The 56,526-nt window shown below is 72.7% G+C and carries 48 protein-coding genes and 1 pseudogene (1 of these 49 only partly in view); 20 read left to right on the forward strand and 29 right to left on the reverse strand.

The window, feature by feature from the left end:
- The 12 genes from epsE to D9C15_RS12820 all read left to right on the forward strand — a co-directional run.
- Positions 1-788: polysaccharide export protein EpsE (epsE, locus tag D9C15_RS12765; protein ID WP_205854791.1), on the forward strand; the 788-nt coding region annotated here is incomplete at its 5' end.
- A 125-nt stretch (positions 789-913) separates the two neighbouring features.
- Positions 914-2,338, forward strand: coding sequence for a chain length determinant protein EpsF (gene epsF, locus D9C15_RS12770; protein ID WP_127997833.1), 1,425 nt, complete (start codon positions 914-916; stop codon positions 2,336-2,338).
- Positions 2,339-2,421: 83 nt separating this feature from the next.
- Positions 2,422-3,351 carry a polysaccharide biosynthesis tyrosine autokinase gene (locus D9C15_RS12775; RefSeq protein ID WP_127997834.1) on the forward strand — a complete coding sequence of 310 codons (930 nt, stop codon included), beginning with the start codon at positions 2,422-2,424 and terminating at the stop codon, positions 3,349-3,351.
- 22 nt (positions 3,352-3,373) lie between these two features.
- Positions 3,374-4,252 (forward strand): exosortase B, encoded by an 879-nt coding sequence (gene xrtB, locus D9C15_RS12780; protein ID WP_127997835.1) that lies wholly within the window; start codon positions 3,374-3,376, stop codon positions 4,250-4,252.
- Positions 4,249-4,935 (forward strand): exosortase-associated protein EpsI, B-type, encoded by a 687-nt coding sequence (gene epsI / locus D9C15_RS12785; protein ID WP_127997836.1) that lies wholly within the window; start codon positions 4,249-4,251, stop codon positions 4,933-4,935. Before xrtB ends, epsI begins: the two co-directional genes overlap by 4 nt.
- Positions 4,928-6,427, forward strand: coding sequence for an oligosaccharide flippase family protein (locus tag D9C15_RS12790; RefSeq protein ID WP_127997837.1), 1,500 nt, complete (start codon positions 4,928-4,930; stop codon positions 6,425-6,427). Before epsI ends, D9C15_RS12790 begins: the two co-directional genes overlap by 8 nt.
- The gene (locus D9C15_RS12795) at positions 6,424-7,701 is read left to right on the forward strand and encodes a polysaccharide pyruvyl transferase family protein (protein ID WP_164886719.1); all 1,278 of its coding nucleotides are present in this window, start codon (positions 6,424-6,426) and stop codon (positions 7,699-7,701) included. Before D9C15_RS12790 ends, D9C15_RS12795 begins: the two co-directional genes overlap by 4 nt.
- A gap of 59 nt (positions 7,702-7,760) precedes the next feature.
- Positions 7,761-8,978 (forward strand): glycosyltransferase family 4 protein, encoded by a 1,218-nt coding sequence (locus tag D9C15_RS12800; RefSeq protein ID WP_127997839.1) that lies wholly within the window; start codon positions 7,761-7,763, stop codon positions 8,976-8,978.
- 3 nt (positions 8,979-8,981) lie between these two features.
- Positions 8,982-10,277, forward strand: a complete 1,296-nt coding sequence (locus D9C15_RS12805) for an O-antigen ligase family protein (RefSeq protein WP_127997840.1) — start codon at positions 8,982-8,984, stop codon at positions 10,275-10,277.
- On the forward strand, positions 10,264-11,049 hold the full coding sequence (locus D9C15_RS12810) for a hypothetical protein (protein ID WP_127997841.1): 786 nt from the start codon (positions 10,264-10,266) through the stop codon (positions 11,047-11,049). Before D9C15_RS12805 ends, D9C15_RS12810 begins: the two co-directional genes overlap by 14 nt.
- 5 nt (positions 11,050-11,054) lie before the next feature.
- Entirely contained in the window at positions 11,055-12,281 is a 1,227-nt protein-coding gene (locus tag D9C15_RS12815; protein ID WP_127997842.1) for a glycosyltransferase family 4 protein, read from the forward strand.
- Entirely contained in the window at positions 12,278-13,435 is a 1,158-nt protein-coding gene (locus tag D9C15_RS12820) for a DUF1972 domain-containing protein (protein ID WP_127997843.1), read from the forward strand. The genes D9C15_RS12815 and D9C15_RS12820 overlap by 4 nt, the downstream gene beginning before the upstream one ends.
- 22 nt (positions 13,436-13,457) lie before the next feature.
- On the opposite strand, the gene D9C15_RS12825 is transcribed toward D9C15_RS12820, so the two are convergent.
- From D9C15_RS12825 to D9C15_RS12835, 3 genes are all read right to left on the reverse strand, one after another.
- Positions 13,458-13,973 (reverse strand): FxDxF family PEP-CTERM protein, encoded by a 516-nt coding sequence (locus tag D9C15_RS12825; protein ID WP_127997844.1) that lies wholly within the window; start codon positions 13,971-13,973, stop codon positions 13,458-13,460.
- Between the two features lie 118 nt (positions 13,974-14,091).
- Positions 14,092-15,426, reverse strand: a complete 1,335-nt coding sequence (locus D9C15_RS12830) for a TonB-dependent receptor (protein WP_127997845.1) — start codon at positions 15,424-15,426, stop codon at positions 14,092-14,094.
- Entirely contained in the window at positions 15,416-16,810 is a 1,395-nt protein-coding gene (locus D9C15_RS12835) for an undecaprenyl-phosphate glucose phosphotransferase (RefSeq protein ID WP_127997846.1), read from the reverse strand. Before D9C15_RS12835 ends, D9C15_RS12830 begins: the two co-directional genes overlap by 11 nt.
- A 257-nt stretch (positions 16,811-17,067) precedes the next feature.
- Here D9C15_RS12835 and D9C15_RS12840 point away from each other — a divergent pair, with 257 nt between their 5' ends.
- The 5 genes and pseudogenes from D9C15_RS12840 to D9C15_RS12860 all read left to right on the forward strand — a co-directional run bounded on the left by D9C15_RS12840 (position 17,068) and on the right by D9C15_RS12860 (position 21,322).
- Positions 17,068-17,721, forward strand: a complete 654-nt coding sequence (locus D9C15_RS12840) for a DUF3348 family protein (RefSeq protein WP_127997847.1) — start codon at positions 17,068-17,070, stop codon at positions 17,719-17,721.
- Complete coding sequence (locus D9C15_RS12845; protein WP_127997848.1) at positions 17,718-19,505, forward strand: DUF802 domain-containing protein; 1,788 nt, start codon at positions 17,718-17,720, stop codon at positions 19,503-19,505. The genes D9C15_RS12840 and D9C15_RS12845 overlap by 4 nt, the downstream gene beginning before the upstream one ends.
- A gap of 58 nt (positions 19,506-19,563) precedes the next feature.
- Positions 19,564-20,214 (forward strand): OmpA family protein, encoded by a 651-nt coding sequence (locus D9C15_RS12850; protein WP_127997849.1) that lies wholly within the window; start codon positions 19,564-19,566, stop codon positions 20,212-20,214.
- Positions 20,154-20,663: pseudogene (locus D9C15_RS12855) on the forward strand (DUF2894 domain-containing protein); the annotation flags it as partial. The gene D9C15_RS12850 and the pseudogene D9C15_RS12855, both read left to right, overlap by 61 nt.
- Entirely contained in the window at positions 20,660-21,322 is a 663-nt protein-coding gene (locus D9C15_RS12860; RefSeq protein WP_127997851.1) for a flagellar biosynthesis protein, read from the forward strand. The pseudogene D9C15_RS12855 and the gene D9C15_RS12860, both read left to right, overlap by 4 nt.
- 6 nt (positions 21,323-21,328) lie before the next feature.
- Here the strand turns inward: D9C15_RS12860 and D9C15_RS12865 are convergent, their stop codons facing one another.
- Complete coding sequence (locus tag D9C15_RS12865) at positions 21,329-23,218, reverse strand: ATP-binding cassette domain-containing protein (RefSeq protein ID WP_127997852.1); 1,890 nt, start codon at positions 23,216-23,218, stop codon at positions 21,329-21,331.
- Between the two features lie 53 nt (positions 23,219-23,271).
- On the opposite strand from D9C15_RS12865, the gene glyA reads away from it, so the two are divergent.
- Positions 23,272-24,582 (forward strand): serine hydroxymethyltransferase, encoded by a 1,311-nt coding sequence (gene glyA, locus D9C15_RS12870; RefSeq protein ID WP_127997853.1) that lies wholly within the window; start codon positions 23,272-23,274, stop codon positions 24,580-24,582.
- Between the two features lie 4 nt (positions 24,583-24,586).
- On the opposite strand, the gene D9C15_RS34475 is transcribed toward glyA, so the two are convergent.
- Positions 24,587-26,014, reverse strand: coding sequence for a calcium-binding protein (locus D9C15_RS34475; RefSeq protein WP_127997854.1), 1,428 nt, complete (start codon positions 26,012-26,014; stop codon positions 24,587-24,589).
- Positions 26,015-26,293: 279 nt separating this feature from the next.
- Here D9C15_RS34475 and D9C15_RS12880 point away from each other — a divergent pair, with 279 nt between their 5' ends.
- Positions 26,294-28,453 carry a cytochrome-c peroxidase gene (locus D9C15_RS12880; protein ID WP_127997855.1) on the forward strand — a complete coding sequence of 720 codons (2,160 nt, stop codon included), beginning with the start codon at positions 26,294-26,296 and terminating at the stop codon, positions 28,451-28,453.
- A gap of 13 nt (positions 28,454-28,466) precedes the next feature.
- Here the strand turns inward: D9C15_RS12880 and D9C15_RS12885 are convergent, their stop codons facing one another.
- The 16 genes from D9C15_RS12885 to gshA form a co-directional block, all read right to left on the reverse strand.
- Entirely contained in the window at positions 28,467-29,744 is a 1,278-nt protein-coding gene (locus tag D9C15_RS12885; protein WP_127997856.1) for an amidase, read from the reverse strand.
- Complete coding sequence (gene gshB / locus D9C15_RS12890) at positions 29,741-30,688, reverse strand: glutathione synthase (protein WP_127997857.1); 948 nt, start codon at positions 30,686-30,688, stop codon at positions 29,741-29,743. Before gshB ends, D9C15_RS12885 begins: the two co-directional genes overlap by 4 nt.
- A 64-nt stretch (positions 30,689-30,752) precedes the next feature.
- Positions 30,753-31,187 carry a DoxX family protein gene (locus D9C15_RS12895; RefSeq protein ID WP_127997858.1) on the reverse strand — a complete coding sequence of 145 codons (435 nt, stop codon included), beginning with the start codon at positions 31,185-31,187 and terminating at the stop codon, positions 30,753-30,755.
- Between the two features lie 126 nt (positions 31,188-31,313).
- Positions 31,314-31,808, reverse strand: coding sequence for a heme-degrading domain-containing protein (locus D9C15_RS12900; RefSeq protein WP_127997859.1), 495 nt, complete (start codon positions 31,806-31,808; stop codon positions 31,314-31,316).
- Positions 31,805-33,016: an AGE family epimerase/isomerase gene (locus D9C15_RS12905; protein WP_127997860.1), complete on the reverse strand. Its 1,212-nt coding sequence runs from the start codon at positions 33,014-33,016 to the stop codon at positions 31,805-31,807. The genes D9C15_RS12900 and D9C15_RS12905 overlap by 4 nt, the downstream gene beginning before the upstream one ends.
- Positions 33,013-34,260, reverse strand: a complete 1,248-nt coding sequence (locus D9C15_RS12910) for a YbiU family protein (RefSeq protein ID WP_127997861.1) — start codon at positions 34,258-34,260, stop codon at positions 33,013-33,015. The genes D9C15_RS12905 and D9C15_RS12910 overlap by 4 nt, the downstream gene beginning before the upstream one ends.
- An 11-nt stretch (positions 34,261-34,271) precedes the next feature.
- Positions 34,272-35,291: a Gfo/Idh/MocA family protein gene (locus D9C15_RS12915; RefSeq protein ID WP_205854792.1), complete on the reverse strand. Its 1,020-nt coding sequence runs from the start codon at positions 35,289-35,291 to the stop codon at positions 34,272-34,274.
- Complete coding sequence (locus D9C15_RS12920; protein WP_127997862.1) at positions 35,291-36,355, reverse strand: ABC transporter ATP-binding protein; 1,065 nt, start codon at positions 36,353-36,355, stop codon at positions 35,291-35,293. Before D9C15_RS12920 ends, D9C15_RS12915 begins: the two co-directional genes overlap by 1 nt.
- Positions 36,356-36,367: 12 nt before the next feature.
- The gene (locus D9C15_RS12925) at positions 36,368-37,237 is read right to left on the reverse strand and encodes a carbohydrate ABC transporter permease (RefSeq protein WP_127997863.1); all 870 of its coding nucleotides are present in this window, start codon (positions 37,235-37,237) and stop codon (positions 36,368-36,370) included.
- Positions 37,230-38,102 carry a carbohydrate ABC transporter permease gene (locus tag D9C15_RS12930; protein ID WP_127997864.1) on the reverse strand — a complete coding sequence of 291 codons (873 nt, stop codon included), beginning with the start codon at positions 38,100-38,102 and terminating at the stop codon, positions 37,230-37,232. Before D9C15_RS12930 ends, D9C15_RS12925 begins: the two co-directional genes overlap by 8 nt.
- A 20-nt stretch (positions 38,103-38,122) precedes the next feature.
- Complete coding sequence (locus tag D9C15_RS12935; RefSeq protein WP_127997865.1) at positions 38,123-39,355, reverse strand: ABC transporter substrate-binding protein; 1,233 nt, start codon at positions 39,353-39,355, stop codon at positions 38,123-38,125.
- Between the two features lie 138 nt (positions 39,356-39,493).
- Positions 39,494-40,471: a LacI family DNA-binding transcriptional regulator gene (locus D9C15_RS12940; protein WP_127997866.1), complete on the reverse strand. Its 978-nt coding sequence runs from the start codon at positions 40,469-40,471 to the stop codon at positions 39,494-39,496.
- A gap of 88 nt (positions 40,472-40,559) precedes the next feature.
- Positions 40,560-41,549 (reverse strand): hypothetical protein, encoded by a 990-nt coding sequence (locus D9C15_RS12950; RefSeq protein WP_127997867.1) that lies wholly within the window; start codon positions 41,547-41,549, stop codon positions 40,560-40,562.
- Positions 41,550-41,559: 10 nt separating this feature from the next.
- Complete coding sequence (locus D9C15_RS12955) at positions 41,560-42,735, reverse strand: benzoate/H(+) symporter BenE family transporter (RefSeq protein WP_127997868.1); 1,176 nt, start codon at positions 42,733-42,735, stop codon at positions 41,560-41,562.
- Positions 42,732-44,606 (reverse strand): potassium transporter Kup, encoded by a 1,875-nt coding sequence (locus D9C15_RS12960; RefSeq protein ID WP_127997869.1) that lies wholly within the window; start codon positions 44,604-44,606, stop codon positions 42,732-42,734. Before D9C15_RS12960 ends, D9C15_RS12955 begins: the two co-directional genes overlap by 4 nt.
- Positions 44,607-44,683: 77 nt before the next feature.
- Positions 44,684-45,979 (reverse strand): glutamate--cysteine ligase, encoded by a 1,296-nt coding sequence (gshA, locus tag D9C15_RS12965; protein ID WP_127997870.1) that lies wholly within the window; start codon positions 45,977-45,979, stop codon positions 44,684-44,686.
- Positions 45,980-46,127: 148 nt separating this feature from the next.
- Between gshA and D9C15_RS12970 the strand changes: the two genes are divergently transcribed.
- Entirely contained in the window at positions 46,128-49,655 is a 3,528-nt protein-coding gene (locus tag D9C15_RS12970; RefSeq protein ID WP_127997871.1) for a hypothetical protein, read from the forward strand.
- A gap of 7 nt (positions 49,656-49,662) precedes the next feature.
- On the opposite strand, the gene D9C15_RS12975 is transcribed toward D9C15_RS12970, so the two are convergent.
- The 8 genes from D9C15_RS12975 to D9C15_RS13015 all read right to left on the reverse strand — a co-directional run.
- A complete protein-coding gene (locus tag D9C15_RS12975; RefSeq protein WP_127997872.1) occupies positions 49,663-50,247 on the reverse strand; it encodes a YceI family protein in 585 nt (194 codons plus the stop codon).
- A 115-nt stretch (positions 50,248-50,362) separates the two neighbouring features.
- Entirely contained in the window at positions 50,363-51,853 is a 1,491-nt protein-coding gene (locus D9C15_RS12980) for an ammonium transporter (RefSeq protein WP_240668398.1), read from the reverse strand.
- Positions 51,854-51,878: 25 nt separating this feature from the next.
- Positions 51,879-52,217, reverse strand: a complete 339-nt coding sequence (locus D9C15_RS12990) for a P-II family nitrogen regulator (RefSeq protein WP_127997874.1) — start codon at positions 52,215-52,217, stop codon at positions 51,879-51,881.
- Between the two features lie 35 nt (positions 52,218-52,252).
- Positions 52,253-52,981 (reverse strand): TorF family putative porin, encoded by a 729-nt coding sequence (locus tag D9C15_RS12995; RefSeq protein ID WP_127997875.1) that lies wholly within the window; start codon positions 52,979-52,981, stop codon positions 52,253-52,255.
- A 190-nt stretch (positions 52,982-53,171) separates the two neighbouring features.
- Entirely contained in the window at positions 53,172-53,885 is a 714-nt protein-coding gene (locus D9C15_RS13000; protein WP_127997876.1) for an alpha/beta fold hydrolase, read from the reverse strand.
- Between the two features lie 14 nt (positions 53,886-53,899).
- Positions 53,900-54,886, reverse strand: coding sequence for an aldo/keto reductase (locus tag D9C15_RS13005; protein WP_127997877.1), 987 nt, complete (start codon positions 54,884-54,886; stop codon positions 53,900-53,902).
- A complete protein-coding gene (locus tag D9C15_RS13010; protein ID WP_127997878.1) occupies positions 54,883-55,842 on the reverse strand; it encodes a Gfo/Idh/MocA family oxidoreductase in 960 nt (319 codons plus the stop codon). Before D9C15_RS13010 ends, D9C15_RS13005 begins: the two co-directional genes overlap by 4 nt.
- Positions 55,839-56,526: the 3' portion of a class III extradiol dioxygenase subunit beta gene (locus D9C15_RS13015; protein ID WP_127997879.1), read on the reverse strand. The gene runs 179 nt beyond the window's last position; only the last 688 of its 867 coding nucleotides appear in the window; its start codon lies off the right edge, out of view; its stop codon occupies positions 55,839-55,841. The genes D9C15_RS13010 and D9C15_RS13015 overlap by 4 nt, the downstream gene beginning before the upstream one ends.

Consider the following 56,526-nt stretch of genomic DNA (forward strand, 5'->3'; position numbering starts at 1 on the left):
CCCGCGCCGCCGCGCCGGCCGAGCCGGCCGCGGCACCGCCGCCGGCCGCCGCCGCCGCGCCGCGCGACTACGTGCTCGGCGCCGGCGACGTGGTGCGCATCGGCGTCTACCAGAACCCGGACCTTTCGCTCGAGGCGCGCATCAGCGAGGGCGGCAGCATCAGCTACCCGCTGCTGGGCAGCGTGGCGCTGGGCGGGCTGACCGCGCAGCAGGCCGAGGAGGCCATCGCCACCGGCCTGAAGCAGGGCCGCTACGTGCGCGAGCCGCAGGTCAGCCTGCTGGTGCTGCAGGTGCGCGGCAACCAGGTCTCGGTGCTCGGCTACGTCAACCGCCCCGGGCGTTACCCGATCGACGTCAACGGCATGCGCCTGAGCGACCTGCTGGCGCTGGCCGGCGGCATCGCGCCGAACGGGGCCGACCTCGTCACGCTGACCGGCACGCGCAACGGCCAGCCGCTGCGCGAGACGATCGACGTGCCGGCCCTGCTCGGCGGCCGGGGCGCCAGCGCCGACCCGGTGCTGCAGCACGGCGACGTGCTGTTCGTCGACCGCATGCCGACCGTCTACGTCTACGGCGAGGTGCAGCGCCCCGGCGCGCTGCGCCTGGAGCGCGGCATGACCGTCATGCAGGGCCTGGCCGCCGCCGGCGGGCTGAACCAGCGCGGCACGGTGCGCGGCATGCGGCTGCACCGCCGCGGCCCCGACGGCAAGGTCAAGGAGTACGAGCCGGCGCTGGACAACACCCTGCGCGACGGCGACGTCGTCTACGTGCGCGAGAGCCTGTTCTGAGCAAGGAGTGCGATGAAGCACGTTCAATGCAACGAAGCGACGCGGGCCGGGCGCCGGGCCGCTCCCAAGCCGGCCCGCATCCCCACGGGGGATCGGCCGGCGTACCCGTCGGCCGAGGGGCAGACATGACCCTGGGGCAATTCCTCTCCATCCTGCGTGCGCGCACGCCCGGCGCCTTGCTGGTGCTGCTGCTGTGCATCGCCGCGGCGCTCGGCACCAGCCTGCTGCTGCCGAAGAAGTACACCGCGCGCGCCGCGGTGATCGTCGACGTCAAGTCGCCCGACCCGATCGCCGGCATCGTGCTGACCGGGATGATGTCGCCCGGCTACATGGCCACGCAGGTCGACGTGATCACGAGCGAGCGCGTGGCGCGCCGCGTGGTCGGCCTGCTGCGGCTCGGCGAGAGCCGCGACTGGCGCGCCGCCTGGCAGGCGGCCGGCGTCGGCGGCGACTTCGAGACCTGGGCCATCGAGACGCTTCAGCGCGAGCTCGACGTGCGGCCCTCGCGCGAGAGCAACGTGCTGAACATCGAGTTCAGCGCGGCCGACCCGGACACCGCGGCGCGCGTGGCCAACGCCTTCGTGCAGGCCTTCATCGACACCAGCGTGGACCTGCGCGTCGAGCCGGCGCGCCGCTACAGCAGCTTCTTCGACGAGCGGGCGCGCCAGCAGCGCGACGCGCTGGAGGCGGCGCAGGCCAAGCTGAGCGCCTACCATCAGTCGCGCGGCATCACCGCCAGCGACGAGCGCCTGGACGTCGAGAACGCGCGCCTGGCCGAGCTGAGCAGCCAGCTGGTCGCGCTGCAGGCGCTCTCGGCCGAGACCGGCAGCCGCGACGCGCAGGCGCGCAGCGCCGGCGACCAGCTCAGCGACGTGCTCGCCAACCCGCTGGTCGCGGGCCTGAAGGCCGACCTGGCGCGCCAGGAGGCACGCCTGCAGGAGATCGGCGCGCGGCTCGGCGAGCGCCACCCGCAGGTGCTCGAGGCGCAGGCCAGCATCGACGAGCTGCGCCGCCGCCTGGCCGCCGAGACACGCCGCGTGACCGGCAGCCTGGGCATCAACCACAGCATCGCGCGCGCCCGCGAGGCCGAGGTGCGCAGCGCGCTGGAGGCGCAGCGCAGCCGCGTGCTGGCGCTGAAGAAGCAGCGCGACGAGCTGGCGGTGCTGCAGCGCGACGTCGAGCAGGCCCAGCGCGCCTACGACACGATCAGCGCACGCGGCATGCAGACCAGCCTGGAGAGCCAGTCCAGCCAGACCAACATCGCGCCGCTCAGCCCGGCCAGCCCGCCGACCCAGCCGAGCTCGCCGCGCCTCGTGCTCAACACCGTGCTGGGCGCGTTCGTCGGCCTGCTGCTGGGCATCGCGACCGCGCTGCTGCGCGAGCTGCTCGACCGCCGCGTGCGCAGCGCGCAGGACCTGGTGCAGGCGCTCGACCTGCCGGTGCTGGGCGTGATGCTGCGGCCCGCCGGCGGGGCGCTGACGGCGCGCCGCCAGCGCCTGGCGCTGCAGCGCCGCCTGCTCGGGCCGGCGGCCCGGGCGCGAGGAGCCTGAGATGCGACCCCCACGCTCACTTCGTTCGCTGCCCCCCGAGGGGGCACAGGCCTCCCTTGGGACGGCCCGGCAGGAGGCCTGAGATGCTGAGACCGGTGCACGCCGCCCTGCCGCGCGACAGCGAGCCCGAGCTGGTGGCCGAATCGCTGGTGCCCGACGACGCCGATGCCGTGCCCGGCAGCACGCGCCCGATCGGCGCCATCCTGGCCGAGCTGCGCGGGCTCGACGCGGCGCAGATCGACCGCATCGTCGCGCTGCAGCGCAAGCGCGGCATGCGCTTCGGCGAGGCCGCGGTGGCGCTCGGGCTGGCACGCGGCGACGAGGTGCTGTGGGCGCTCAGCCAGCAGTTCGGCTACCCCTATGCGCCGGCCTCGCGCCAGGGCCTGAACCCGGAGCTGGTGACCGCGATCGAGCCCTTCGGCGCACGCGCCGAGGCCTTCCGCGCGGTGCGCAGCCAGCTCACGATGCGGCTGGACCGCCCCGGCGCGGCGCGCCGCGCGCTGGCCGTGGTGAGCCCGGACAGCGGCGACGGCAAGACCTACTTCGCCGCCAACATCGCCATCGCGCTGAGCCAGATCGGCGGGCGCACGCTGCTGGTCGACGGCGACCTGCGCCACCCGCGCCAGCACCAGGTGTTCGGGGTCGACAACAGCCGCGGGCTGAGCACCGTGCTGTCGGGCCGCAGCGCCGAGCATGCGCTGCACCCGGTGCCGCAGCTGCCCAGCCTGTTCGTGCTGCCGGTCGGCCCGACCCCGCCCAACCCGCTCGAGCTGCTCGAGCGGCCGGGCTGCGCGATCCTGCTGCGCGAGCTGCTCGAGCGCTTCGACCACGTGGTGGTCGACACCACTGCCGCGGTGCGCGGCAGCGACGCGGTGGTGCTGGCCGCCAAATGCGGCGCCGCGCTCGCGCTGGCGCGGCGCGGCCGCAGCCGCATCGACGCGCTGCAGACCCTGGTCGGGCTGCTCGGCCAGACGCGCGCCGAGGTGGCCGGCGTGGTGATGAACGAGTACTGAGTGCCCGGCCTCGGTCGCGCCGATGTCCGCCCTGCCGAACGACCCGCGTGCCTGGCCCGTGCCCGAGCGCGGCCCGTGGCTGATCGTCGCCGCCGGGCTGGCGCTGCTGGCCGGGCCGACGCTGCTCGGCCTGGCGCAGCAGGTCTGGGGCGACGAGCGCCAGTCGCACGGGCCGATCGTGCTGGCGGTCGCCCTCTGGCTGCTGGCGCGGCGCTGGCCGCAGGTGCGCGACATGCCGGCACGGCCCGATGCGGCGCTCGGCGTGCCGCTGCTCGCGGCCGGGCTGCTGCTGTACGTGCTCGGGCGCTCGCAGGGCATCCTGGTCGCCGAGGTCGGCGCGCTGATCCCGGTGCTGGCGGCCTGCGTGCTGCTGCTGCGCGGCCGCGCGGCGCTGCGGCCCTGGGCCTTCGGGTTGTTCTTCCTGTGCTTCCTGGTGCCGCTGCCCGGGCTGGTGGTGGACACGCTGACCCAGCCGATGAAGCTGGCCGCCTCGGGCCTGGCCGAACAACTGCTGTATGCCGCCGGCTACCCGATCTCGCGCACCGGCGTCGTGCTGCAGATCGGCCAGTACCAGCTGCTCGTGGCCGACGCCTGCGCCGGGCTGCACACGCTATTCGCGCTCGAGGCCATGGGCCTGCTCTACCTGAACCTGGTGCGCCACCCCTCGGCGGCGCGCAACGTCGCCCTGGCGCTGCTGATCGTCCCGATCTCCTTCCTCGCCAACGTGCTGCGGGTGGTGGTGCTGTGCCTGGTCACCTACCACCTGGGAGACGCCGCCGGCCAGGGCTTCCTGCACGGCCTGGCCGGGCTGCTGCTGTTCCTCGCCGCGCTGCTGCTGACGATGGCGGCGGACGGGCTGCTGCGGCTGGTGCTGCCGCGTCCGCGGGAGTCCGCCGCATGAACCCGACGCGCCGCGCCTGGCTCGCCTGCGGTGCGATGGCGCTGGCCGCCGGCAGTGCGGCCGCGCTGACGCCGCGGCGCCGGCTCGCCACCCTGCTGGAGCGCCCCGAGCTCGAGCGGGCCGTGCCGCGCCGCTTCGCCGGCTGGCAGCTCGACGCCGCCGCCGGCGCCGCGCTGGTCAACCCGCGCCAGCAGGCGGCGCTCGAGCGGCTCTACCAGCAGATGCTGGCGCGCACCTACCGCAACGAGGCCGGCGAGCGCGTGATGCTCGCGCTGACCTACGGCGCCGACCAGCGCAGCGACATGGCGCTGCACTACCCCGAGGTCTGCTACCCGGCGCAGGGCTTCGCGGTGCGCTCCAACCGCGCCGGCGTGCTGAGCGTGCCGGGCGGCCACCTCGCGGTGCGCCGGCTCGAGACCGCGCTGGGCACGCAGCGCCCCGAGCCGGTCACCTACTGGACCACGATCGGCGAGTACCACAGCCTGGGCAGCGTCGAGCGCCGGCTGATCGAGCTGCGCTACGGCCTGCGCGGCCTGATCCCGGACGGCTACCTGGTGCGCGTCTCCTCGATCGGCATCGACAGCGCGGGCGAGTTCGCGCGCCAGGACCGCTTCGTCGCCGCGCTGCTGCAGGCGCTGGCACCGGCCACCCGGCTCGCGCTGACGGGCCGCACCGATGCCTGAGCCGCTGCGCATGACGGCCGCCGCACCGCCGCCCCCGCTCAAGCAGCGCGCCGTGCGTGCCTTCGCCTGGTCGGCACTGCAGAGCTGGACGGTCAAGGCGTTCACGCTGGGGGTGTTCCTGCTGCTGGCCCGCCAGCTCGGGCCGGCCGACCTGGGGCTGGCGCAGGGCGTGCTGGTGCTGCTGGCCTTCGTCGCGGTGCTGGCCACGCAGGGTTATCCGCCCGCGCTGGTGCAGCAGCCGGACCTGCAGCCCGAGGACGTCGAGCTGCCCTTCGCGCTCTCGCTGGCCACCGCGCTCGCCGGCAGCGCCGTGCTGCTGCTCGCGGCCGAGCCGATCGCCCGTGCGCTCGGCGCCCCGGGCGCGGCGCCGCTGCTGCGCGCGGCCGCGCCGATCCCGCCGCTCGCGGCGGCCAGCGGCGTGCTGGTGGCGCTGCACCGGCGCCGGCTCGAGTTCGGCGCGGTGGCGCGTGCCACGCTGCTGGCGCACCTGGCGGGCGGCCTGGCTGCGCTCGGGCTCGCCTGGCGCGGCTTCGGCGCCGGCTGCCTGGTCGGGCAGGCGCTCGCCACCGCGGCCACGCTCGCGCTGCTGCTGTGGCGCCGCCCGGTCTGGCAGCCGCGCGGGCGGTTCGCGCGCGCGCGCTTCGGCCGCCTGTCGGCCTACGCCGGGCCGGCGTTCGCGGGGCAGCTGCTCGACTTCTTCGCCGGCCGCACCATCGAGCTGGTGATCCTGTCGCGCCACGGGCTGGCGGTGCTGGGCACCTACGCGGTCGGCGCCAAGCTGTACCTGACGCTGCTCGAGCTGCTCGCCGCGGCGCTGGTGGAGCCGGCGCTCGCCGCGCTGTCGCGCCTGGCCGGCGAGCGCGAGCGCCTGCAGCGGGCCTACGCGCGGCTGGTGTTCCTGGCCGCCTGCACGACGGCGCCGCTGTTCGTCGGCGTGGCCGCGCTGGCGCCCGAGCTGTGCACGCTGCTGTTCGGCCCGCGCTGGGCCGGGGCCGAGACCGTCGCCCGCTGGCTCGCGCTGCTCGGCGCGGTGCAGGCCGTGCAGTACGTCAACAGCGCGACGCTGGGCGCGGCCGGGCGCTCGGCCACGCTGCTGGGCATCAACGCCGCCAAGCTCGCGCTGGGCCTGGCGGCGCTGGCCGTGACCGACGCCGCCGACGCCGGCGGCATCACGCTGGCCTTCGTGCTGGGCCAGCTCGCCGTCGCGCCGCTCAGCTTCGGCCTGGCCTTGCGCAGCACCGGCCTGCGCCTGGCCGCGCTGCTGCGCCAGCTCGCGCCAGGCCTGCTGGCCGCGGCCGCCGCGTTCGCGCTCGTCGCGCTGCTGCGCCCGCTGCTCGAGCCCGGGCTCGCGGCCGCCACGCGCCTGCTGCTGCTCGGCGCCACCTATGCCGGCGCCGTCGCGCTGCTGCTCGCGCAGACCTGCGGCACGCGCCTGCGCACCGAATGGGCCGACCTCGCCGCGGCCGCACGCCCGAAGGAGCGCCTCGCATGACCCCGTCCCGCCTGCGCCGCGCCGCCGGCGCCGTCCACCAGGCGCTGCTGCTGCTGCAGTGGCAGCTGGTGCGCCGCCTGCCCGCGCCGCGCCGCGCGCCGCGGGCCGAGGCCGTGCTGGTGATCCCGGCCGATGCCGAGGTGCTGACCGGCTCCAAGGGCGACGAGGCGATGCTGCTGGCCGCGCGCGCCATGGCACGCAGCGCCTTCGGTCCCGAGGTGCGCCTGCTGGTGGCCTGCAGCACGCCCGCGGCCGACGCACGCGCGCACGCCGCCGGCTTCGAGCCCTGGCGCGTCTGGGGCGGGCTGGCGATGCCGCTGGCGTTCCGCCGCCTGCTCGCCGCGGCGCGCCCGACGCGCGGCTGGGTGATGGGTGCCGACCTGCTCGACGGCCACTACTCGCCGGTGACCGCGCTGCGCATGATCATCGCCGCCGACCTGATGGCACGCGCCGGCCTGGCGACACGCTTCCTCGGCTTCAGCCTGAACGAGCAGCCGGCACGCAGCGTCTGCCTGGCCTTCCGCGCGCTCGACCCGCGCGCGGCCGTGCAGCTGCGCGACCCGGTCTCGTGCGAGCGCTTCGGCCGCGTCACCGGCCGGCCCGCGCGCCTGGTGGCCGACACCGCCTTCCTGCTGCCGCCCGCGCCGCTGGAGGAGCCGGCCGCGGCGGCCCGCCGCTGGGTGCGGGCGCAGCGTGCGCAGGGCCGCCGGGTGCTGGCGCTGAACGCGCACCCGATGCTGTTCCCCGCCGCCGAGGCGGCCGCCGGTGCCGCCGCACTGGCCGACGCGCTGCAGGCGGCGATGCACGACGTGGCGGCGCGCCGCCCGGTCAGCTGGCTGCTGCTGCCGCACGACGAGCGTGCCGGCGCCGGCGACCTGGCCTGGCTGGACCTGCTGCACGCACGCCTCGACGACGGCCAGCGCGCGTTCTGCCACCGGCTGCTCGCGCCGCCCGCGGCCGACCAGATCAAGGCCCTGGCCGGCGAGGTGGACGGCGCGCTGACCGGCCGCATGCACCTGGCGATCGCCCTGCTCGGCCAGGGCCGCCCGGTGCTGGCGCTGGCCTACCAGGGCAAGTTCGCCGGCCTGCTGCGCCACTTCGCGCTGCCCGACTGGCTGCTGCTCGAGCCGGCGCAGGCCGTCGACGCCGCGGTGCTGACCGGCCGCCTGGTGCGCTTCGTCGACGAACTGCCCACGCTGACCGAACAGGTCGGCCTGCGGCTGCCGGCGGTGCTCGCCCGGGCGCGGCTGACCTTCGCGGAGGCCCTGCCGTGAGCGCGCATGGCCGCTCCAAAGCGCTCACACCGGAGCGCGACGAGCGCGGAGCTTGCCTCATGAGCGCGACCGTGTGGCTCGTCACCGACCAGCTGCCGGATCCGCCGCGCAACGGCATCACGCTGCCGGTCTACCACCTCGGGCTGCGGCTGGCGCGACAGCAGCCGCTGCGCCTGGTGCTGCTGGAGGACGAGTCCGCCCCGCCGACACCCGACGCGCTGGCGCGCAACGAGGCCCTGTTCGGGCCGCTGCGGCGCATCGTGCTGCGGCGCCGCGGCCGTGCCGCGCGGGCGCTGGCCGAGCTGCGCGGGCGCGAGATGTACCAGCACGGCTGGCGCCTCGCCGGGGCGGCCGCCGCGCCGCCGATCGGCCCGCAGGACCGCCTGCTGGTCGCACCGATGAGCGCGGTCGCGGCCTGGGATGCCAGCGGGCTGGCCGCGCAGGTGCATCCGTGCGTGCGCGTGGCCGCGGTGAACGACTGCACCACCGCCGAGTACCACCTGCGCGGGCTGCAGCAGCCCGACGGGGCAGCGCCGAAGGCGGCGCTGGACCGCTGGCGCTGCCGCTTCATCGCACCGATCGAGGCGCGCCTGCTGGCGCCCTACGACCACGTGCTGCTGCAGACCGAGGCCGACCGTGCCTGGCTCGCGCAGCTGGTCGGCGCCGCCCTGGCGCAGCGCGTCGCGGTGGTTTCCAACGGCGTGCTCGACGAGTTCTTCGCGCTGCGGCGCAGCGGCCGCCCGACGGTGCTGTTCGTCGCCGACCTGGGCGGCGAATACGCCGGCACCGCGCGCTGGCTGGCGCAGGAGGTGTGGCCGGCGGTCGCGGCGCGCCACCCGCAGGCCGAGCTGCGCGTGATCGGCCGGCGCGCCTCGCCCGCGCTGCGCAGCGTGTTCGCGGCCACGCCGCAGCTGCGCCACCTCGACTTCGCCGACGACCTGGGCGCCGTCTACGCCGACGCGGCGATCGCGCTCAGCCCGGTGTTCAAGGGCTTCGGGCTGATCAACAAGACCCTCGAGGCGATGGCCGCGGGCCTGCCGGTGGTCGGCGGGGCGGCCGCGTTCAACGGCATCGCCGGCTTTCGCGCCGGCGTGCACGGCTGGGTCTGCGACACGCCCGCGGCAGCCCCGTTCGTCGCGGCGCTCGACACGCTGCTGTGCGACGCGGCGCGCCGCGAGGCGATCGGCCAGGCGGCGCGGCGCCTGGTCGACGGCGCGTTCCGCTGGGACGACGCGGCGCGGCGCGTCGGCGCCCTGCTCGACGCCCCGGCAGGCTGATCGATGGCCTCGTTGCGCTACCCGCTGACGCGCCGGCTCCCGGAGCCGAACCCGAGCGGGCTGTTCTTCGCCGTCACGGTGGTCTACGTGCTGGTGCTGGCGCTGGCCGCCGCCAGCGGCTCGGGCCTGCTGAAGGCGCTGGCGCACGGCACCGCGGTGGCGGGCTTCGCGCTGCTGGCGGTGCACTGGCTGTTCCTGCCGCGCACGGCCGGCGCGCCGCCCGGGGTCGTGCCTGCGCTGGGGCTGTACTACGCCGGGCTGGGCGCCGCGCTGATCGTCGGACTGCAGGCGCACGACCTGGTCGACCTGCTGAAGCTCGTGCTGGCGCCGGCCTTCGTCGTGTTCGGCGCCGACTTCGAGCGGCAGCGTCCGCACTGGCAGATGGACGAGCGCCGGCGTCCGCGCTGGCAGATGGACGAGCGCCAGCGCCCGCGCTGGCTGTGGGACGAGCTGCCGGTGCGGCTCGGCTTCGCCGCGCTGGTGCTGCTGCCGCTTCTGGCCTGGGCGGCGCAGCTCGCCGCCGGCCACACGGCGCTGGGCGGCGGGCGCGAGGTGGGACTGTTCGCCAACCGCAACAACGCGGCGCTGTACGCGGTGACGCTGATCGCGCTGCACGCGGTGCTGTCGGGCCGGCCGCTGCAGCGCGTGACGGTCTACCTGCTTGTCGGCGCGGCCTTCGGCACGCTCGGCGTGCTGCTCGCGGTGCTGCTGGCGCTGGTGCTCGCGGTCGGGCGGCCGCGCACGCTGGTGGCGCTGCTGGCGGCGCTGGCGCTGTTCGCGCTGGTGGCCTGGCTGCTGCCCGAGGTCGGCGTGTTCGCCCGCCTGGGCCCGCTGCGCGACAGCCTGCGCCTGCTCGCCGACGGCCGCGTCGACCTGGCCACCGTCAGCTACGCCGACCTGGTGCGCCAGCTGCGCAGCACCGACCTGTCGTTCCTGTTCCGCCTCAAGCACTGGCTCGAGCTGATCACGCTGTATGCACAGGGCTCGCCCTACGAGTGGCTGTTCGGCTTCGGCATCGGCGCCTCGGTGCGGCTGTCCGAGATCCACCTGGTGCCGCACAACGACTACCTGCGCCTGCTGTTCGAGTGCGGCGCGCTCACGCTGCTGGGCTTCGTCGCACTGCTGGGCGTGCTGCTGTGGCACGTCGGGCGGCGCTGGGAGGGCGTGCCGCTGGCGGTGGTGGCGATCTACTTCGCCAGCGAGAACCTGGTCAACAACTACCTCGCGATGTCGGTGTTCTGGTTCAGCGCCGGCGCGCTGGCGGCCCGCAGCAGGAGCACGACCCATGCGCCGGGCTGAGTTCATCGTCACGCTGGCCGCGCTGCTGGCCGGCTGCGGCAGCGGGGCCGACGCCGGCGGCGCGAGCCTGCCCGAGGAGATCGACCTGGCCGCGATCCAGCGCGACGGCTCGCTGCCGCACGAGCGCGCGCCGCGCGGCGTGCCGCGCGGATTCGACTGGGCGCGCGGGCCGCGTGTCGGCGCCGGCAACACGCCCGGCGCCTTCCGCGCGGCGACCGGCTGGGGCCAGGCCTTCTCCAGCGGCGACGCGGACGGCCGCGTCGTGCTGCAGCTGCGCGCCCTGCAGGTGCTGGTGTGCGCCGGGCCGCAGCGGCAGTGGCAGCTGGTGCAGCGCGGGCCGATCGAGGGACGCCAGTTCCGGGCCGACTTCGCCGGCAACGCCTCCGCCGCGGCAGAGCACTTCGAGCTGCAGGGCGAGGTCGCGACGGTCGCCTTCGCGGCCGGCAGCGCGTTCCACTTCTGGCCCGCGGCGGGCCGCTTCGAGCTGCCTGCGGGCCCGCTGTGCGGCGTGCTGGTGCTGGTGCAGGCGCGGCTGGACCCGGACAGCGCCGCAGGTGCCGGCGCGCTGGTCGGCCTGGGTGCCGACTACTGGCTCGACCGCGGTGCGCACTGGGACCAGTACCGCACCAACCGCGACATCGCGATCGGCCGGCTGCGCGTGGTGACACCCGAGTGGCGCTGGATCGGCCTGAGCACCGCCGGCGACGCCGACCTGCAGCGCCTGCGCCTGCAGGGCTACGACCCCGGCGCCTGCCGCGCCGCCGCCTGCTGACCCCGATGCCCCGACTGCTCTCGATCAACTCCTACCACTACCGCCGCGGCGGCTCCGACGTGGTCTACCTCGACCACGCCGCGCTGCTCGAGGAGCTCGGCTGGGACAACGCGTTCTACGCGATGCACCACCCGCAGAACCAGCCCTCGCCCTGGTCGCGCTTCTTCATCGACGAACTCGAGTTCGACCACCGCTACCCGCCCTGGCGCAAGCTGGCGATGGCCGGCAAGGTGGTCTGGTCGTTCGAGGCGCAGCGCCGGCTGCGCGCGCTGCTGGCCGAGTACCCGGCCGACATCGCGCACCTGCACTGCATCTACCACCACCACTCGCCGGCCATCCTGCCCACGCTGCAGGAGGCCGGCGTGCCGGCGGTGCTGACCGCGCACGACCTGAAGATCGCCTGCCCGGCCTACAAGATGCTCAACGACGGCGGCGTCTGCGAGCGCTGCCGCGAGGGCTCGGTGCTCAACGTGCTGCGGCACCGCTGCGTGCGCGGCTCGCTGGCGGCCAGCGCGGTGGTGGCGGCCGAGAGCGCGCTGCACCGCCGGCTCGACACCTGGCGGCGCCACCTCGCGAAGGTGGTGTCGCCGAGCCGCTTCTTCATCGAGAAGTTCGTCGAGTGGGGCTGGCCGCGCGAACGCTTCGCCTACATCCCGAACTGGGTCGACGCGGCCCGCTTCGAGCCGCAGGCCGCGCCGGGCGACTACTTCCTCTACTTCGGCCGGCTCGCGCCCGAGAAGGGCGTGGCGACGCTGCTGCGCGCCGCGCGCGACGCCGGCGTGGCGCTGAAGATCGCCGGCACCGGCCCGCTGCAGGGCGAGCTGCAGGCGCTGCACGCGGGCCTGGGCGGCGACGCCGAGTTCCTCGGCTTCCGGCACGGCGCCGAACTGCACGCGCTGGTGCGCGGCGCGCGCGCCGTGGTGCTGCCCTCGCAGTGGTACGAGAACGCGCCGATGAGCGTGCTCGAGAGCATGGCGCTGGCCAAGCCGGTGATCGGCGCGCGCATCGGCGGCATCCCCGAGCTGATCGTCGAGGGCGAGACCGGCTGGACCTTCGAGAGCGGCTCGGTGGCGCAGCTGGCCGAGCGGCTGCGCAGCGTCGCGGGGCTGGGCACGGCGGCGCTGGAGCGCATCGGCCGCGCGGCGCGCGCGCACGTGGAGCGCGAGTTCCACCGGCAGCGGTATGCCGACGCGATGCTCGACCTGTACGCGTCGCTGGGGGTGCGGGCATGAACTCGGACGATCAGCGACCCGCGTTGAGGATCCTCGGCATCCGCGGCGTGCCCGCCGCGCACGGCGGCTTCGAGACCTTCGCCGAGCGGCTCGCGCTGCACCTGGTCGCACGCGGCTGGCGCGTCGTGGTGTACTGCCAGCGCGACGGGCGCGGCCCGCTGGCGCACGACCACTGGCAGGGCGTCGAGCGTGTGCACGTCCCCGTCGCGCAGCGCGGCGCGCTCGGCACGATGGTGTTCGACGCGCGCGCCATCCGCCATGCCGCGCGCAGCCGCGAGCTGTGCCTCACGCTCGGCTACAACACCGCCCTGTTCTGCGCCTGGCTGCGCCTGCGCGGCGTGCCGAACCTGATCAACATGGACGGCATCGAGTGGTCGCGCGCCAAGTGGAGCGCGCCGGCGCGCGCCTGGCTGTGGCTGAACGAGCGCGCCGGCTGCCGGCTCGGCGACCACCTGGTGGCCGACCATCCCGAGATCGCGCGCCACCTCGGCACCCGCACGGCGGCCACGCGCATCACCACCATCGCCTATGGCGCCGACCGCGTGCTCGACGCCCCGACCGCACCGGTGCGCGCCCTCGGGCTCGAGCCCGGCGGCTACCTGATGCTGGTGGCGCGCCCCGAGCCGGAGAACTCGATCCTCGAGGTGGTCGAGGGCTTCTCGCGCCGGCCGCGCGGCCTGCCGCTGGTGGTGCTGGGGCGCTACGACCCGGCCGACCCCTATCACCGGCGGGTGCAGCAGCGCGCCGGCACCGAGGTGCGCTTCGTCGGCGCGATCTACGAGCGTGCCACGCTGCAGGCGCTGCGCCGCCACGCGCTCGCCTACGTGCACGGGCACCGCGTGGGCGGCACCAACCCCTCGCTGGTCGAGGCGCTGGGCGCGGGCAACGCGGTGCTGGCGCACGACAACCGCTTCAACCGCTGGGTGGCCGGCGCGGCGGGCGCCTGGTTCACCGATGCCGACGGCTTCGACACGCAGCTCACCGCGCTGCTGGCCGACCCCGGGCGCCTGGCCGCCCTGCGGCATGCGGCGCGCGCGCGCTTCGAGCAGGCCTTCACCTGGCCCGCCATCCTGGCCGAGTACGAGACCTTGCTGCGCGCCTGGCTGCCCGAGCCGCCGCTGCGCCCGGTGGACGCGGGGCGCGGCACCGCCTGAGCGGCGCCGCGCCCGCGCCCCGTCAGGACAGGCGGCGTCGACGCACCACGTAACCCACGGCCAGCAGGCCCGCGAGCATCAGCGCGTAGGTCTGCGGCTCGGGAATCGCCGGCGTGACCGCAAAGCCGCCGGCGTAGTACCCGAAGGCCTGGCCGAACAGTTGCGGGCCGCCCTTGACCCGGCCGTCGATCTTCACCACGTAGTCGCCGGCGGCGACGTCGTCGAAGCTGATGCCGTCCGACAGCTTGCCGTCCGCGGCGGCCTCCGTGCCGCCGCTCCACAGGCTGACTTCCGTCAGCTTGAGCTTGGGCGTCAGGAAGAAGCCGACCACGTCGGACACCGCGTCCAGCGTCAGGCTGCCGATCGACCAGTCGGCGAACTGGCGCTGCTGCACCGGCGCGTTGACCGCGCCGACGTAGCAGTTGCTCAGCCCGGCGACGTCGAAGCAGGTCGCGTCGGCGGCCTGGGCCGCCGGCGGGCCGGCGATCAGGACCGCTGTGCCGGCCGCCGCCAGCGTTCTCTTCAAGGCGAACTTCATTGCATGACTCCTTTTCTCGATGGATGTGGCAGTCGGGCGGGGGACCCCGCATGCTGCCTTCTGGCCAGGAAACTCCCCCACCCCTCCATTCGTCCGGCACGACGGCGAGCGCAGGCCGTCACTGCCATGTCAGCTGCCCGAAGCACACGCCGCTGCTGGCGCGGTACGGGAAGGTCAGCTCGGTGTCGTCGGTGCCGCGCTGCTCGCGCGCCAGCGTGCAGCCGAACAGCAGGCCGCGGCTGGGCTGGTACTGCAGGCCCAGGCTGACCGTGGTGAGCCGGTCGCGCGCGGTGGTGCCCTGCGCGAGCGGCACACCGCCGTCGAGCACCGGCGTCAGCACGAAGCTGTCGTCGAGCGTGCGGCGCTGGTGCGCGAGGCCGAGCTGGGCACGGATCTTGGACGTCGCGTCCCAGCGCAGGCGCAGCTCGGCACGCGTGGTGCGGCGCGCGTCGGCGTTGTCGGTGACGATCAGCGTGTCGTCGAAGCTGCTCGCGCCGGCGGTGTTGTCGCGCGCGGCGATCAGCGTCAGCACCGTCTTGCCGCTGAGGCGGCGCTCGTAGGCCAGCTCGCCGGTCCAGCCCTCGCCGTCGCGCGCGCCCTGCAGTTCGTGGCGCTCGCGCGTGCGGCTCAGGCGCGCGCGCAGGTCGCTCAGGTCGCTCGGCGTCCAGCGCAGCGAGAGCTCGAGGTCGTCACGCGTGAAGTCGTCCGCCAGCACGGCGCCGGCATCGTCGACGGCGTAGTGCGGGAAGCGCCCGTCGGTGCGGCGCAGCGCGACACGCGCCGAGCCCAGGTCGCTGGGCCGCCAGCGCAGGCCGAGCGTCGCGGCGGTCTGGCGCAGGTCGCGGTACTGGAACTCGAGGCGCGAGTAGCGCTCGTCGCTGGCCGCCAGGCCGGCCTCGAGCGTCCAGTCGGTCACCACGCCGAGCTGCGCCTGCAGCGCACCGCCGCGCGAGCGCTGCACGGTGCGGCCGGTGAAGTCCTGCTGGCGGTCGAGGTCGTAGCGGAACAGGCTGCTGCGCTGGTACAGGCTCGCCTGGCCCGACAGGCGGTTCACCGTGGCCCAGTCCAGGCGGGCCGACGCGGCGTAGGTGCTGCCGTCGAGCTGGGTGTTGTTCTTGTAGCGGTTCGCGCCGGCCTGCAGGTCGAGCACCAGGCGCTGCCGGCCGATCGGCTGGTCCAGCCCGAGCAGCAGCGAGGTGGTCGAGACGATGTCGCGCCGCGCCTTCTGCCCGTCGGGCGCGCGGAACAGGTTGGTCTCGCCGGCCACGTCCTGCCGCACGCCGATGCGCCAGGGGTTGGGGTCGTCCGGGCCTTGCGGCGCGGGGTCGGGGGCGGAGGCCGCAGCCTCCGGCGGCAAGGGCGCCGGCTCCTCGGCGCGCGCGGCGCCGGCCGCGAACAGGGCCGAGGCCAGGCAGGCCGCGCGCAGGCGGACGCGGGGTCGCTCAGTACGCATGGCGGTCGAACAGCACGAGCTTGAGCGTGCGGGCGATGATGCGCAGGTCGAAGCCGATCGACCAGTTGCGCAGGTACTCGAGGTCGTACTCGACGCGCGCACGCATCTTGTCGAGCGTGTCGGTCTCGCCGCGCAGGCCGTTGATCTGGGCCCAGCCGGTGATGCCCGGGCGCACCTTGTGGCGCAGCATGTAGGCCTGCACCAGGCGCCGGTACTGCTCGTTGTGCGCCACCGCGTGCGGGCGCGGGCCGACGATGCTCATGCGCCCCTGCAGCACGTTGACGAACTGCGGCAGCTCGTCGAGCGAGCTGCGGCGCAGGAAGGCGCCGAAGCGCGTGACGCGCGGGTCGCCGCGGCGCGCCTGCGCGATCTGCGCGCCGTCGTCGCGCGTGCTCATGGAGCGGAACTTCCAGACCACGATCTCCTCGCCGTTCAGGCCGTTGCGGCGCTGGCGGAAGATCACCGGCCCGGGCGAGTCCAGCTTGATGCCGATCGCGATGAGCAGCATCAGCGGCGCAATCAGCAGCAGGATCAGGCTGGACAGCACGATGTCGCTGAGGCGCTTGGCCAGCTCGTTGACGCCGGTGAACGGCGTCTCGAGCATGCCCACCACGGGCACGCCGCCCAGGTCCTGCAGGCGGCCCTGGATGATGCTGATGCCGAACACGTCGGGCGCGAGGTAGACCGAGGCGGTGCTGTCCTGCAGGCTCGCCAGCAGCGTGCCGATGCGCGGCTGCGAACTCAGCGGCAGCGCGATATAGACCTCGTGCACGCGCTGCTCGGCGAGGAAGCCGCGCACCTGGGCCAGCGAGCCGAGGCGGCGCCCGGCCGCGGCCGGATCGAGGCGCGTGCTCTGGCGGTCATCGAAGAAGCCGAGAAAGGTGTGCCCGCGGTCGCGCTCCTGCTCGAGCGCGCGTGCCAGCCGCACGCCCAGCGGGCCGGCGCCGATCACCACTGCCGCACGGCGCGCGTCCGGCCGTGCGGCCTGCCGGCGCAGCCAGGCCCGGCCCGCGAAGGCCGCGAGCCAGTGCAGCACCGGCGTCACAAATGCCCACTGGACCAGCACCGTGGTCGAGAACAGCCTGAAACTGTCCGTTGCGAATGCGCAAAGCCCGAGGATGATGAGCAGCGTGCCCCAGGCCACCACCACGTCCACCAGTGCGTTCAGCGGGCGGTCGCGAAAGCGGTTCACACCGGGGAAGCCGAGTGCAAACACGAGCAGGCACAGCACCGTGCCGGGGCGGTCGATGCCCTCGTCGTGCAGCGCCGCGAGCCCCAGGTAGCAGACGATGGTCAGCAGCGGCTCGAGCAGCGCCGCGACGAAGCTGCTCGCCGAGGGCGGTGCGCTGTCGAAGGTGCGGGTGCTGGTGCGTGTCTGGAGCATCGTTGGTGCGCGCGCCCGGCCGCGCAGCGTCGGTGCACGGGCTGCGCCGGCACCATCGCGCCGACGCCGGTCCCGCATCCGTCCGGGGTCAGGGTTGACCATAGCCCCGCACCCCTGCGCAGCCGCGCAAGCGGGTGGCTCAAACTGTCAACACATGTAGGGCCCGCACCGCCGCGCGCGGCCGGCCGGCGCGTCACTTGTGCCCTCGCCCGGGTAGTAGACTCGGCGCCCTTTAGCGGAACTTTCGACTGGCCTCCATGCAGCACGGGTTACCCGACCCGGGCGTCGCCGGTTCGGAGCTCACCCGCTTCCTGGCCCGCCTCGCGGAGGCGCCGGCGGCATCGGCCCGGCCGGCGTTCTCCGAGCGTCTGGGCCAGTGGCTCAGCTGGACCGGCGCGATCTCGCTGTCCGCAGCGCTGAACGCCGGGGCGGCCTCGCCGACACCCCGCGTGACGCGCCCCCTGGGCCACGAGGAAGCGGACTTCCAGCGCGTGCGCGCGGCCCTGCAGGCGTCCATCGATGCCGGGCCGGACGAACCCGCGTCGAGCCCGACCGACTTCGGCCCGCACCGCCGCCACTGCGCCGCGCGCCAGCACGCCATGCAGGAGGCCGTCGGCGCGCTGCGCCAGCGCCTGCGCGAGGCACTGGCGCAGCGTTCGGCCGGCGGCGCACGCCTGGCCGCGATCGACGCCGTGCTGGACGGCGCCCTGGCCGCGCAGGAGCGCAGCCTGCTCGGCCTGGTGCCGCTGCGCCTGCAGGCGCATTTCGAGCGCCTGCGGCGCGGCGCGGACCCGCACTGGGCCGACCGCTTCCGCGCCGACCGCGACCATCTTCTGCGCGCCGAGCTGGCGCACCGCCTGCTGCCGGTGCAGGGCCTGCTCGACGCGCTGCGCACCCTCGACACCCCATGAACCGACTGTTCCACCACGCCGCCTTCGCGGCCGGCCTGCTCGCCCTCGCCTGGGTCGCCGCCGGCTACCTGCCCGGCAACCTGCCGGCCTTCTCGCTCGTGCTGCTGATCGGCGCGTTCTACCTGGCCGGCGCGGCCGAGCTGCAGCGCTTCCAGCGCGACACCAGCGGCCTGGCGCAGGCCCTGGCAGCCACCCGCGAACCCCCGGCCGCGCTCGACGCCTGGCTCGCCGCGCTGCCCGCCGGCCTGCGCGACACGGTGCGCCTGCGCCTCGAGGGCGAGCGTGCCGCGCTGCCGGGCCCGGCGCTGACGCCCTACCTCGCCGGGCTGCTGGTGCTGCTGGGCATGCTCGGCACCTTCCTCGGCATGGTGGCCACGCTGCGCGGCACCGGGCTGGCGCTGGAGCAGGCCAGCGACGTGGCGGCGATCCGCGCCTCGCTGGCCGCGCCGGTGCAGGGCCTGGGGCTGGCCTTCGGCACCTCGGTGGCCGGGGTGGCGGCCTCGGCCATGCTCGGCCTGATGTCCGCGCTGGCCCGGCGCGAGCGCCGGCGCGCCGGCCAGCAGCTCGACGCGCGGCTTGCCGGGCCGTTGCGCGGCTTCTCGCGCGCCCGGCAGCGCGAGCAGGCGCTGCAGCTGCTGCAGGCCCAGGCCGAGACGCTGCCGGCGCTGGTGGCGCAGCTCCAGTCGCTGGCCACGCAGCTGGGCTGCCAGGGCGAGCAGCTGCACGAGCGCCTGCTGGCCGGCCAGGCGCAGTTCCAGGGGGAGGCGCAGCGCGCCTACACGGGCCTGGCCGAGTCGGTGGACCGCTCGCTGCAGACCAGCCTGGCGCAGAGCGCGCGCCTGGCCAGCGCGGCGATCGAACCCGCGGTTCAGGCCACGCTGGCCGGGCTGGCGCGCGAGAACGCCGCGCTGCAGGCCACGCTGGCCGCGGCCGTGCAGCGGCAGCTCGACGGCAGCGCGGCCCAGTTCGGCGCCGGGCTGGAGCGATTTGCGCAGGCCTTCGACCAGCGTGCCGAGGTCCTGCTGCGCGGCGTGGCCGAGGCACACGAGGCACTCGAGGCCCGCGCCGCCGCACGCGAGCGCGACCACGCCGCCGCGCTGCGCGAGGCCCTCGCGGCGCAGCAGCGCGACCTCGGCGCGGCGTTCGCGCAGACCGCGCAGTCGGTCGCCACGCAGGCGCAGGCGCAGGCCCGTGCCCTGCTCGACGAGGTGGCCCGGCTGGTGCAGGCCGCCGCCGAGGCGCCGCGTGCCGCGGCCGCGGTGATCGGCGAGCTGCGCAGCGCGCTGAGCGATGCCCTGGTGCGCGACAACGCCGCCCTCGAGGAACGCCATCGCCTGCTGGCCACGCTGGGCCAGCTGCTCGACGCGGTGGGCCAGGCCGGCACGCAGCAGCGCGCGGCCATCGACGCGCTGGTGCAGGCGGCCACGGCGATGCTGGACGGTGCCGCGACCCGCTTCGCGGCCACGGTCGACGCCCAGGCGCAGGTGCTGCAGGCCACCGCCGCGCAAGCCGACGCCGGGGCCGCCGGGCTGGCCGGTCTGGCCGAGGGCTTCGGCGCCGCGGTGCAGCAGTTCGACCGCACCGGCGAGCAGCTCGCGGCGCAGCTGCGGCAGATCGAGGCCGCGCTCGGCCAGTCGCTCGCGCGCAGCGACGAGCAGCTCGCCTACTACGTGGCGCAGGCGCGCGAGATCGTCGACCTGACGCTCGGCTCGCAGAAGCAGATCGTCGAGGACCTGCAGCAGGTGGCGCGTGTGGCCGCACGCGCCGAGGCGGACGCAGCATGAGCGCGCCGGGCCGCTCCCAAGCGCGAATCCCGGAGCACGGCGTGCGGAGGGTCCCACGATGACGCTCGACGACGATTTCGACGGCGCGGACGCCGGCACCCCGATCTGGGCCGTGTTCGGCGACCTGATGGCCGGGCTGCTGGGGGCCTTCGTGCTGATCCTGGTCTTTGCGCTCGGGCTGCAGCTCGACCTCGCGGCGCGGCTCGAGCAGGAGGTGCAGCAGCGCCAGGCCGAGGCACAACGCCGCGAGGCGCTCGAACGCGCGCTGGCCGGCCCGCTGGCGGCCGGCCGCGTGACCCTGGCCGACGGCCGCATCGGCATCAGCGGCAGCGTGCTGTTCGCGTTCAACTCCGCCGAGCTGCAGGCCGACGGCCGCCAGCTCCTGAAGAGCCTGGCCGGCCCGCTGGCGGCCTACCTGGCCACGCGCGACGAGGTGCTGATGGTCAGCGGCTTCACCGACGACCGCCAGGTGCGCGAAGGCACCCGCGCCCGCTTCGCCGACAACTGGGAGCTTTCGGCGCAACGGGCACTGACCGTGACGCGTGCGCTGATCGAGGACGGCGTGCCGTCCTCGGCGGTGTTCGCGGCCGCCTTCGGCGCCGAGCAGCCGGTGGCCTCGAACGCCGACGCCGCCGGCCGGGCGCTGAACCGGCGTGTCGAGATGGCCCCGACGCCGCGCCGCCGGCCGGCCGAGGCAGCCCCGCGATGAGCACGCGGCCCGAGCTGCCGCACGCCGGCCTGGACGCACTGCGCGCGCTGGTCGACCGGCTCGGGCGCGCACCGGCCCGCGCCGCGGGCACCGCGGCCGCGCCGGCGCCCTTGCCGCTGAAGGCCGTGAGCGCCTTCGGCCCGACCTGGACGCGCCTGCGTGCCGAGCGGCGCCTGCGCGAGGCGCTCGACCAGGTGCCGGCGCAGGCCGGGCCGCTCAACTCCTCGCAGGTGGTGCACCGGGCGCTGAGGGAACTGCACGCGCTCTCGCCGGCCTACCTCGACGCCTTCCTGCGCCATGTCGACACGCTGCTGTGGCTCGAGCAGTCGGCCGGACTGGGCGAAACGAAGCCCGGCCCGGCGGCGCGCAACCGCCCGGGCAGCCGGCGCACGCCGGTTGCGCGCGCTCAACCCGGCGGCGACGCCACGCGTGGAGACTCGTCCGCATGAAGCAACGAATTCTTGCCCTCGCCCTGCTGGTTCCCCTGGTGCTGCTCGAAGGCTGCGCGACCAGCCGCAGCGAAGTCCGGCTGGCCTCGCCGCCCCCGGCTGCCGCGCGCGCGCCGGACGCCAAGGCCCCCGCGGTGCTGATCCGCTCGGTGAAGGACGAGCGCGTGTTCGAGCAGGCGCCGGACGAACCGAGCACCCCTTCGCTCGGCTTCGAAGGTGCGGCGCAGGCCACCGCCGACATCAAGGCGCGCGCCATCGGCCGCAAGCGCAACAGCTTCGGCAAGGCACTCGGCGACGTGCTGCTGCAGGAAGGCCAGACCGTCGCCGGCGTGGTGCGCGAGAACCTGGCCGCGGCGCTCACCGCAGCGGGCTACCGGGTGGCCGACGAGAAGACGGCGGACCCGAACGCGCTGGTCGTGGACGTGCGCATCCGGAAGTTCTGGTCCTGGATCCAGCCCGGCTTCTGGGCCATCACGGTGGCGGCCGACATCGCCACCGACGTGGACGTCACGGGCGCGAGCGGCCCCACCTCCATCAGCGCGCATGTCGAGGACGGGCGCCAGATCGTCACCGAGGGGGCCTGGCTGGAGACCCTCGGCAAGGCCTTGCAGGCCTGGCGCCAGGACGCCGAGAAGAAGCTGCCGGCGCCGCCTCACTGAGCACGTTCAGCGGGCGCCGAGTTCCTCCCAGCGCTCCAGGGCCGCGAGCAGTTCGTCGTCGATCTGCGCGTGGCGCTGCTGCGCGGCGATCGCGGCCTTGGGATCCTTCACGTAGGCCTGCGGGTCGGCCAGCATCTCGAGCAGTCGCTTCTGCTCCGCCTCCAGCGCCTCGATGCGCCCGGGCAGTTCGTCGAGTTCGCGCTGTTCCTTGTAGCTGAGCTTGCGCGGCTTGTTCGCCGGCGGGGGCGGCGCGGCGGGGGCGGCCCGGGGCTTCTCGGGCGCCGCCGGCGGCGGGGCCGCGGCGGCGCGCAGCGCGAGCATGCGCTCGTGCTGCACGCGCCAGTCCTCGTAGCCCCCTTCGTACTCGCGCCACAGGCCGGGTGACTCGTCGCCGGCCCAGGCGATCGTGCTGGTGACCACGTCGTCGAGGAAGCGCCGGTCGTGGCTGACCAGGAACACCGTGCCGGCGTAGTCCTGCAGCAGTTCCTCGAGCAGTTCGAGCGTGTCGATGTCGAGGTCGTTGGTCGGCTCGTCGAGCACCAGCACGTTGGCCGGCAGCGCGAACAGGCGCGCCAGCAGCAGCCGGTTGCGCTCGCCGCCGGAGAGCGTGCGCACCGGCGCGTTGGCACGCTCGGGCGCGAACAGGAAGTCGCCCAGGTAGCTCATCACGTGCTTGCGCTTGCCGCCGATCTCGACCCACTCGCTGCCCGGGCTGATGGTGTCGGCGAGCGTGGCCTCGAGGTCCAGCCCCGAGCGCATCTGGTCGAAGTAGGCGACGGCAAGGCGCGCGCCCTGGCGCACCGTGCCCGAGGTCGGCGCGAGCTCGCCGAGGATCAGCTTCAGCAACGTGGTCTTGCCCGCGCCGTTCGGGCCGATCAGGCCGACCTTGTCGCCGCGCAGGAGGGTGGCGCTGAAGCGCTCGACGATGAGCTTGTCGCCGAAGCGCAGCGTCACGTCCGTCAACTCGGCGACGATCTTCCCGCTCGGCACGCCGGCATCGAGTTCGAGCCGCACCTGGCCGAGCGACTCGCGCCGCGCGGCGCGCTGCGCGCGCAGCGCCTGCAGCCGCGCCACGCGCGCCACGCTGCGCGTGCGGCGCGCCTCCACGCCCTGCCGCACCCACACCTCCTCCTGCGCGAGCAGCTTGTCGGCACGCGCGCTGGCCAGTGCCTCGGCGGCGAGCTGATCCTCCTTCGTGCGCTCGTAGGCGGCGAAGTTGCCGGGGTAGCTGCGGATCTGCCCGCGGTCGAGCTCGATGATGCGGGTGACCACGTTGTCGAGGAAGGCGCGGTCGTGGCTGATCAGCATCACGCTGCCGCGGAAGTCGCGCAGCAGCGCCTCGAGCCAGGCGATCGCGTCCAGGTCGAGGTGGTTGGTCGGCTCGTCGAGCAGCAGCACGTCGGGCACCGCCACCAGCGCCTGCGCCAGCGCGACACGCTTGCGGGTGCCGCCGCTGAGCTCGCCGACGGTGCGCGCGCCGTCCAGGCTGAGCCGGTGCAGCGTGGTCTCGACGCGCTGCTCCCAGTTCCACGCGTCCAGCGCCTCGATGCGCGTCTGCAGCGCGTCCAGGTCGGTGCCGGCCTCGTGCGCCTCGTAGGCGGCGCGCACGGCGCGCGCCTCGGCCACGCCCTCGCTGACCACGTCGAACACCGTGGCCGAGGCGTCGAACTGCGGCTCCTGCGGCACGTAGCGGATGCGCAGGCCCTGGGTCATCTGCAGCAGCCCATCGTCGGGCTTCTCCAGCCCGGCGACGATCTTCAGCAGCGAGGACTTGCCCGCGCCGTTGCGGCCGATCAGGCCCAGGCGCTCGCCGGCCTCGAGCGAGAAGCCGGTGTGGTCGAGCAGCGCGACGTGCCCGTAGGCGAGCTGCGCATCGGAAAGCGAGAGGACGGCCATGCGGCCGATTGTCCCCCGGCACAATGAACCCTCGCCCACGAACCGAGCCGCCGATGCTGCAACGCCGCCCCTGGGTCCCGCGTGCCTGCGAGGACCTCGTGCAATCCGTCGCCGCCGAGACCGCCGCGAGCGATGCCGACACGCTGGCCGAGCGCCTCTTCTCGCTGGCGGCCGAGAACCGCCGCATCCACGACCAGCACGGCATCAACCTCAACCCGGCCAGCAACGTGATGAACCCGCGCGCCGAGGCCTTGATGGCGGCGGGCCTGGGCACACGCGCCTCGCTCGGCTACCCGGGCGACAAGTATGAGACGGGGCTGGAGGCGATCGAGCGCATCGAGGTGATCGCCGCCGAACTGGCGGCCGAGGTGTTCGACGCCGCCTACGCCGAGGTGCGCGTGGCCTCCGGGGCGCTGGCCAACCTGTACGTGTTCATGGCCACCTGCACGAGCGGCGACACCATCATCGCGCCGCCGCCGGAGATCGGCGGCCATGTCACGCACCATGCCGCCGGCGCGGCCGGCCTGTACGGGCTCAGGACGATTCCCGCGCCGGTGCTGGCCGACGGCTACACGGTCGACGTGCCGGCGCTGCGGGCGCTGGCGCTGCAGCATCGGCCGAAGCTCATCACCGCCGGCGGCAGCCTGAACCTGTTCGAGCACCCGGTGGCGGCGCTGCGTGCGGTGGCCGACGAGGTGGGCGCGAAGCTGCTGTTCGACGCGGCGCACCTGTCGGGCATGATCGCCGGCCGCGCCTGGCAGAACCCGCTCAAGCTCGGTGCGCACGCGCTGACGATGAGTACCTACAAGAGCCTGGGCGGACCGCCCGGCGGGCTGATCGTCACCGACGACACGGCGCTCGCGCAGCGCCTGGACGCGATCGCCTACCCCGGCCTGACGGCCAACTTCGACGCCGGCCGCGTGGCGGCGCTGGCGGTCGGGCTGATCGACTGGCGCCGCCACGGCGGCGCCTACGCACACGCCATGCAGGAGACCGCGCGTGCGCTCGCCGTCGCATTACATGCGCGCGGCCTGCCGGTGCATGCGATGGCACGCGGCGCGACCACCTCGCACCAGTTCGCCGTCGAGGCGGCGCGCTGGGGCGGCGGCCAGGCCGCGGCAAGGCGCCTCGGCCGCGCCGGCCTGCTGGCCTGCGGCATCGGCCTGCCGATCGCGCCGGTGGCGGGCGACGTCAACGGCCTGCGCCTGGGCGTGCCGGAGATCGTGCGGCTGGGCATGGGGCCCGCGCACATGGACGAACTCGGCGCGCTGATCGCCGACGCGCTGGAAGGCGACCCGCTGGCGGTGGCACCGCGTGTGCAGGCCATCCGCCAGCGCTTCCGCGCGCTTCACTTCATCAACTGACGCATCAACTGACGAACAGGTAGTCGCCCAGCGCGGTCGACGGCGTGGAGGTCAGCGTGCCCAGCAGCGTCAGCTCGGCCGCCGAGACGTCGGCATTGGCGTCGGCCGCGGTGAACAGGAACACGCCGGTCGCGCTGCCGTTGTCGACCGCGAAGATCGCGGTGCGGCCGACCGCATAGGCCGCGGTCGCGTCGCCGATCTTGGCCGCCGCGCTGGCGGTGGTGATGGCGCCGGCGATGTTGGACTGCACGATCACCAGCTCGGCCGTGGCCGAGAAGCCGCCCGAGGCGGCACGCACCACACCGCCCTCGACCACCGTGTCGCCATCGCCCACACGCAGCAGGGCCTGCGAGACGGCGATGTCGTCGCTGCCGCTGCGGAAGTCGTAGACCAGGTCGGTGCCGACCCGGCTGTTGAACACGAAGTCGTCGGCGCCCACACCGCCGATCAGGCTGTCGTTGCCGGAGCCGCCGATCAGGGTGTCGTTGCCCGCGCCGGCGGCGATGCGGTCGTTGCCGGCATTGCCGTCGAGCCGCACCGCGCCCTGCGTCTGGCCGCCGAAGGCCACGTTGAGCACCGAGATCTTGTTGTTCAGCGCGTTGCCGTTGCCCGTGATCACCGGCGGCGTCGGGTTCGTGATCGACGGGAACGGCGTGTAGACCGACAGGTTCTCGACGTTGGCGGCCAGCGTGTAGCTCGTGAAGCCGCTGCCGCCGAACATGATCACCCGGTCGTTGCTGCCCTCGCCTGCCACCTCGACCACGCGGTCGGCGGCGCGGTCGACCCAGTAGGTGTCGTTGCCGGCCCCGCCGAGCATCGAGTCGGCGCCGGCCGAGCCCGGCTGGCCTGCGATCGCCGGGAAGGAGAGATCGCCGTAGAGCTGGTCGTTGCCGGCCCCGCCGACCAGCGTGTCGGCACCGTCCTCACCCCACAGCACGTCGTTGCCGTTGCCGCCGACCAGGCTGTCGTTGCCATCGCCGGTCTCGAAATCGCCGAAGCCGCCGAACAGGATGTCGTCGCCGTCGCCGCCGTTCATCGTGTCGGCACCGCCGCCGCCGAACATCTGGTCGGAAGCGGCGGAGCCGGTCTGGTTGTCCGCGGCAGCGAAGATCAGGTCGATGGAGCCCACCGGATCCTCGGCGAAGGCGTCCAGGAAGGTCGCGAACGACACGTTGATGCCGGTGCCGCTGAACACCTCGACCCGGCCGCCCGCCACCGAGAGGTCGACGAGGTAGAACTTCGCGCCGGTGATGGTGCCCGCCGGCGCCGCGCCGGCCGCGAGCCCCGTGCCGGTGTACTCGATGACGAAGTCGCCGGCATCCAGCACGGCCTTGGTGGGCGTCACCGAGCTGAGCGCGATGCTCTGCTCGATGCCGTACAGCAGGCCCCAGAAATCGCTGGTGGCGGCGGGCTTGTAGGTGAAGGTGGCCATGCGGGTCCTCTCGCGGTGGGTGGATGGGTGGATGGGTGCGCGGGCGCAGTCGCGCCGATCCTAGGGGCGCCCGGCTGGCCGCCGGCGCCACCGGTCCCCAGAACGAGGGAGCGGGAAAGCGAGCGCCCCGCGGCGCGGACCATTCCGGGACCACAACGTGGCCGCATGAGCATCGCTGCGTGAGACCGGCGTGACCGCCGACGCCGAGGCTTGATTCGCCCACCCGGCCGGCAGCGCCGTCCGCGGCGGGCGTTCAACCCGACAGATGGAGGTCTCCCGATGAGGAACACGACACCCGACCCGCTGGGTCGAAGGACGCGGCCGCTGGCCGCCACGCTGCTGGCGCTGGCGCTGGCCGGCAGCGGCCTGGCTGCCACGTACGCGCAGGCCCACGAGGGCGCGAGCCCGGTGCAGCTGCGCGAGCACATCGCCCGCCAGGTGGGCGGGCTGCAGACGCTGAAGGTGCCGGCCGAGGCCGACCTGCCGCAGCCGCGGCTGGCCGACGGCCGCCCCGACCCGTACTTCCAGACCACCGAGGCCAAGCGCTACCTCGGCAAGCTGATGTTCCACGACCCGGTGCGCACCGCGCGCATCCGGCCCGAGTTCGGCGGCTCGCCCGCGACGGCGCAGACCGCCTCCTGCGGCAGCTGCCACTTCGGCGAGGCGGCCTCCAAGGCCGGCACGCTGCTGAACTTCGCCGTCGGCGGCGAGGGCCGCGGCTACACCGACGAGGACGGCCGCTTCATCCCGCGCCGCCGCCCGCGCACCGACATCCTGCCGGCACTGCGCCAGGCCCCGCTGTTCCCGGGCGACGCGCGGGTCGACGCGCTGCCGACGCTGACCGACATCTACCAGACCCCCGGCGGCGTGATCGCCGGCAGCCCGGCGCTGGGCCGCAAGCTGCCGCCGCCCTTCCAGCTGCTGGCCACCGGCCGGCTCGACGGGCTGGACAGCGTGGGCCGCAACGCCCCCGGCGTGATCGGCTTCGCGTTCAACAACCGGCTGCTGATGGGAGGCTTTGCCGGCGAGCCGGATGCCTCGCCCGGCGGCCTGAACCCGTTCGGCCACCCGGCGCAGGAGAACGTCGCGCTGCTGCTGCTCGACGCGCACCGCATGCTCGAGGCGCAGTCGGGCGCGCTGGAGAAGATCGCCGTCTACCGGGCGCTGTTCCGCGAGGCCTTCCCCGAGGAGGCCGCGCAGGCCCCGGGCTGCCGGCCCGAGACCGCGCCGGCGCCCGGCGCCTGCGACGCGCTGATCAACGACGTGACCGCCTTCCGCGCCACGGCGAGCTTCATGCGCACGGTGGTGACGCGCAACACGCCCTGGGACCGCTTCCTCGCCGGTGCGAACGGCGCGCTGACGGAGAAGCAGCGACGCGGCGCACGGCTGTTCTTCACACGCGCCGAGCAGGGCGGCGCCGGCTGCTTCACCTGCCACAGCGGGCCGATGCTGAACAAGCAGGTCAACGACCCGGACGTGGCCGGCGTGGGCGCCTTCGTGGAGGAGAACTTCCACAACCTCGGCCTGGCCGACCACCCGCTGCAGGCGCTGAACCGCGCGGCGCGCAACGACCCGGCCTTCCGCGACGACGGGCGGCGCGAGATCACCGGGCGCGACAGCGACGCGTTCAAGTTCCGCACGCTGACGCTGCGCCAGCTGAAGGATGCCCGGCTGTTCTTCCACAACGGCGCGTTCACGCGCGTCAAGGACGTGGTGCAGTACTTCAACGCCGGCGTGCCGCAGGACGCCGTGGCCGGCAGCGCGCCCACGCTCTCGCCGCGCTTCGCCTTCCCGCGCGGTGCGGGCGCGCCGCGCGGCCTGGGGCTCTCGGAGCGCGAGGTCGAGGAACTGACCGACTTCCTCGAGAACGCGCTCTACGACCCGGCCTTCGCGACGCACGACCCGGCCTCGAGCACACGCAGCTTCCAGCTCAACGAGCGCGACCTGACCTACTCGAAGTACCGCCCCGACCTGGCCGCGCTCGGCGCACGCGACGGCTTCCCGCCCAGCGGCCGGGCCCAGGACAACGACGACCCGCTGTCGCGCCGCGACCAGGGGCTGGAGTTCCTGGACGTCACGCCGCAGGCCCATGTGGCGCTGCGCAGCGACGCGCGCCACGGCGGCCGCGGCCAGCACGACGTGCTGCGCATCACCAACAACAGCACGGCGGTGATCGACACCCACCTGCTGGTGGTGCTGCAGGGCCTGCCGCGCGACGCGCGCCTGCTCAACGCGAGCGGCACGACGAGGGCCGGCGAGCCCTACCTGCGCGTGTTCCTGCCCGAGGGCGAACTCGCCCCCGGCCGCAGCGTGGTGCGCGAGCTGCGCCTCGCCCGCGGCGGGCGGGACGGGCGCGACTGGCGCGACGAGCGCGACGGGCGCGACGACCGGCCGCTGCGCTACACGCTGCGGCTGCTCTCGGGCCAGGGCGAACCGTGAGCCGGCCGGCGGTCTAGCCGAGCCACGCCATCGCGCGCTTCGCCGCGGCGAGCACACGATGGTCCTCCCCCTTCCGGCCGACCAGCTGCAAGCCGACCGGCAGGCCGTTCGCGCCCCGGGCGAAGGGCAGGTGCACGCAGGGCAGGCCGAGCAGGCTCCAGGGCCGGCAGTACAGCGGGTCGCCGGTGAAGGCCAGGCCCGCGGGCGCCGTGTCGCGCGTGCTCGGGGCGAGCAGCACGTCGAAGCGCTCGAACAGCGTGTCGACGTCGCTGCGCCAGCGCGCGGCGCGCGCACGCAGCGCCTCGACCTGAACGGCGTCGAGCGCGGCGCCGCGGTCCAGCAGCTCGAGCAGCGCCGGGCTCAGGCGCTCGCGATGCACGCGGTGTTCATGGGCCAGCGAGAGCGCGGTCTCGTGGGCCTGCAGCGCGCCCTGCAGCGCCGCGATGTCGGCGACATCCGCCGGCAGCGCGGCGTCCTCGCAGCGCGCGAGCCTGGGCGCGAGCACGCGCACGGCCTGCTGCCAGCATGCGATCACGTCGTCTGCCGCGTGGTCCCGGTCGGGGCCGGGGGCGAGGCCGAGGCGGAAGGTCTCCGGCACCGGCTCGTCGAGCGCGCGCCGGTCGCCGAGCAGCACCGCCGCGAGCAGCGCCGCATCCTCCACCGTGCGGCCGAAGCCACCCACCACGTCCATCGACTCCGCGTTCGGCTTCACGCCGGCGCGCGGCGCGCGGCCGAAGCTCGGCTTGAAGCCGACCACGCCGCAGTAGGCCGCCGGCCGGACGATCGAGCCGGCGGTCTGCGTGCCGAGCGCGAGCGGCAGCATGAAGTCGGCCACCGCGGCGGCCGACCCGCTCGACGAGCCGCCGGGCGAATGCGCCGGGTTCAGCGGGTGGCGGGTGACGCCGGCCGTCATGTTGGCGAGCTCGGTCGTGACGGTCTTGCCGGCGATCACCGCGCCGGCGCCACGCGCCAGCGCCACCGGCGCCGCGTCGGCGGGCGGGCGGTGGCCGGCGTAGATCGGCGTACCGCAGGCCGTCGGCTGGTCGGCGGTGTCGAGGATGTCCTTCACGCCCAGCGGCAGGCCGTGCAGCAGGCCGCGCAGCGGGCCGGCGTCGAGCGCACGCGCCTGCGCGAGCGCGGCGTCGGCATCGAGGTGGGCGAAGGCCCGCACCTCGGGCTCGCGAGCGGCGATGCGCTCCAGACAGGAACGCAGCAGCGCCTCGGCGCTCAGCTCGCGGCGCGCGAGCCGACGCGCAGCCTCGACGGCCGTCAGCCGATGCCACTCGTTCACGACGCCAGCGCCTTCTCGAGCGCCGTGACGAACATGTCGGCCACGTCGAACCCGGTCTGGTTCGTGATCTCCTGGAAGCCGGTCGGCGAGGTCACGTTGATCTCGGTGAGGCAGTCGCCGATCACGTCCAGCCCCACCAGCAGCAGGCCGCGCGCTGCGAGCACGGGGCCGAGCGCTTCGGCGATCTCGCGGTCGCGCGCCGACAGCGGCTGCGCCACGCCCTTGCCGCCCACCGCCATGTTGCCGCGGATCTCGCTGCCCTGCGGGATGCGCGCCAGCGCGTGCGGCACCGGCTCGCCGCCGATCAGCAGGATGCGCTTGTCGCCCTTCACGATCTCGGTCAGGTAGCGCTGCGCCATCACCGTGGTGGTGCCGCCCTTGTTGAGCGTCTCGACGATGCTGCCGAGGTTCAGCGCGTCCGGGCCGACGCGGAAGATGCCCATGCCGCCCATGCCGTCGAGCGGCTTGAGGATGATGTCGCGCTGCTCGGCGTGGAAGGCGCGGATCGCAGCCTCGTCGCGCGTGACGATGGTCGGCGAGATGTACTGCGGGAACTCGAGGATCGCGAGCTTCTCCGGGTGGTCGCGCAGCGCCGCGGGCCGGTTGAACACCCGCGCGCCCTCGCGCTCGGCTTGCTGCAACAGGTGGGTGGCGTAGAAGTACTCGCTGTCGAAGGGCGGGTCCTTGCGCATCACCACCGCGTCGAGCTCGGCCAGCGCGAGCGTCGGCGTGGCCAGTTCGGCGAACCACTGCGGGTGGTCGCCGGTGAGCGCGATCTGGCGCAGCGCGGCGACGACACGGCCGTCGCGGCGCCACACCAGGTCCTTCGGCTCGCAGGCGAAGAGCTGGTGGCCGCGCGCCGCGGCGGCCCGCATCATCGCGAAGCTCGTGTCCTTGTGGGTCTTGAAGTACTCGAGCGTGTCGGCGACGAAGAGGATGCGCATGGCCGGCACTGTGGCACAAACGCAAAGGGCCCGCAGTGCGGGCCCTCCGAGGCGTGCCGCGGGTTCAGGCGGTCGCCAGCGCCGGCTCGCGGCGGGCGTCCAGGCTCAGCGCCCCGGCGCCCAGCGCCGCGACCATGAACAGGCCGCCGGCCACCGACAGGTTCTTCGTGAACATCAGCTGCTGCACGAAGGCCTGGTCCGCGGGCACGGCCCAGAACTTGTGGAACAGCACGCTCGCGGCCAGCGTGAACAGGCCCAGCGCCAGCGCGGCCCAGCGCGCCTGGAAGCCCACGACGATGAAGACGCCGCCGACCAGCTCGAGCAGCCCGGTGGCTACCGCCAGCACGGTCGGGAACGGCAGGCCGGCGCTGGCGATGTAGCCGGCGGTGCCTTCGATGCCGGTGAGCTTGCCCCAGCCGGCCAGGATGAACATCAGCGCCAGCAGCACGCGGCCGGCCAGCAACAAGGGGGTCTTCAGGGTGTTCAGGGTGTTCAACATTTTCAATGCTCCGTGGATCGGGTTGCCAAGTCCGCAGTCGCCTGCGGTTCTGTCGTGCACGGAGCGAAGATTAGGCGTAGCTGCCGGACTCGGGGCGGGGCCGGCTTGACGCCATCGTTCGAAAATTTAGTCCGACAGGGCCACCTCGGACAGCGGCACGCCGGCGAGCGGCGCCAGCACCTCGACGATCAGCGCATGGTCGTCGCGCTGCGGCAGGCCGGAGACCGTGACCGTGCCGACCACGCCCATGCCACGCACCGTGATCGGGAAGGCGCCGCCGTGGCTGGCGTAGTCGCGCGTGGCCAGTCCCATCTTCGATTCGAGCGTGCCGCCACCTTGTTCCAGCTCGCGGCCGACACGGTAGGAGCTGCGCCCGAGCAGCTCGCAGGTGTTGCGCTTGCGGCGCGCCCAGTCGGCATTGCTCGGCGCGGTGCCCGGCATCGCGTGGAAGAACACCAGCTCGCGGGCGAGCCGGATCTCGATCGTCACCGCCTGGCCGCGCGACTCGGCGAGCGAACGCAGCGCGCAGCCGAGCGACCAGGCGTCGGCCGGGCCGAAGCGCTCGAACTGCAGGCGCTGCTCCTGCTCGGCGAGCTTGTTCAGATCGTGTTCCAGCGTCATGCGCCCAGCCCCCTCAGCACGTCGTAACACGCGCCCATCGTGTGGTAGTCGGTCTTGCCGGCCGGGCTCTTCTCGTCGCTCAGCTTGCGGTTGTCCGGCCCGAGGATGCGGTACCAGGCGCCGTGCCGGTGGTCGACGAAATGCTGCCAGGCGTACGACCAGATCCGGTCGTACCAGCCCCAGTACGAGGCATCGCCGCTGCGCAGCGCGAGCAGCGCCGCGGCGGCGAAGCTCTCGGCCTGCACCCAGAAGTACTTGTCGCCGTCGCAGACGCGGCCGTCCGGCCCGAAGCCGTAGACCAGGCCGCCGTGCTGCGCATCCCAGCCGCGCGCCATCGCGGTGTCGAAGAAATGGCGCGCGCGCGGCAGCAGCCAGCCGGGCCGTTCGCCTTCGGGCAGCGCGCGCTCGAGCTGCATCAGCAGCTTGGCCCATTCGGTGAGGTGGCCGGTCTGGTAGCCCCAGGGTCGGAAGATGTTGGTCCGGTCGTCGCGGTTGTAGTCCCAGTCGACCGACCAGGCACCGTCTGCCCCCACGCCGTAATGCTCCCAGACCAGCCCATCGGCCAGCGCCGCCAGCCGGCCGGTGACCGAATCGGCGAGCGTCAGCGCCCGCTGCAGATAACGCCGGTCCTGCGTGGCGTCCCAGGCCGCGAGGTTCGCCTCGCAGGCGTGCATGTTGGCGTTCTGGCCGCGGTAGGGCTTGAGCTGCCAGTCGGGCGTGGCCTCGTCGGCATACAGCCCTTGGGCCGGCTCCCAGAAGCGCTGCTCCATCAGCGCCCAGGCGGCCTCCAGTCCCGCGCGCGCCTCCGCCACGCCGGCCAGCAGCGCATGGGCGTGGGCCAGCAGCACGAAGGCGAGGCCGTAGCAGTGGTTGGTGCCGTCGCGCACCGTCGCACGCCCGGCATGCCAGTCGATCTCCCACGCGTAGCCGCCCTGCGGCTGCGCATGCGCGTCGCGCAGGAAGGCGAGGCCGTGGCGAACGCGCTCCTGGTAACCCGGCGTGCCGAAGCGCCGCCAGGCCATCGCGTGGTTGAACACGAAGCGCGTGCTGCTGACGAGGTGGCGCGTGCGCCGGTCGTAGACGCTGCCGTCGTCCTTGTAGAACTGGAAGAAGCCGCCCGACGGATCGACGCAGCGCGCGTCGTAGAACGCGAGCGTGTGCCGGACGTGGTCGAGCAGGAAGGCGGGGCTGCGGAAGTCGGCCGTCACCACGCCTCCAGACCCATCTGTCGACGCCCCAGCGGCGACAGGTCGGCCGCCTGAGCGCGCTGGTCGAACCCGACCTCGTAGTCCTCCGGCGCGAAGTCCGGGCTGCTGCGCCCCTCGAGGAAGGCCGCGGCCTGCTTCTTCGCGAAGGCCTCGTTCTTCTCGCACCAGGGTGCCGCGCCGATGTAGATCACGTTGCTGTAGCCGCTGCCGCCGTGTTTGTCCTCCACCGCGTGGATCACGTCGGAGTGCCACCAGATCGTGTCGCCCGGCTCCATCTGCGGGATCGAGACCAGGCCCTCCAGCAGCGCGGCGTGCCACTGCGGCGAGGCGCCGAGCGCGCGGCCGGGCTGGGCGCCGCACAGGTCGCCCTCGGGCACGTCGGCCTGCAGCGCGCGCAGCAGCATCCACGGCGTGGTGCGGGCCAGCGGCACCAGGCGCAAGGTGCCGTCGCCCGGGCCCTGGCGCGTCAGCGCGGTCCAGCCCTGGAAGGTGCGGAACGCGGAGCAGACGGCCGGCGAGGGGATCTCCTTCGTCGCGATGCGGCCCTCGGCGTCGAACGGGTCGAAGGCCAGCGGGTCGCCCTCGAACACCGGGCGGTACATGGCGCGGAACGTCGCCTCGCACCAGCGCTCGACCGAGCCGCCGTCGGAGTGCGGCGAGAGGCCGAGCGAGGCATCGCCCGGCTCGCGCCGGCGGATGCGGTCGGCGTAGTTGAACTGGCGGTCCGGGTCGAAGAAGCGCACGCCGTTCTTCTCGAAAGTCCAGAGGCGATTGAGCCAGGCGCGTGTGACGGCCATGTGTTCGTGCTGGCGCGCGAACATCTGCGGCTTGGACCAGTACAGGCTGTAGATCTGCGGCCGGCTCGAGGCGAGCGTGCTGAAGTACTTGTCCAGCCCCGCCTTCTCCTTCATGCGCTCGAGGTAGCGCACCGCGTCGATGTAGCGCACCACCTCGTCGTTCCAGGCCTCCACCTGCGCCCGGTCGTAGACGCCGCGGATCACCACGCAGCCGCGCCGCTTGATGCGCGCCACCTGCTGCGGCGAGACGCGGCCGGCGGCGACATCGGCATAGGCCAGCTCGGGCACCGCGCCGCCGCCCACCTGCTCGGCACGGATCGCGCTCACCTCGTCGGCCAGGGCCTGCGACAGGCGCAGGAAGCGGCCCGCGACGTCGTGCACCTCGCGGCGCAGCAGGCGCTGGGTCTCCGTGACCGCCCGGGGCACGTCGTTCATCCAGGCTTCCATGGTTCGTTCTCCTAGAAGGTGATGGCTTCGGCGCGGCCGCTCGCCGCCGAGGCCAGGCCGGCCAGCGCGACGGCCATCGAGCGCAGGCCGTCGGCGCCGGTCGCCAGCGGCGCACCCTGCCCCGCGCAGGCGGCGGCGAAGGCGCGGAAGCCGGTTTCGTACAGGTCCACCGGCGGCACCTCGAGTTCGCGCTCGCCCTGTGCGTCGCGTTGCCAGAGCCGCGCAGTGCCGGCCTGCGAGAGCGAGCCGACCGCGTACAGCGAGCCCTCGGTGCCCAGCAGGTGCAGCCGCGTCGCCGCATGCTGGGCGACGAAGGACTCGTGCGTCTGCGCCAGCACGCCGCCCTCGAACTCGATCACGCTCATCGCGCCGTCCTCGAGCGCGCCGCGCGCCAGGCCGTTGTGCTGCACATGCGTGCTGATGCGCCGCGGCTCGGCACCGGCGAGGTAACGCAGCAGGTCGGCGTCGTGCACCAGGATGTCGAGCACCACGCCGCCGCCGGCGCCGGGCGCGTCGAGCCGCCAGCCCTGCAGGTGCGGCGGCAGGAAGACCGCATGCGACACCTGCACGCCGTGCAGCCGGCCGATGCCGCCCGCGGCGACGATCTCGCGCATCAGGCGGTGCGCCGCCTGCGCGCGCAGGTGGTGGTTGGTGCCGAGCACCCGCCCCGCGCGCTGCGCCGCCTCGACCATGCGGCGCGCGTCGGGCAGGTTCATCGCGATCGGCTTCTCGCACATCACGTGGCAGCCGGCCTCGAGCGCCGCGAGCGTCTGTGCGCAGTGCTGCTCGTTGGTGGAGCTGACGTAGACCGCGTCGAAGCGCCCTTCCTTCAGGAAGGCGGCGAGGTCGGTGTACGAGGCCTGCAGGCCCAGCGCGGTGGCGAACTCGCGCGCACGCACGGCGCTGCGCGAGCACACCGCCACCGGCTCCTGCCCGGGCACCTTGCGCAGCGCCGGGATCACCCGCTCGGCGATGTGGCTGGCGCCGACGAAGCCCCAGCGCATCGGCTTGACCATGAACTTCTCCGACATCAGTTGAGACGCTTTCCGCTGGCCGGATCGAACAGGTGCAGCGCGCCGGGCGGCACGTGCACACGCACCGCCTGGCCGGGTTCGACGCTGGGCAGGCCGCCCATGCGTACCGTGGCCTCGCCGACGCCCAGATCCACCAGCGCGTAGGTCTCGGGGCCGGTGGGCTCGACCAGCGACACCGTGCCCTTGAGCAGCGCATTCTCGTCGTTGGCCGGGCGCATCGACAGGTCTTCCGGGCGCACGCCGACGATCAGCTTGTCGCCCGTGGCGCCGGCGGCACTGCCGATCACCTGCCCGTCGGCCAGGCGCAGCGTGCCCGAGGCCTCGCGCACCGCCTCGAAGCAGTTGATCGACGGCGAGCCGATGAACTCGGCGACGAAGCGGTTCGCCGGCCGCGAGTACAGCTCCAGCGGCGTGGCGAGCTGCTGGATCAGGCCGTCCTTCAGCACCGCGATGCGGGTGCCCAGCGTCATCGCCTCGACCTGGTCGTGCGTGACGTAGATCGTCGTGACGCCGGTGCGCATGTGCAGGCGCTTGATCTCGGCGCGCATGTCCACGCGCAGCTTGGCGTCGAGATTGGACAGCGGCTCGTCGAACAGGAACAGCTGCGGGTGGCGCGCCAGCGCGCGACCGATCGCGACGCGCTGGCGCTGGCCGCCGGAGAGCTGGCGCGGCTTGCGCTCGAGCAGGTGCTCGATCTGCAGCATCGAAGAGACTTCCTTGACGGTCTTCTGGCGATCCGCTTCCGGCACGCCGCGCATCTCGAGCGGGAAGGCGATGTTCTGCGCCACCGTCATGTTCGGGTACAGCGCGTAGGACTGGAACACCATCGAGATGTTGCGGTCCGCGGGCTCGACGTCGGTGATGTCGCGCCCGCCCAGCACGATGCGCCCGCCGCTGGGCTCCTCGAGCCCCGCGACCAGGTTCATCAGCGTGCTCTTGCCGCAGCCCGAGGGGCCGACCAGCACGAGGAACTCGCCGTCGGGCAGCGCGATGTCGATCTCGTGCAGCACACGCACGCCGCCGAACGCCTTGTGGATGCCCTGGAGCTTCAGATCGGCCATGTCGCGGGCTCCTCAACCTTTCACCGAACCGGCCATCAGGCCACGCACGAAGTACTTGCCCGACAGCACGTAGACGATCAGCGTCGGCAGCGCGGCGATGAAGGCGCCGGCGAAGTGCACGTTGTATTCCTTCACGCCGGTGCTGCTGTTGACGAGGTTGTTCAGCGCCACCGTGATGGGGAAGGACTTGTAGTCGGAGAACGAGGCGCCGAACAGGAAGTCGTTCCAGATGTTGGTGAACTGCCAGATCACCGCCACCACCATGATCGGCGCGCTGTTGGGCAGCAGCAGGCGGAAGAACAGGCGGAAGAAGCCCGCGCCGTCCATGCGCGCCGAGCGCACCAGCTCGCCCGGGAAGGCCGAGTAGTAGTTGCGGAAGAACAGCGTCGTGAAGCCGATGCCGTAGATGGTGTGCACGAACACCAGCCCCGCCACCGTGCCGGCCAGGCCCATCAGCCCGAGCGTGCGCGCCATCGGGATCAGCACGATCTGGAACGGGATGAACATCGAGAACAGCAGCAGTGCGAAGATCGTCTGCGCGCCGCGCATGCGGAACTGCGTGAGGATGTAGCCGTTGAACGCGCCGATCACCGCCGAGATCAGCACCGCCGGCACCACCATCAGCAGCGAGTTCAGGAAGTAGGGCGCGAGGCCGGTGGGCTGCACGCCGATCTGCGCCAGGCTCCAGGCCTGGCGCCAGGGCTCGACGGTGGGGGCGACCGGCAGGGCCATCAGGTCGCCGGCGCGGATCTCGTCCAGCGGCTTGATGGAGTTGGCCAGCATCACGTAGATCGGCAGCAGGAACAGCAGCGCCAGGAACACCAGCACCGCGTACAGCAGCCAGCGGGGCGCGTGCTGGGCGAGGGTCTTCTTCCTAGCCATGGCCGCCCGCCAGCTTGCGCGTCTCGCGGATGATGTGCGGCATCACGACGATCGCGATGGCGATCAGCATCAGCACCGCGCTGGCCGCGCCCACCGCCATCTCGTTGCGCGTGAAGGTGTACTGGTACATGAACACCGAGGGAAGCCAGGTCGAGCGGCCGGGGCCGCCGCCGGTCAGCGCGATCACCAGGTCGTAGCTCTTGATCGCCATGTGGGCCAGGATCACCAGCGCCGAGATGAAGCTCGCGCCGAGCTGCGGGAAGATCACGCGCTGGTAGATGCGCCAGGTGCGCGCGCCGTCCAGCCGCGCCGCGTTGATCACCTCGTGGTCCACGCCGCGCAGGCCGGCCAGGAACAGCGCCATCACGAAGCCCGAGGTCTGCCAGACCGCGGCGATGACGATGCAGTAGATCGCGAGGTCAGAGTCCTTCACCCAGCCGAAGCTGAAGCTCTCCCAGCCCAGCGTGCGCAGCGAGCGCTCCAGGCCGATGCCGGGGTCCATCACCCACTTCCAGGCCGTGCCGGTGACGATGAAGGACAGCGCCATCGGGTACAGGAAGATCGAGCGGAACGTGCCCTCGGCGCGGATCTTCTGGTCGATCAGCACCGCGAGTGCCAGCCCGAGCACCGCGCACAGCACGATGTACAGCGTCGCGAAGATGCCGAGGTTGCGGACCGACACCTCCCAGTTGCCGAGTTCGAACAGGCGCTGGTAGGCGTCCGGCCCGGCCCAGGTGGTCACCGGCATCAGCGTGGATGCGGTGAACGACAGGTAGATCGTGAAGGCGATGTAGCCGTACACGCACGCGCCGATCAGCAGCACGCTCGGGCTGAGCACGAGCTTGGCGATCGGCGGTGCGCGCACGGCGGTCCTCCTTCAGCCGATCAGTTCGACGCCGCGGCGACCATCTCCTTCACCGCCGCCTTGCTGTCGATCTGGCCGTTGAAGTGGCGCGTGATCACGTCGTAGAACGCGTTCTTGATCGACGCGGGCACCGCGTGGCCGTGCGCCATCGAGCCGACCAGCGTGTTCTTCGTGTTCGCCTCGGCCAGGTCCTTCATGCCCTTCTTGCCGCAGTCGTCGAAGGCGGTGTCGGGCACGTCGGTGCGCGCCGGCACCGAGCCCTTGACCACGTTGAAGGCCGACTGGAAGCCCGGGTCCATGATCGCGCTGGCCAGCTTGACCTGCGCGGCCGCCTTGTCGCCGCCGACCTTGAACATCGCGAACTGGTCGGAGTTGAAGCTGACCATGCCCTGCGTGCCCGGGAAGCGGAAGCAGACGAAGTCCTTGCCCGGCACCTTCTTGGCGTTCAGGAACTCGCCCTTGGCCCAGTCGCCCATGATCTGGAAGCCGGCCTTGCCGTTGATGACCATCGCCGCGGCGAGGTTCCAGTCACGGTTGCTGAAGTCCTTGTCGACGAGCTTGCGGATCTGCGCCATGCGCTCGAAGGACTTGAGCATGGTGTCCGAGCCGAGCGCCGCCTTGTCCTTGCTGATGAAGGCCTTGCGGTAGAAGTCGATGCCGCCGGTGGACAGCACGACGCCGTCGAAGATGGTCGCTTCCTGCCAGGGCTGGCCGCCGTGCGCGAGCGCGATGAAGCCGGCCTTCTGCACCTTGGCGGCGGCGTCCATGAACTCGTCGAAGCTGGCGGGCAACTTGGTGACGCCGGCCTTGTCGAGCACCTCCTTGTTGGCCCACACCCAGTTGGTCGAGTGCACGTTGACCGGCGCGGCGATCCACTTGCCGTCGTGCTTCGAGAAGGCCTGCAGCGCCTTCGGCACGGTCTTGTCCCAGCCTTCCTTGGCGGCCACCGCGTTCAGGTCGGCCAGCACGCCCTGCTTGGCCCAGTCGGTGATGTCGAAGCCGAGCATCTGCACCGCGGTGGGCGGGTTGCCGGCCGTCACGCGGGCCCGCAGCGCGGTCATCGCCTGCTCGCCGCCGCCGCCGGCCACCGGCATGTCGTTCCACTTGACGCCCTGCTTCTCGAGGTTGCCCTTCAGCACGTTCAGCGCCGCGGCCTCGCCGCCGGAGGTCCACCAGTGCAGCACTTCCACGCTCTGCGCGAAGCTGGCGCCGCTGACCAGCAGCGCCGCGGCCGCCGCGATGATCTTCTTCATGCCTGTCTCCTGTGGTGTCGAGGGGCAGGCCAGTCCTCCGGCCTGCGGGAGCGCAGTGTCGCGCCGGCCTTGACCGATGTTCAGCGGAGTTTCCCGGGCGGGAGTCAACGCTGGGAACGAAACAAGCCCCGGGGCGGGTCAGCCCGCGCTCGACCCCCGCACCACCAGCTCCACCGGCAGCACCATCTGCTGCGGCATCTCGTGGCCGCGCATGATCAGGTCGACGCCGGCGCGGCCGAGCGCCTCCTTGTCGACCCGCAGCGTCGACAGCGCCGGCTGCGCGCCGGCCGCTGCGGGGATGTCGTCGAAGCCGACGATGGCGATGTCCTGCGGCACGCGCAGGCCGGCCTCCTGGCAGACCTGCAGCGCCGCCAGCGCCACCATGTCATTGCAGGCGAACACCGCGTCGGGGCGCTGGCGCAGCTTGAGCAGCTGGCGCATCGCATGCGCCGCGCCGTCGGCCGGCTCGACGCCGGGCGGGGCGACGATCTCCAGGTCCGGGTCCGCCAGCACGCCGGCCTCGAACAGCGCGCGCCGGTAACCATGGGCCCGCTCGCGCAGGCTGTAGTGCGCCAGCGAGCCGGCGATGTAGGCGATGCGCTTGCGGCCGGTCTCGAGCAGGTGCCGGGTCGCGAGGAAGCCGCCCTCCACGTTGTCGGGGTTCACCGAGGGCTGGCCGGGCATCCAGAAGTCCACCAGCGCCATCGGCAGCTCGAGCCCGGCCACCAGGTTCAGCACCTCGGCCTCGAAGTAACCGGCCGCGAGCACCGCGTCGGGCTCGTGCAGGCGCAGCTGGTCGCGCACCGGGTCGGCCGGCCCGGTGGCCAGCAGCGTGGGAGCGATGCCGTAGTCGCGGCAGGCCTCCTCGACGCCGTGCAGCACGTACGAGAAGAACGGGTTGGTGGCGAAGCTGCTGTGCTGGCGGTGCAGCAGGAAGACCAGCCGCTGCGCGCGCGTGCTGCGCAGCCGTGCCGCGTCGTAGCCGAGCTCGCGCGCGACGCGCCGCACCAGCCGGCGCGTCTCGTCCGACAGGCCGCGCTGGTTCTTCAGCGCCCGCGAGACGGTGCCGATCGAGACGCCGGCGGCCTCGGCGATGTCGCGGATGGTGACGCTCATGTTGCGGGCCGCGCGCTGGGCCGCTCCCGAGCCGGCCCGCATCCCCTCGGGGGATCGGCCGGCGTACTCGCCGGACGAGGGGTCGACATCATGCCGGATGGGCGCTGAGGCGGTGGCGCAGGATGAACGGCTCGTCGGGGTGCAGCATCAGGCCGCGACGGTCGGCCAGCGGGTGGTCCGACGGCGGCACGGCGATCCGTCCGAGGTCGAACACGCCGCGCACCGGCTCGACGCCGAGCGCGAGATGCCGGCCGCTCCAGGGCGGGTAGGCGCGGCCGCGGTGGCTGACCCACAGCATCAGGTCGGGCAGCACGCGGTGGTCCCAGTCGAGCAGCAGGGTCCAGCCGGCGTCGACGTAGTGCAGCGCGACGGGGCCGTCGACCTCGCGCAGTTGCAGCAGTTCCTCGGTGTCGATCGCGAGCGGGTAGCGCGTCAGGTCCTGCGTGCCGCCGGCGGCGAGCGGCACCTGGTCGAGCCGCTCGAAGCGCGCGTCGGGCGCCAGAAGCGAGACGCCCGGCTCGGCCGGCACCGGGTAGACCACACCCCCTTCGTACGCAGGCAGCGCGAGGCGCACCGAGCCGAGGTCCAGGCGCAGCGTCGGGTGCAGCGCGATCGGCAGGGTGCAGGGCTCGCGCGCCTCGATCACCAGCGTCATGCGCAGGGCGCGCGTGTACGGCTCGACCTCGACCACGCGTGTCATGCGCCGCACCGGCCCGGGCGGCTCGATGGCCAGCGCGAGGGCGTGCGGGTCGTCGGTCTCGAGCCAGTCCCAGGGGTGGTTGGACGCGTAGCCGTGCCCCCAGGCATCACCCGGGTCGCGCGCCGGCCAGTCGTCGCCCAGGCCGGCGGGCCGGTCGGTGCGGCCGAAGGGCACGCAGGGCCAGTCGCCGCGCAGCCGGCGCAGGATGCCGGGCAGCGCCGCCGCGCCCGGCTCGGCATGCCAGGGCGCCACCTGCAGCGGCGCGAAGTCGGGGTGGCCGTCGGCACTGAACCAGACCGGGCCGAGCATCGCGCCGAGCCGCTGCAGCTCGGCGCGCCCGCTGTCCCATTCCAGCGTGCGGGTCGGGTCGTCGCTCATGCGCTGCAGTCTACGGTCGGCGCACGCCCTGCACGATCAGGGCCAACGTGCCCGCCACCACGCCCCAGAACGCCGAGCCGATGCCCCAGAGGCTGAGTCCGGACAGCGTGACGAGGAAGGTGATCAGCGCGGCCTCGCGGTGGTGTTCGTCCTTCAGCGCCGCGGCCAGCCCGCCGCCGATGCTCCCGAGCAGCGCCAGCCCGGCGATGGCCACCACCAGTTCGCGCGGGAAGGCGGTCAGCACGCCGGCCACCGCGGCGCCGAACAGGCCGATCACGACGTAGATGGCGCCGCAGCTCACCGCCGCGGTGTAGCGGCGCGCCGGGTCCTCGTGCGCCTCGCGGCCCATGCAGATCGCCGCCGTGATGGCCGAGAGATTCAGCGCGAAGGCGCCGAAGGGCGCGAGCAGCAGCGTGGCCGCGCCGGTGAGCGTGATGATCCTGGAGATCGGCATCGTGTAGCCGGCGGCGCGGATCGCCGCCACGCCCGGCAGGTTCTGCGAGGCCATGGTGACGACGAACAGCGGCAGCGCCAGGCTGACCGCGGCGCCGAGGGTGAACTCGGGCGTCACCCACTGCGGCACGGTCAACGCCAGGCTCACGCCCTGCAGCTGCAGCCGGCCCTGCAGCGTCGCGAACAGCGTTCCGGCGGCCAGCACCACCGGCACCGCGTAACGCGGCCAGGCGCGCCGGCCGACCAGGTAGACCAGCAGCATGGTCAGCACCAGGCCGAAGTCCGACCGCAGCGCGACGAAGGCGTCCAGCCCGAAGCGCGCCAGCACGCCGGCCAGCAGCGCGCTGGCGATCGGCATCGGGATGCGGTCCATCACGCGCTCGAACGCGCCGGTGGCGCCGGCCAGCGTGATCAGCAGCGCGCACAGCACGAAGGCGCCGACCGCCTGTTCCATCGTGAAGCCGCCGCTCGCCGCCGCGGTGGCCAGGACCGCGGCGCCGGGCGTGCTCCAGGCCACCATCACCGGCTTCTTCAGCCACAGGGAGGGCAGCGCCGAGCACAGCCCCATGCCCAGGCCGAGCGCCCACATCCAGGAGGCGGTCTGCGCCGGCGTGGCGCCCAGCGCCGTGGCGGCGGAGAAGACGATCGCCACCGAGCTCGTGAAGCCGACGAGCACGGCGACGAAGCCGGCCGTCGCTGCCGAGAGCGACAGGTCGCGCAGGAACGAGCTCAAATCTCGACCTTCGCGCCGAGCTCGACGACCCGGTTCGTCGGCAGGTTCAGGAAGTCGGCCGCCGCGGCGGCGTTGCGGTGCATGCTGGCGAACAGCTTCTCGCGCCAGGCGGACATGCCGGCGCCGATGGTCGGGATGACGATGTCGCGCGAGAGGAAGTAGCTCGTCTCCATGTCCTCGAGCTGCACGCCGCGGCCCTTGAGCAGCTCGAGCGCCTCGGGCACGTCGGGGTCGTTCTTGAAGCCGAAGTGCAGCGTCACCTGCCAGCAGTCGTGGCCGAGCGGCTCGATCTCGCAACGCTTGTCGAAGCCGATCCACGGCACCTCGTGGTGGCGCACGGTGACGAACAGGTTGGTCTCGTGCAGCACCTTGTTGTGCTTCAGGTTGTGCAGCAGCGCGTTGGGTGTCATGCCCTGGTCGGCCACCAGGAACACCGCGGTGCCCTGCACACGCGCCGGCGGGCTGACGAACACCGCCTCGAGGAAGCTCTTCAGGTCGATCGCGTCCTCGCGCAGCCGCACCGTCATCAGCCTGCGGCCCTGCTTCCAGGTCATCAGCAGCACGAACATCGCCGCGCCGATGACGATCGGGAACCAGCCGCCGTCGACCACCTTCACGACATTGGCGGCGAAGTAGGTGAAGTCGACCAGGAAGAAGAAGCCGGTCGCGCCGACGCACAGCCACCAGGGGTACTTCCAGCCGTAGCGGATCACGAAGAAGGTCATCGTGGTCGTGATCAGCATGTCGATGGTCACCGCGATGCCGTAGGCCGCGGCCAGGTTGCTGGACGAGCGGAACAGCACCACCGCCAGCACGATGCAGACGTACAGCCCCCAGTTGACCGACGGCAGGTAGATCTGGCCGGTGTCCTTCACCGAGGTGTGCAGCACGCGCATGCGCGGCAGGTAGCCGAGCTGCGTGGCCTGCTTGGTGACCGAGAAGGCCGCGGTGATGAGCGCCTGCGAGGCGATCACCGTGGCGGCGGTGGCCAGCGCGATCAGCGGGTACAGCGCCCAGGTCGGCGCCATCTCGTAGAACGGGTTCTTCGCGTTCTCCGGGTGGGCGAGCAGCATCGCGCCCTGGCCGAAGTAGTTGATCACCAGGGCCGGCATCACCAGGCTGAACCAGGCCAGCCGGATCGGGCGCTTGCCGAAGTGGCCCATGTCGGCGTAGAGCGCCTCGGCACCGGTGACACACAGCACCACCGAACCGAGCGCGACGAAGGCGATCTTCGGGTGCGCGGTGAGGAACTCGATCGCGTACTGCGGGCCGAGCGCCGCCAGGATGGCCGGGTTGCGCACGATGTGCACCGCGCCGAGCACCGCCAGCACGAGGAACCAGATCGCCGTCACCGGCCCGAAGAAGCGCCCGACGCTCGCCGTGCCGTGGCGCTGCACCATGAACAGCAGCGTCAGCACCACCAGCGTGACCGGCACGACGTAGGCGTGCAGGCCCGGCGCCGCCACCTCCAGGCCCTCGACCGCCGAGAGCACCGAGATGGCCGGCGTGATGACGCCGTCGCCGAAGAAGATCGCGGTGCCGAAGATGCCCAGCAGCATCAGCCGGCCGTGCAGCACCGGCTTGTCGCGCACCGCCTGCGAGGCCAGCGCGAGCATCGCGATCAGGCCGCCCTCGCCGTTGTTGTCGGCACGCAGGATCAGCACCACGTACTTGAGCGAGACGACGACGGTCAGCGTCCAGAACATCAGCGACAGCACGCCGAAGATGTTCTCCGCCGACAGCGGCACGTGGCCGTGCGCGAACACTTCCTTGAACGCATACAGCGGGCTGGTGCCGATGTCGCCGTAGACGACACCGATGGCTGCGAGCGTCAGGGCCGCGAGGCTGGACTGGTGGCGGGGTGAACTCACGAGCGACCGGTAGCGGGCCGCAGGGCCCGATCCGGCGGTTTCTTCGGAGCGCCTATCCTACGTCAGCCGCAGCGGGGCTATTCGTAGATCTCGGCGTCCGGGTCGGTCGCTTCCAGCTCGTAGCTCGCCGCCACCATCGCCAGGCGCGCGATCACGCCGTACATGTAGAAGCGGTTCGGCGCGCTCGCCCCGGGCTTGACCCCCGGGCGCGGCAGGTGGCCCGATTCGGCGAAGGCCAGCGGCACGAAGCTGGCCCCGGGCGAATTGAGGTTCTCGTCGATGCCGCGTTCGGCGTTGACGCGGTAGAAGCCGCCGACCACGTAGCGGTCGATCATGTAGACCACCGGCTCGGCCACCGCGTCGTTGACGCGCTCGTAGGTCGGCACGCCTTCCTGCAGGATGACCTCGCTGACCTCCTGACCGTCCTTGATGACGCTCATCTTGTTGCGCGTCTTGCGGTTCAGCTCGGCCAGGTCCTTCGGGTCGCGCACGGTCATGATGCCCATGCCGTAGGTGCCGGCGTCGGCCTTGACGATGATGAACGGCTTCTCGTTGATGCCGTATTCCTTGTACTTGCGGCGGATCTTGGCCAGCAGCGCCTCGGCGTTGCTCATCAGGCATTCGGCGCCGGTGCCGTCGCTGAAGTTGACCTCGCCACAGCGCGCGAACAGCGGGTTGATCAGCCACGGGTCCATGCCCAGCAGCTTGGCGAACTTCTTGGCCACTTCCTCGTAGGCCTGGAAGTGGTTGGTCTTGCGCCGGATCGCCCAGCCGGCATGCAGCGGCGGCAGCAGGTACTGCTCGTGCAGGCCCTCGAGCACCTTGGGGATGCCGGCCGAGAGGTCGTTGTTGAGCAGGATGGTGCAGGGGTCGAAGTCCTTCAGCCCGAGGCGGCCGCGCGTGCGCACCAGCGGCTCGACCTTCAGCGCCGAGCCGTCGGGCAGGGCGATCTCGGTGGGCTCCTTGATGGCCTCGTCCAGCGTGCCCAGGCGCACGTTCAGCCCGGCCTGGGTGAAGATCTGCATCAGCCGCTGCACGTTGGTCAGGTAGAACGTGTTGCGGGTGTGCTTCTCCGGGATCAGCAGCAGGTTCTTGGCCTCGGGGCAGATCTTCTCGATCGCCGCCATCGCCGCCTGCACCGCCAGCGGCAGCATCTCCTCGGTGAGGTTGTTGAAGCCGCCCGGGAACAGGTTGGTGTCCACCGGCGCCAGCTTGAAGCCGGCATTGCGCACGTCCACCGAGGTGTAGAACGGCGGCGTGTGTTCCATCCACTCGAGCCGGAACCAGCGTTCGATGGCCGGCAGCGATTCGAGGATGCGCTGCTCGAGTTCGTTGATCGGGCCGGTCAGGGCGGTGATGAGGTGAGGAACCATGGCGGGGCCCGACGGGTTGGAAGCGCACGACGGCGCGGGCGAGATCCGGATTCTATGAAGTTGGGGTGGCGGGCCGCTTCGCAAGGGGGTGCACGGCGGCCCGCCGCGGTGGTAGTTTCGCCGCCTCCCCGCAGCCCGGAGCCCGCCGATGAGCCTCCTGCAAGTTCTCAAGCTGCCCCCGCGCCCGGCCGGGCCCGCGGTGCAGGCCATGCCCGTGCTGGACGTGACGGCCAGCCAGGGGGTCGAGGTCAAGGACGGCCAGGCGCGCGCCGTCCCGGTGCGCGATGCCGACCCCAAGGCCGTGGCCAACGAGCTGCGCGGACCGATGCAGCTGCGCGAGCGCAGCGTGCGCGACCAGCTGCGGACGGCCAGCGAGTCGCTCGCCCGGCTGGAGGAGAAGATCGCCGCCGCGCCGGCCGACCGGAAGTCCGAACTCGAGGCCAAGAAGAAGCAGCTCGGCCAGCACATCGGCGGCTTCGAGCGCGAGCTCAAGCAGCTCGACGCGGACCTGAAGGCGCTGGACGATCCAGCCACCTCGCGCGACCGCTTCACGCAGATCCTGGCGCGCCAGAAGTCCGCGGCGGGCGTGGCCAGGGCGGTGGAGGTCGACCGGCACGATGGCGAGTTCGAGAAGAAGCGCACCGAGAACAAGACCACCCGCACCGAGACGAGTTATGCCGACGGCAAGGCGACCACGAAGGTGCAGAGCTCGAGCACCCGCGTCGGCGCGGGCAGCCTGACGCAGGACAACAAGACCACCCGCACGACCGTCACGGCCGACGGCCGCACGACCGGCACGAAGAGCGCCACCAGCACCGTCTCGACGGACGGCCTCGCCTTCGACCGCAGCGCCAAGCACGAGACCGAGAAGGACGGCCAGACACGCAGCACCGAGGTCAAGCGCAGTGTCAAGGCCGGGCCGGGCGGCGCGAGCATCGTCGACAGCAAGACCGTCACCGCGGCCGACGGCTCGCAGACCACGCACACCCGTGGCGCGTCGGTCGAACGCGGCGACGGCAAGGCCGGCGTCACGCGCAGCGCCAGCGTCACGAGCAAGGACGCCGCCGGCAACCAGACCACCGACAGCCGCACCCACAAGGGCGGCATCGTCGCCGGCAAGGACGGCCTCGGCGCCTACACCGATCACGAGGGCCGGACCGAGACGCGCGGCGCCAACGGCCTGAAGACGGGCGCCGTGGCCGGCCTGAGCGCGAACATCCTGTGCAACGTGGTGCCCGTGCCCGACAGCGACCCGGCGCTGTACGACGTGGTGCTGAAGGTCGACCTCGGCGTGCGCGTCGGCCGGTCGGCCGGCTACGACAAGGAACCGGCCAAGGGCGACGAGGAACGCACGCGCGGCACGGTGGGCGCCAGCGTCAGCGCGGGCGAACGTGTCTTCCTCAACACCAGCCACCGTCTCGATGCCACGCAGGCGCAGGCCTATGTCGCCGCGCTGAAGACCGGCGGCGGCACGCAGAAGGAGTTCGCGATCATCCGCTGCGGCCTGGCCAAGGGCTGGGACGCGGCGCGCGCGCTCTACCTCGGCGCCTCGGGCAAGGCGCTCGCGCCCGGGGAGGCCGACAAGCTGAAGGAAGGCGAATCGGTCGAGGTGGGCCGTCAGACGCAGGCCGGGGGCAAGGTCAGCGCCGGCGTCAAGGGCGGCGGCATCGGCGTGGGCGTCGAACTCGGCCGCGAGCACGGCCACGACGAGTCGCTCAAGGTCACCAAGGAGAAGGACGGCGCGCTGAGCTACGACGCGAAGCACGGCGACACGCGCAAGGGTTCGATCGGCGGCACGGTCAGCGCCGGCGCCGTGGAGGGCAGTTTCGGCCACTCGAGCACCCACAGCACATCGACCGGCTACCGGATCCGCATCGACCCGAAGGCGAAGGACGCCGCGGCGCTGCAGGCTGCGCTGGCGGCCTGCCGCAGCCAGGCCGAGCTGGATGCCTTTGCCAAGGCGCACCCGGAGACGGTGCAGGAGAAGACCCGATCGGTGCAGGACGATCAGAAGCAGAGCGTCGGGGTGGGCCTCGGCGGCGCCAAGGTCAGCATGGGCTTCGGCCATGGCGTGGGCCAGACCGAGGTGACCGACAAGGACGGCAAGCTGAAGCAGAAGACCGTCACCGGCGGCAGCGAGGGTGGCATGGAGGTGGGCGTCGGGAAGTACAAGGTCGGCGCCTCGTCCAAGGAGCAGGCCACCGCCCGGCTCGACGGCGACGGCAATGCCGCGCTGGACGTGAACCGCACCGACAAGTCCACCGACACGGTCAAGTGGCTGGAGGCCAACGTGCCCTTCGCCGGCGGCGGGAAGAAGGACGCCGGCGCGCTCGCCAAGGCCACCGGCGGCCAGGAGGCCGAGGACACCGACCGCACCGACGTGAGCGGCATCGCGCTGCAGGGCGGCGACCTGGAGTACCTGGGCCACCTCGCCTGCACCAGCTGGAACAAGTGGATGGCGGCCTGCCGCAGCCCGCGCGAGCTGGAGGACTGGGCCAAGGCCGGCCGCAAGATCAAGGCGGCCGGCGGCGCGAAGGCGGTCGTGGCCGAGCAGCTCGCGCGCTTCGTCGGCGCCGACAGCAGCGGCCGCGGCCATGTGATCGACTCGGCACTGCGGCCGACCGCGGGCGACATGTCCGGTGGCGCCCGCTACGAGTTTCCCGGCGGCCTGGCGGCACGCAAGGCGAGCTACGAGGCGACCGTGATCGCCGCCTCGGAGGCCGCCGTCGCCGAGCTGGCCAAGGGCGACGCGGCCAAGGCGGCGGCCAAGGGGCAAGAGCTGCTGCGCGAGCTCGACTCGCTGTATGCGGCGGTCTCCAGCACCGAGTTCACCAACGCGCGCACCAAGGCCGAGATGCTGTCGTCGATCAACACGCGCAAGGACAAGGTGCAGGCCGCGCTGCGCGTGGCCGGCGGCGGCAAGGCCGACGAGCTGTCGGTGAAGGAGAAGGTCGACAAGTACAACGGCCTGCTGTCGAACTGCCAGCGCTACCAGCACAGCGAGCACGAGATCTTCGCGAAGATCGAGAAGACCTTCGAGGCCGGCTTCCTGAAGAGCGGCAAGCCGAACCTGTCGGAGACCATCGACAACACCACGCTGATCAACGAGCTGCGTGGCATCTACACGCTGTGGGACAAGGACTACGACGAGATGGCCGCGCTCGCCCAGGAGAACGGCTTCGGCAAGGACATCTACTGGAAGTACAAGCCCGACCGGGCGCGCTTCGAGCGGGCCTACAAGGGCCAGGCGCCCGGAGCGGCGAGCGCCGCACAGCCCGAGACCGCCGACAAGCGCAGGAAGCCTGCGCCGCCCGCGCCGCCGCCCGCCGTGGCGGATCCGCTCGGCGAGGCCCACAAGGAACTGCAGAAGAAGCGCGAGGCCGGCGCGCAGGGCATCGCCGGGCGCCTGCCGGCGGCCAAGAACCGGGCGCACGGCGCGGGCAACCGGCTCTACGCCTGGATCCGGCACGAGCGCAAGGCGGCGGCCGTCGACGCACACAACCGCGGCACCGCCAAGCTGAAGAGCGCGGACGGCTTCGAGAAGAAGGTCAAGCCCGGCAACGTGGAGGACCTGGAGGCCTACGGCCACGTCGCCATCGAGGACTACGAGGCGGCTGCCAAGGCCTACGCGGAAGGCCTCGCCCTGTACCCGAAGGGCATGCCGCCGAAGGCCTGAGCCGGGTTCAGGCGGGCGAGGCGCCCGCGGGAGCCGCCTCGACCTGGATCGTCAGGCGCACCGCGTCGCCGACGAAGGGCAGGCCGAAGGTGATGCCGTGGTCGCTGCGGCGGAACTCGGCCTCGAAGTCGCCACCGCAGACCTCGCGGCCGGCGTCCTCGCGGCAGGCGAAGCGCAGCGCGCGCAGGTGCAGCGGCCGCGAGACGCCGCGCAGCGTGAACTCGCCGCGCGCACCAACCAGCCGGTCGCCGTCGAACTCCAGGCTGCTGGCCACGAACCAGGCCTGCGGATGCTGCTCGGCAGCCAGGAAGGAGGCGCCGCGCAGCATGCTGTCGAGCGCCGGCACGCCGCTGTCGACCACCCGGGTGTCGATCGTCACCGAGAGCTCGCCACGGCGCTGCGCGCGGTCCAGCACGATGCGGGCGTCCACCGCGGCGAAGCGGCCACGCTGCGTGGAGGTGCCGAAGTGCTTCACCTCCCAGTGCACCCGCGTGTGGGCCGGGTCGACGGTGTAGGCGAGCGCCTGGGCGGGCGCGGCGGGGGCGGCGGCCGCGCCGATCAGCGCGATGGCCAGGGTCAGCAGGGTTCGCATGGCGCACTCCTCGGGGTGTTCTTGCCCGGACCTACGAGGCGGCCACGGCGGCGGACGCGCCCGACAAGAAAAAGGGCCGCCTCGCGGCAGCCCTTCCCCTGGCACAAGCAGCGTATCAGTTGTGGTACGCCGTCTCGCCGTGCGAGGTGATGTCCAGACCCTCGCGTTCCTCGTCTTCCGGCACCCGCAGGCCGATGACCAGGTCGACGATCTTGTAGGCCACCAGCGAGACCACACCCGACCAGACGATGGTCAGCAGCACGGCCTTGAGCTGGATCCACACCTGCGCGCCGATGGCGTTGGAGCCGACCGTGGCGGTGACCCAGTCGGTCACCAGGCCCGGGCCGCCGAGCGACTGGGTGTTGAACACGCCGGTCAGCAGGGCGCCGACGATGCCGCCCACGCCGTGCACGCCGAACACGTCCAGCGAGTCGTCCGCACCGAGCATCTTCTTCAGGCCGTTGACGCCCCACAGGCAGGCGAAGCCGGCGGCGAAGCCGATCACGATCGCGCCCATCAGGCCGACGTTGCCGGCCGCCGGGGTGATCGCCACCAGGCCGGCCACCGCGCCCGAGGCGGCACCCAGCATCGAGGCCTTGCCCTTCATCAGCGTCTCGCCGATGCACCAGGCCAGCACCGCGCCGGCCGTGGCCGAGAAGGTGTTGGCGAAGGCGAGCACGGCGCTGTTGCTGGCTTCGAGCGCCGAGCCGGCGTTGAAGCCGAACCAGCCCACCCACAGCAGCGAGGCACCGACCATGGTCAGCGTCAGCGAGTGCGGCGTGAACGCCTCCTTGCCGTAGCCGACCCGCTTGCCGATCATGTACGCACCGACCAGGCCCGCGACGGCGGCGTTGATGTGCACCACGGTGCCGCCGGCGAAGTCGAGCGCGCCCCATTGCCAGATCAGGCCGGCCTTGCCGTTCATCTCGTCGACGACGCCTGCCGCGCTGTAGGCATCCGGGCCCATCCAGTACCAGACCATGTGCGCGATCGGCGCATAGCTGAAGGTGAACCACAGCACCATGAACAGCAGCACGGCCGAGAACTTGATGCGCTCGGCGAAGGCGCCGACGATCAGGCAGCAGGTGATGCCGGCGAAGGTGGCCTGGAAGGCCGCGAACAGCAGCTCGGGGATGTAGACACCCTTGCTGAACGTGGCGCCCATCGCGAAGGTGCCCGCGGCCGGATCGAACAGGCCCTTCATGAACAGCCGGTCGAAGCCGCCGATGTAGGCGTTGCCCTCGGTGAACGCGAGGCTGTAGCCGTAGATGAACCACAGCACGACGATCAGCGAGAACGTGACCATCACCTGCATCAGCACGGACAGCATGTTCTTGCTGCGCACCAGGCCGCCGTAGAACAGGGCGAGGCCGGGCACCGTCATCATGATCACGAGCAGCGTGGCCACCACCATCCAGGCCACGTCGCCCTTGTTGGCCACCGGCGCGGCGGCGGCCGGGGCGGCTTCGGCGGCGGAGGCCGCCTCGGCGGGTGCCGCGGCGGCGGAGGCCGCCACCTCGGGCGCCGACGCGGCCTGCGCCCAGGTACTCCCGGAGAAGCCCAGGGCCGCGAGGCCCAGGGCGAGGCATGCAAGTAGTTTCTTCATGGTTGTCTCTTGAGTCCCTCTGCGCTCAGAGCGCGTCCTTGCCGGTCTCGCCCGTGCGGATGCGGACGACCTGTTCCAGCGACGACACGAATACCTTGCCGTCGCCGATCTTGCCGGTGCGTGCCGCGCCCTCGATGGCCTCGATGACACGGTCCACGATCGCGTCGTCCACCGCTGCCTCGATCTTCACCTTCGGCAGGAAGTCGACGACGTACTCCGCCCCCCGGTACAGCTCGGTGTGGCCCTTCTGGCGACCGAAGCCTTTCACTTCGGTCACCGTGATGCCCTGCACGCCAATGGCGCTGAGGGCTTCGCGCACTTCGTCGAGCTTGAACGGCTTGACGATCGCGGTCACCATCTTCATGGAGTTCCCCTAACGGAAGTTGCGGGTGGTGGCGATCACATCGCCTTGCTGAGCGACACGATGAGGCGCGCCTTGTTGGCGTCGCCCCAGGCGTCCTTCTTGGTGGCGCCGACCACCGCGCCGGCCACCGAGAGGCCCTTGCCGAGGTCGTAGGTCGCGCCGAGCTTGTAGTCGGTGTAGTTCACGTAGACACCGGGGTTGGCATCCTTCAGGTCGCCGTTCAGGCGCGTGAAGCCGACATGCGCGTTCAGCGTCAGGCCCTCGACGATCGGGTAGTTGGCCGACAGGTCGAGGTAGCCGGTGTTGCGGCCCTTGACGTCGGTGCCGGTCGCGTCGCCGAGGCCGAAGTAGTCCTTCGAGACCACGTGGTAGTACTTGGCGCTCAGGAAGCTCCAGCTGATGCCGCCGTACAGCTCGGTGGTGTTGGCCGCCGACGAGCCGCTGCCCGGGTAGTAGTACTGCAGCAGGCCGACGTCGTAGCCGAGGTCCTTGGCGATCTCGCCCTTGTAGCCGCCGTAGAAGTCCATCTCGGTGCCGTTGGCGAAGCCGATCGAGGAGTTCCAGTTCCCGAGGTAGAAGCCGCCCAGCGTGTAGTCGAAGCCGCCCTGGATGGCGGGCACGGCCTGCTTGGTGGTGTCGCTCTGGTCCTGGCCGCGGTACTTGTACTTGGTGACCAGCGACACGTTGGCGGTCAGACCATCGTCGGCGAACGCGGGGGAGATGCCGAATGCGAGCGCAGACAGGGCAAGGAGAAGCCGTTTCATCGTGGGTGACTCCGGTTGATGGGATGGGTGTCTTGCCCCACCTTCTGCAGCTTCTGTGCCACAGCCCGCCACGGTGTCTGCGCATCTGGGACGCGTGTGCACGGCCTGGCGGCCCCGCGGCGACGCCCCGTTTCGGTGCATCGATCGGCAGATCACCGGCATGGTGCGCCCGGGCGGGCGCGTGCCGGGTTCAGGCGGTCTGGAGAGGGTCGGCCAGCCAGCGTGCCAGCGCGGCCGTCACCGCCGCCGGCTGCTCCATCGTGCTCATGTGGCCGCAGCGCTCGAGCACGACCAGGCGCGCCCCCGCGATGTGCGCCTGCATGAATTCGTGGCGCGCCGGCGGGCTCCAGCCGTCCTCGCGGCCGCACAGCAGCAGGGTGGGCACGCGGATCTGGCCGAGCAGCGCCGTGGCGTCCGGGCGGGACAGCAGCGCCTCGATCTGGGCCGCGAACTGCACCGGCGTGCGGCGCTCGAACATGTCCAGCACCGCCTCGAACAGCGGCGTGCCGAGCCGGCTCGGGTGCAGCATGCCCTGGGCCCATTCACGCGCCATCGCCCGCATACCCTGCTCGCGTGCGATGGCCAGCAGCGCCAGGCGGCCGGCGCGCTCGCGCTCGCCGGCATCGCCCTCGGGCAGCGGGTGGTACGAGGTGTCGAGCAGCGCGAGCCGCGCCACGCGTTCGGGGGCGCGGCGCAGGATCTCGAAGGCCACACGTCCACCCATCGAATGGCCGGCGACCGCCAGCCGGCCGGGTGGCACGAGGGTGAGCACGTGCTCCGCCATCGCGCCCAGCGAATCGAGCTCGCCGTAGGTCGGCACGACGACCGTGCGCGCCGCGCCGAGCGCGGCCACCTGGTCGGCCCAGACGGCGCCGTCGCACATCAGGCCCGGCAGCAGCACCAGGGTCTCGACGGCGCTCAGAACTCCTCCGTGTCGACACCGGCCTGTGCGGCAGCGTCGTAGCGGCCGCCGACCACGGTGCGGGCGTTGATCAGCGCGTCGAGTTCGGCGAGGGTGGCCGCGTCGAGGGCGACGTCGGCCGCACCGAGGTTGTCCTCCAGGTGGGCGAGTTGCGTCGTGCCGGGGATCGGGATCACGTGCTCGCCGCGCGCGAGCAGCCAGGCCAGCGCCAGCTGCGCGTCGCTGCAGCCCAGGCGCCGCGCGACGGCCTCGAAGCCGTCGAGCAGCCTCAGGTTGGCGGCGTAGTTCGCCGGCTCGAAGCGCGGCATGGTGCAGCGGATGTCACCCGCCACGAAGCCGGCGACCTCGCGCAGCGCGCCGCCGAAGAAGCCGCGGCCGAGCGGGCTGAAGGCGACGAACGCGGCCCCGATCTCGCGACAGGCCGCCAGCACCGCAATCTCCGGGTTGCGTGTCCAGAGCGAATACTCGGTCTGCAGCGCGGCGATCGGGTGCACCGCGTGCGCGCGCCGCAGCGTCGCGGCCGAGACCTCCGAGAGCCCGATCGCACGCACCTTGCCTTCGCGCACGAGCCCGGCCAGCGCGCCGACGCTGTCCTCGATCGGCACCTTCTTGTCCCAGCGGTGCAGGTAGAAGAGATCGATGTGGTCGGTGCGCAGCCGCTTCAGGCTCAGCTCGCAGCTCCACCGGAGCGTCTCGGGCCGGCCGTCGACGACACGCTTGCCCTCGACGCCGTGCAGCCCGCACTTGCTGGCCAGCACGAACTCGCGTCGGTGCGGCGCGAGGGTGCGGCCGACCAACTCCTCGTTGGCGCCGAAGCCGTACAGCGCCGCGGTGTCGAACAGCGTGACACCCCGGTCGAGCGCATGCCGCAGCAGCGCCTGGGCCGCCTCCTCCGGCGGCGGCGCGCCGTAGGCGTGGCTCAGGTTCATGCAGCCGAGGCCGATCTCGGCGACCTCGAAGGGGCCGAGCGTCCGATTCTTCACTGCTGCGCGAGCTGCCGCTCGAGGTCGTGCAGCACCTCGTAGCAGGGCAGCACCTGCGCCGCGCTCGCGTTCGGCTCGCGGCCCTCGCGGATGGCCGCGAAGAACTCGCGGTCCTGCAGCTCGATGCCGTTCATCGACACGGCCACCTTGGAGACGTCGATCTTCTCCTCCTTGCCGTTGACGAGGTCGTCGTAGCGCGCGATGTAGGTGCCGCTGTCGCCGATGTAGCGGAAGAAGGTGCCCAGGGGGCCGTCGTTGTTGAACGACAGGCTCAGGGTGCAGATCGCCCCGTTTGCGGCCTTGAGCTGGATGCTCATGTCCATCGCGATGCCGAGGTTCGGATGGATCGGCCCCTGGATCGCGTTCGCCTTCACGATCGGCGAGCGCGCCTGGTAGGCGAACAGGTCCACCGTGTGCGCGGCGTGGTGCCAGAGCAGGTGGTCGGTCCAGCTGCGCGGCTGGCCGAGCGCGTTCATGTTCGTGCGGCGGAAGAAGTAGGTCTGCACGTCCATCTGCTGGATGTTGAACTCGCCGGCGGCGATCTTCCTGTGCACCCACTGGTGGCTGGGGTTGAAGCGGCGCGTGTGGCCGCACATCGCCACCAGCCCGGTGCGCCGCTGCTCGGCCACGACGGCGTAGGCGTCGCGCAGCGAATCGGCCAGCGGAATCTCCGCCTGCACGTGCTTGCCGGCCTTCATGCAGGCGATCGCCTGCGAGGCGTGCATCTGCGTCGGCGTGCACAGGATCACCGCATCGACGTCGCCGCGCGCGAGGCTCTCGTCGAGCTCGGTGCTGCAGTGGCCGATGCCGTACTTGGCGGCCACTTCCTTCGTCTTCTCCAGCTCGCGGCTGATCAGCGAGGTGACCTGGACGCCGTCGATGTTCTTGATGGCATCCAGGTGCTTGATGCCGAAGGCGCCGGCACCGGCCAGCGCGACGCGGATGGTGGAACTCATGCGTTCTCCAGGATGAGGTGACCGACGGCCGTGTTGCTCGCGGGCACGTGGTAGAAGCGGTGCGCCACGGTCGGCGCCGGGCCGCCGGCGACGTCGCTCATCGCGCCGCGCGCGATCAGCCACATCACCAGCTCGATGCCCTCGGAGCCGGCCTCCTCGACGTACTCGAGGTGCGGCACCTGCGCGAGCGCGGCCGGCTCGGCGATCAGCCGGTCGAGGAAGCGGTTGTCCCATTCCCGGTTGATCAGCCCGGCGCGCGGGCCCTGCAGCTGGTGGCTCATGCCGCCGGTGCCCCAGATCTGCACGTTCAGCGGCTCGTCGTAGCTCTCCACCGCGCGGCGGATCGCCTGGCCGAGCTGGAAGCAGCGCCGGCCCGAAGGCACCGGGTACTGCACCACGTTGACGGCGAAGGGGATCACCGGGCAGGGCCAGGCCCCCGTGTCCTTGTCCAGCTGGCCGCACATCAGCGAGAGCGGCACCGTGAGGCCGTGGTCCACGTCCATCTTGTTCACGATGGTCAGGTCGAAGTCGTCCTGGATCACGCTCTGCGCGATGTGCGAGGCAAGCTCCGGGTGGCCGATCACCTTGGGCACCGGGCGCGCGCCGTAGCCCTCGTCGGCCGGCTGGTACTCGGCCGCGCAGCCGATCGCGAAGGTCGGGATCAGCTCCAGGCTGAACGCCGTT

This window comes from Piscinibacter defluvii, from assembly GCF_004011805.1.
Classification (GTDB): Bacteria; Pseudomonadota; Gammaproteobacteria; order Burkholderiales; family Burkholderiaceae_C; genus Piscinibacter; species Piscinibacter defluvii.

Coding starts and splice junctions, on each gene's coding strand:
- epsF (WP_127997833.1), top strand. CDS start 914: ATGACCCTGGGGCAATTCCTCTCCATCCTGCGTGCGCGCACGCCCGGC.
- D9C15_RS12775 (WP_127997834.1), top strand. CDS start 2,422: ATGCTGAGACCGGTGCACGCCGCCCTGCCGCGCGACAGCGAGCCCGAG.
- xrtB (WP_127997835.1), top strand. CDS start 3,374: ATGTCCGCCCTGCCGAACGACCCGCGTGCCTGGCCCGTGCCCGAGCGC.
- epsI (WP_127997836.1), top strand. CDS start 4,249: ATGAACCCGACGCGCCGCGCCTGGCTCGCCTGCGGTGCGATGGCGCTG.
- D9C15_RS12790 (WP_127997837.1), top strand. CDS start 4,928: ATGCCTGAGCCGCTGCGCATGACGGCCGCCGCACCGCCGCCCCCGCTC.
- D9C15_RS12795 (WP_164886719.1), top strand. CDS start 6,424: ATGACCCCGTCCCGCCTGCGCCGCGCCGCCGGCGCCGTCCACCAGGCG.
- D9C15_RS12800 (WP_127997839.1), top strand. CDS start 7,761: ATGAGCGCGACCGTGTGGCTCGTCACCGACCAGCTGCCGGATCCGCCG.
- D9C15_RS12805 (WP_127997840.1), top strand. CDS start 8,982: ATGGCCTCGTTGCGCTACCCGCTGACGCGCCGGCTCCCGGAGCCGAAC.
- D9C15_RS12810 (WP_127997841.1), top strand. CDS start 10,264: ATGCGCCGGGCTGAGTTCATCGTCACGCTGGCCGCGCTGCTGGCCGGC.
- D9C15_RS12815 (WP_127997842.1), top strand. CDS start 11,055: ATGCCCCGACTGCTCTCGATCAACTCCTACCACTACCGCCGCGGCGGC.
- D9C15_RS12820 (WP_127997843.1), top strand. CDS start 12,278: ATGAACTCGGACGATCAGCGACCCGCGTTGAGGATCCTCGGCATCCGC.
- D9C15_RS12825 (WP_127997844.1), bottom strand. CDS start 13,973: ATGAAGTTCGCCTTGAAGAGAACGCTGGCGGCGGCCGGCACAGCGGTC.
- D9C15_RS12830 (WP_127997845.1), bottom strand. CDS start 15,426: ATGCGTACTGAGCGACCCCGCGTCCGCCTGCGCGCGGCCTGCCTGGCC.
- D9C15_RS12835 (WP_127997846.1), bottom strand. CDS start 16,810: ATGCTCCAGACACGCACCAGCACCCGCACCTTCGACAGCGCACCGCCC.
- D9C15_RS12840 (WP_127997847.1), top strand. CDS start 17,068: ATGCAGCACGGGTTACCCGACCCGGGCGTCGCCGGTTCGGAGCTCACC.
- D9C15_RS12845 (WP_127997848.1), top strand. CDS start 17,718: ATGAACCGACTGTTCCACCACGCCGCCTTCGCGGCCGGCCTGCTCGCC.
- D9C15_RS12850 (WP_127997849.1), top strand. CDS start 19,564: ATGACGCTCGACGACGATTTCGACGGCGCGGACGCCGGCACCCCGATC.
- D9C15_RS12860 (WP_127997851.1), top strand. CDS start 20,660: ATGAAGCAACGAATTCTTGCCCTCGCCCTGCTGGTTCCCCTGGTGCTG.
- D9C15_RS12865 (WP_127997852.1), bottom strand. CDS start 23,218: ATGGCCGTCCTCTCGCTTTCCGATGCGCAGCTCGCCTACGGGCACGTC.
- glyA (WP_127997853.1), top strand. CDS start 23,272: ATGCTGCAACGCCGCCCCTGGGTCCCGCGTGCCTGCGAGGACCTCGTG.
- D9C15_RS34475 (WP_127997854.1), bottom strand. CDS start 26,014: ATGGCCACCTTCACCTACAAGCCCGCCGCCACCAGCGATTTCTGGGGC.
- D9C15_RS12880 (WP_127997855.1), top strand. CDS start 26,294: ATGAGGAACACGACACCCGACCCGCTGGGTCGAAGGACGCGGCCGCTG.
- gshB (WP_127997857.1), bottom strand. CDS start 30,688: ATGCGCATCCTCTTCGTCGCCGACACGCTCGAGTACTTCAAGACCCAC.
- D9C15_RS12895 (WP_127997858.1), bottom strand. CDS start 31,187: ATGTTGAACACCCTGAACACCCTGAAGACCCCCTTGTTGCTGGCCGGC.
- D9C15_RS12900 (WP_127997859.1), bottom strand. CDS start 31,808: ATGACGCTGGAACACGATCTGAACAAGCTCGCCGAGCAGGAGCAGCGC.
- D9C15_RS12910 (WP_127997861.1), bottom strand. CDS start 34,260: ATGGAAGCCTGGATGAACGACGTGCCCCGGGCGGTCACGGAGACCCAG.
- D9C15_RS12915 (WP_205854792.1), bottom strand. CDS start 35,291: ATGTCGGAGAAGTTCATGGTCAAGCCGATGCGCTGGGGCTTCGTCGGC.
- D9C15_RS12920 (WP_127997862.1), bottom strand. CDS start 36,355: ATGGCCGATCTGAAGCTCCAGGGCATCCACAAGGCGTTCGGCGGCGTG.
- D9C15_RS12925 (WP_127997863.1), bottom strand. CDS start 37,237: ATGGCTAGGAAGAAGACCCTCGCCCAGCACGCGCCCCGCTGGCTGCTG.
- D9C15_RS12935 (WP_127997865.1), bottom strand. CDS start 39,355: ATGAAGAAGATCATCGCGGCGGCCGCGGCGCTGCTGGTCAGCGGCGCC.
- D9C15_RS12940 (WP_127997866.1), bottom strand. CDS start 40,471: ATGAGCGTCACCATCCGCGACATCGCCGAGGCCGCCGGCGTCTCGATC.
- D9C15_RS12950 (WP_127997867.1), bottom strand. CDS start 41,549: ATGAGCGACGACCCGACCCGCACGCTGGAATGGGACAGCGGGCGCGCC.
- gshA (WP_127997870.1), bottom strand. CDS start 45,979: ATGGTTCCTCACCTCATCACCGCCCTGACCGGCCCGATCAACGAACTC.
- D9C15_RS12970 (WP_127997871.1), top strand. CDS start 46,128: ATGAGCCTCCTGCAAGTTCTCAAGCTGCCCCCGCGCCCGGCCGGGCCC.
- D9C15_RS12975 (WP_127997872.1), bottom strand. CDS start 50,247: ATGCGAACCCTGCTGACCCTGGCCATCGCGCTGATCGGCGCGGCCGCC.
- D9C15_RS12980 (WP_240668398.1), bottom strand. CDS start 51,853: ATGAAGAAACTACTTGCATGCCTCGCCCTGGGCCTCGCGGCCCTGGGC.
- D9C15_RS12990 (WP_127997874.1), bottom strand. CDS start 52,217: ATGAAGATGGTGACCGCGATCGTCAAGCCGTTCAAGCTCGACGAAGTG.
- D9C15_RS12995 (WP_127997875.1), bottom strand. CDS start 52,981: ATGAAACGGCTTCTCCTTGCCCTGTCTGCGCTCGCATTCGGCATCTCC.
- D9C15_RS13010 (WP_127997878.1), bottom strand. CDS start 55,842: ATGAGTTCCACCATCCGCGTCGCGCTGGCCGGTGCCGGCGCCTTCGGC.